General features: G+C 37.4%; 46 protein-coding genes (2 of these 46 running past the window's edge). 25 read left to right on the plus strand and 21 right to left on the minus strand.

The features are described 5' to 3' along the window. Together CXF79_RS01445 and CXF79_RS01450 are read left to right on the plus strand one after the other, a co-directional pair. On the plus strand, positions 1–2295 hold the 3' portion of the coding sequence (locus CXF79_RS01445; protein WP_101153620.1) for a glycoside hydrolase family 31 protein. The gene continues 216 nt to the left of window position 1, outside the view; the window shows 2295 of its 2511 coding nt (coding positions 217–2511); its start codon lies off the left edge, out of view; its stop codon occupies positions 2293–2295. A gap of 3 nt (positions 2296–2298) precedes the next feature. Next, the gene (locus tag CXF79_RS01450; RefSeq protein ID WP_101153621.1) at positions 2299–3324 is read left to right on the plus strand and encodes a glucokinase; all 1026 of its coding nucleotides are present in this window, start codon (positions 2299–2301) and stop codon (positions 3322–3324) included. Positions 3325–3535: 211 nt separating this feature from the next. On the opposite strand, the gene CXF79_RS01455 is transcribed toward CXF79_RS01450, so the two are convergent. Continuing rightward, positions 3536–4783 carry an MFS transporter gene (locus CXF79_RS01455; RefSeq protein WP_011041824.1) on the minus strand — a complete coding sequence of 416 codons (1248 nt, stop codon included), beginning with the start codon at positions 4781–4783 and terminating at the stop codon, positions 3536–3538. 207 nt (positions 4784–4990) lie between these two features. Between CXF79_RS01455 and CXF79_RS01460 the strand changes: the two genes are divergently transcribed. Both CXF79_RS01460 and pgmB read left to right on the plus strand, forming a co-directional pair. Further along, positions 4991–7360 (plus strand): glycoside hydrolase family 65 protein, encoded by a 2370-nt coding sequence (locus tag CXF79_RS01460; RefSeq protein ID WP_101153622.1) that lies wholly within the window; start codon positions 4991–4993, stop codon positions 7358–7360. A gap of 28 nt (positions 7361–7388) precedes the next feature. After that, complete coding sequence (gene pgmB / locus CXF79_RS01465) at positions 7389–8057, plus strand: beta-phosphoglucomutase (RefSeq protein WP_232769045.1); 669 nt, start codon at positions 7389–7391, stop codon at positions 8055–8057. Here the strand turns inward: pgmB and CXF79_RS01470 are convergent. Next, the gene (locus tag CXF79_RS01470) at positions 8043–9062 is read right to left on the minus strand and encodes a LacI family DNA-binding transcriptional regulator (RefSeq protein WP_011041821.1); all 1020 of its coding nucleotides are present in this window, start codon (positions 9060–9062) and stop codon (positions 8043–8045) included. The two genes, pgmB and CXF79_RS01470, sit on opposite strands and share 15 nt — an antisense overlap. A 193-nt stretch (positions 9063–9255) precedes the next feature. On the opposite strand from CXF79_RS01470, the gene CXF79_RS01475 reads away from it, so the two are divergent. The 3 genes from CXF79_RS01475 (at position 9256) to CXF79_RS01485 (ending at position 14413) form a co-directional block, all read left to right on the plus strand. Then, a complete protein-coding gene (locus CXF79_RS01475; protein WP_101153623.1) occupies positions 9256–11529 on the plus strand; it encodes a TonB-dependent receptor in 2274 nt (757 codons plus the stop codon). 114 nt (positions 11530–11643) lie between these two features. Further along, positions 11644–12663 carry a glucokinase gene (locus tag CXF79_RS01480; protein ID WP_101153624.1) on the plus strand — a complete coding sequence of 340 codons (1020 nt, stop codon included), beginning with the start codon at positions 11644–11646 and terminating at the stop codon, positions 12661–12663. 253 nt (positions 12664–12916) lie between these two features. After that, positions 12917–14413 carry an MFS transporter gene (locus CXF79_RS01485; protein WP_101153625.1) on the plus strand — a complete coding sequence of 499 codons (1497 nt, stop codon included), beginning with the start codon at positions 12917–12919 and terminating at the stop codon, positions 14411–14413. Between the two features lie 104 nt (positions 14414–14517). Here the strand turns inward: CXF79_RS01485 and CXF79_RS01490 are convergent, their stop codons facing one another. The 3 genes from CXF79_RS01490 to efp all read right to left on the minus strand — a co-directional run bounded on the left by CXF79_RS01490 (position 14518) and on the right by efp (position 17137). Beyond that, entirely contained in the window at positions 14518–15540 is a 1023-nt protein-coding gene (locus CXF79_RS01490; protein ID WP_101153626.1) for a LacI family DNA-binding transcriptional regulator, read from the minus strand. Positions 15541–15829: 289 nt separating this feature from the next. Next, a complete protein-coding gene (locus CXF79_RS01495; RefSeq protein ID WP_101153627.1) occupies positions 15830–16513 on the minus strand; it encodes an outer membrane beta-barrel protein in 684 nt (227 codons plus the stop codon). 48 nt (positions 16514–16561) lie between these two features. Next, positions 16562–17137: an elongation factor P gene (gene efp, locus CXF79_RS01500; RefSeq protein WP_011041815.1), complete on the minus strand. Its 576-nt coding sequence runs from the start codon at positions 17135–17137 to the stop codon at positions 16562–16564. 97 nt (positions 17138–17234) lie between these two features. Here efp and epmB point away from each other — a divergent pair, with 97 nt between their 5' ends. Both epmB and CXF79_RS01510 read left to right on the plus strand, forming a co-directional pair. After that, positions 17235–18275, plus strand: a complete 1041-nt coding sequence (epmB, locus tag CXF79_RS01505) for an EF-P beta-lysylation protein EpmB (protein WP_232769046.1) — start codon at positions 17235–17237, stop codon at positions 18273–18275. A 99-nt stretch (positions 18276–18374) separates the two neighbouring features. Continuing rightward, entirely contained in the window at positions 18375–18677 is a 303-nt protein-coding gene (locus tag CXF79_RS01510) for a hypothetical protein (protein ID WP_011041813.1), read from the plus strand. A 56-nt stretch (positions 18678–18733) separates the two neighbouring features. Here CXF79_RS01510 and CXF79_RS01515 read toward each other — a convergent pair whose 3' ends face one another. From CXF79_RS01515 to CXF79_RS01525, 3 genes are all read right to left on the minus strand, one after another. Beyond that, positions 18734–20398 (minus strand): mechanosensitive ion channel family protein, encoded by a 1665-nt coding sequence (locus tag CXF79_RS01515; RefSeq protein WP_101153628.1) that lies wholly within the window; start codon positions 20396–20398, stop codon positions 18734–18736. Positions 20399–20659: 261 nt separating this feature from the next. Then, on the minus strand, positions 20660–21163 hold the full coding sequence (locus CXF79_RS01520) for a DUF3016 domain-containing protein (protein ID WP_101153629.1): 504 nt from the start codon (positions 21161–21163) through the stop codon (positions 20660–20662). A gap of 83 nt (positions 21164–21246) precedes the next feature. Next, positions 21247–21813: a DUF4136 domain-containing protein gene (locus CXF79_RS01525; protein WP_101153630.1), complete on the minus strand. Its 567-nt coding sequence runs from the start codon at positions 21811–21813 to the stop codon at positions 21247–21249. A gap of 280 nt (positions 21814–22093) precedes the next feature. Here CXF79_RS01525 and CXF79_RS01530 point away from each other — a divergent pair, with 280 nt between their 5' ends. Continuing rightward, positions 22094–23830, plus strand: coding sequence for a substrate-binding domain-containing protein (locus CXF79_RS01530; RefSeq protein WP_232769047.1), 1737 nt, complete (start codon positions 22094–22096; stop codon positions 23828–23830). Positions 23831–23908: 78 nt separating this feature from the next. Further along, entirely contained in the window at positions 23909–24463 is a 555-nt protein-coding gene (locus CXF79_RS01535; protein ID WP_101153631.1) for a hypothetical protein, read from the plus strand. A 159-nt stretch (positions 24464–24622) separates the two neighbouring features. Here the strand turns inward: CXF79_RS01535 and sigX are convergent, their stop codons facing one another. The 3 genes from sigX to CXF79_RS01550 are packed head-to-tail and all read right to left on the minus strand — an operon-like array spanning position 24623 to position 26288. Further along, positions 24623–25156: an RNA polymerase sigma factor SigX gene (gene sigX, locus CXF79_RS01540; protein ID WP_011041805.1), complete on the minus strand. Its 534-nt coding sequence runs from the start codon at positions 25154–25156 to the stop codon at positions 24623–24625. Positions 25157–25173: 17 nt separating this feature from the next. Next, a complete protein-coding gene (locus CXF79_RS01545; RefSeq protein WP_011041804.1) occupies positions 25174–25998 on the minus strand; it encodes a mechanosensitive ion channel family protein in 825 nt (274 codons plus the stop codon). Continuing rightward, positions 25998–26288, minus strand: coding sequence for a hypothetical protein (locus tag CXF79_RS01550; RefSeq protein WP_041736662.1), 291 nt, complete (start codon positions 26286–26288; stop codon positions 25998–26000). Before CXF79_RS01550 ends, CXF79_RS01545 begins: the two co-directional genes overlap by 1 nt. 274 nt (positions 26289–26562) lie before the next feature. Here CXF79_RS01550 and CXF79_RS01555 point away from each other — a divergent pair, with 274 nt between their 5' ends. The 3 genes from CXF79_RS01555 to CXF79_RS01565 all read left to right on the plus strand — a co-directional run bounded on the left by CXF79_RS01555 (position 26563) and on the right by CXF79_RS01565 (position 33094). Further along, positions 26563–27621, plus strand: coding sequence for an OmpA family protein (locus tag CXF79_RS01555; RefSeq protein WP_101153632.1), 1059 nt, complete (start codon positions 26563–26565; stop codon positions 27619–27621). A gap of 549 nt (positions 27622–28170) precedes the next feature. Then, positions 28171–28743, plus strand: a complete 573-nt coding sequence (locus tag CXF79_RS01560; protein WP_101153633.1) for a hypothetical protein — start codon at positions 28171–28173, stop codon at positions 28741–28743. 85 nt (positions 28744–28828) lie between these two features. Continuing rightward, positions 28829–33094: a M4 family metallopeptidase gene (locus CXF79_RS01565; RefSeq protein ID WP_269801438.1), complete on the plus strand. Its 4266-nt coding sequence runs from the start codon at positions 28829–28831 to the stop codon at positions 33092–33094. Positions 33095–33561: 467 nt separating this feature from the next. Here CXF79_RS01565 and groL read toward each other — a convergent pair whose 3' ends face one another. From groL to CXF79_RS01580, 3 genes are all read right to left on the minus strand, one after another. Then, positions 33562–35208, minus strand: a complete 1647-nt coding sequence (gene groL, locus CXF79_RS01570; protein WP_011041800.1) for a chaperonin GroEL — start codon at positions 35206–35208, stop codon at positions 33562–33564. Between the two features lie 180 nt (positions 35209–35388). Continuing rightward, the gene (locus CXF79_RS01575) at positions 35389–35679 is read right to left on the minus strand and encodes a co-chaperone GroES (protein ID WP_011041799.1); all 291 of its coding nucleotides are present in this window, start codon (positions 35677–35679) and stop codon (positions 35389–35391) included. 130 nt (positions 35680–35809) lie between these two features. Then, positions 35810–36328, minus strand: a complete 519-nt coding sequence (locus CXF79_RS01580; protein ID WP_101153635.1) for an FxsA family protein — start codon at positions 36326–36328, stop codon at positions 35810–35812. Positions 36329–36460: 132 nt separating this feature from the next. Between CXF79_RS01580 and cutA the strand changes: the two genes are divergently transcribed. Together cutA and CXF79_RS01590 are read left to right on the plus strand one after the other, a co-directional pair. Next, positions 36461–36772 carry a divalent-cation tolerance protein CutA gene (gene cutA / locus CXF79_RS01585; RefSeq protein WP_011041797.1) on the plus strand — a complete coding sequence of 104 codons (312 nt, stop codon included), beginning with the start codon at positions 36461–36463 and terminating at the stop codon, positions 36770–36772. A gap of 5 nt (positions 36773–36777) precedes the next feature. Further along, positions 36778–38604 (plus strand): protein-disulfide reductase DsbD, encoded by a 1827-nt coding sequence (locus CXF79_RS01590; protein ID WP_101153636.1) that lies wholly within the window; start codon positions 36778–36780, stop codon positions 38602–38604. 235 nt (positions 38605–38839) lie between these two features. Here the strand turns inward: CXF79_RS01590 and CXF79_RS01595 are convergent, their stop codons facing one another. Genes CXF79_RS01595 through CXF79_RS01605 form a run of 3 tightly spaced genes read right to left on the minus strand, consistent with a single transcriptional unit; the run spans position 38840 to position 42945 of the window. Further along, positions 38840–41305, minus strand: coding sequence for a putative bifunctional diguanylate cyclase/phosphodiesterase (locus CXF79_RS01595; RefSeq protein WP_101153637.1), 2466 nt, complete (start codon positions 41303–41305; stop codon positions 38840–38842). A gap of 10 nt (positions 41306–41315) precedes the next feature. Then, positions 41316–42608 (minus strand): hypothetical protein, encoded by a 1293-nt coding sequence (locus CXF79_RS01600; RefSeq protein ID WP_101153638.1) that lies wholly within the window; start codon positions 42606–42608, stop codon positions 41316–41318. Then, entirely contained in the window at positions 42586–42945 is a 360-nt protein-coding gene (locus CXF79_RS01605; protein WP_011041793.1) for a hypothetical protein, read from the minus strand. Before CXF79_RS01605 ends, CXF79_RS01600 begins: the two co-directional genes overlap by 23 nt. Before the next feature lie 419 nt (positions 42946–43364). Here CXF79_RS01605 and aroQ point away from each other — a divergent pair, with 419 nt between their 5' ends. The 7 genes from aroQ to CXF79_RS01640 all read left to right on the plus strand — a co-directional run bounded on the left by aroQ (position 43365) and on the right by CXF79_RS01640 (position 48652). After that, positions 43365–43826 (plus strand): type II 3-dehydroquinate dehydratase, encoded by a 462-nt coding sequence (gene aroQ, locus CXF79_RS01610; protein ID WP_011041791.1) that lies wholly within the window; start codon positions 43365–43367, stop codon positions 43824–43826. 90 nt (positions 43827–43916) lie between these two features. Continuing rightward, positions 43917–44363 carry an acetyl-CoA carboxylase biotin carboxyl carrier protein gene (accB, locus tag CXF79_RS01615; RefSeq protein WP_011041790.1) on the plus strand — a complete coding sequence of 149 codons (447 nt, stop codon included), beginning with the start codon at positions 43917–43919 and terminating at the stop codon, positions 44361–44363. A gap of 22 nt (positions 44364–44385) precedes the next feature. Then, positions 44386–45732: an acetyl-CoA carboxylase biotin carboxylase subunit gene (accC, locus tag CXF79_RS01620; RefSeq protein WP_011041789.1), complete on the plus strand. Its 1347-nt coding sequence runs from the start codon at positions 44386–44388 to the stop codon at positions 45730–45732. Between the two features lie 108 nt (positions 45733–45840). Then, complete coding sequence (locus CXF79_RS01625) at positions 45841–46017, plus strand: oxidoreductase-like domain-containing protein (protein ID WP_011041788.1); 177 nt, start codon at positions 45841–45843, stop codon at positions 46015–46017. Between the two features lie 180 nt (positions 46018–46197). Continuing rightward, complete coding sequence (locus CXF79_RS01630) at positions 46198–46476, plus strand: hypothetical protein (RefSeq protein WP_101153639.1); 279 nt, start codon at positions 46198–46200, stop codon at positions 46474–46476. A 529-nt stretch (positions 46477–47005) separates the two neighbouring features. Continuing rightward, entirely contained in the window at positions 47006–47818 is an 813-nt protein-coding gene (locus CXF79_RS01635) for a 3-hydroxybutyrate dehydrogenase (protein ID WP_101153640.1), read from the plus strand. A gap of 351 nt (positions 47819–48169) precedes the next feature. Further along, positions 48170–48652, plus strand: a complete 483-nt coding sequence (locus tag CXF79_RS01640; protein ID WP_101153641.1) for an LEA type 2 family protein — start codon at positions 48170–48172, stop codon at positions 48650–48652. A gap of 127 nt (positions 48653–48779) precedes the next feature. On the opposite strand, the gene CXF79_RS01645 is transcribed toward CXF79_RS01640, so the two are convergent. Then, on the minus strand, positions 48780–49763 hold the full coding sequence (locus CXF79_RS01645) for an alpha/beta hydrolase (protein WP_101153642.1): 984 nt from the start codon (positions 49761–49763) through the stop codon (positions 48780–48782). Continuing rightward, positions 49751–50947 (minus strand): MFS transporter, encoded by a 1197-nt coding sequence (locus CXF79_RS01650; protein ID WP_101153643.1) that lies wholly within the window; start codon positions 50945–50947, stop codon positions 49751–49753. Before CXF79_RS01650 ends, CXF79_RS01645 begins: the two co-directional genes overlap by 13 nt. Before the next feature lie 209 nt (positions 50948–51156). Here CXF79_RS01650 and CXF79_RS01655 point away from each other — a divergent pair, with 209 nt between their 5' ends. Then, complete coding sequence (locus CXF79_RS01655; protein ID WP_101153644.1) at positions 51157–54669, plus strand: PAS domain-containing hybrid sensor histidine kinase/response regulator; 3513 nt, start codon at positions 51157–51159, stop codon at positions 54667–54669. 154 nt (positions 54670–54823) lie between these two features. Then, a complete protein-coding gene (locus tag CXF79_RS01660; protein ID WP_101153645.1) occupies positions 54824–55798 on the plus strand; it encodes a DUF4382 domain-containing protein in 975 nt (324 codons plus the stop codon). Positions 55799–55908: 110 nt separating this feature from the next. Here the strand turns inward: CXF79_RS01660 and CXF79_RS01665 are convergent, their stop codons facing one another. After that, positions 55909–56580 (minus strand): response regulator transcription factor, encoded by a 672-nt coding sequence (locus CXF79_RS01665; RefSeq protein ID WP_101153646.1) that lies wholly within the window; start codon positions 56578–56580, stop codon positions 55909–55911. Between the two features lie 113 nt (positions 56581–56693). Next, positions 56694–57671: the 3' portion of a TonB-dependent receptor gene (locus CXF79_RS01670; RefSeq protein ID WP_101153647.1), read on the minus strand. 1275 nt of this gene lie beyond the right edge of the window; only the last 978 of its 2253 coding nucleotides appear in the window; its start codon lies beyond the right edge, outside the window; its stop codon occupies positions 56694–56696.

The following is a 57671-nucleotide window of genomic DNA, read 5'->3' on the forward strand; positions in this document are numbered from 1 at the left end:
AACCTTGAGAAAAAGCTGCCAGCTAGCCAACTGCCCTCCTTTGCCATCAAAGAAAATGCACATAACAGTAAGTTTGTTATAACAGAAGATAAGAATCAGCTGACATTAACCTTAAATAAGCTAAGTGCGGTGATCAACAAAGCGCCCTTTTCTATTAGTTATTACCAGAAAAATAAGCACCAGAAAGACACATTACTTATCTCTGAGCAGAAGGGTTTCTTTAGCGATACCGTTCTTGAAGAAAATAAAAGCTTAGCTGTTCAAGGATTTCGCTTTCACCTAACTGACACTGAAAAACTACTTGGCGGTGGTGAACGAGTGCTTGGTATGGATAGACGCGGTCATAGTTTCCCTTTATATAATCGAGCACATTACGGCTATACCACACAATCAGAGCAAATGAATTTCTCAATACCCGCAGTAATGTCGAGTAATAAATATATTGTGCTATTTGATAACTCCGCCAAGGGTTATATGGATCTAGCGAAAAAAGAAAAGAATACCCTTGAGTTTTCTGCCGTTGCTGGTCGAATGGCTTATATTGTATTTTCTGCTGATTCTTACCCTAAACTGCTCAATAACTATGTTGATGTTACCGGTAAACAACCGCTACCTCCGCGTTGGTCTTTAGGTAACTATGCTTCACGTTTTGGTTATCGCTCAGAAGCCGAAGTAAGAGCAACAGTAAATAAATTTATCGATTTAGATTTTCCTCTTGATGCCTTAATTCTAGATTTATATTGGTTTGGTAAAGACATTAAAGGCCATATGGGTAATTTAGCTTGGGATAAAGAAGCCTTCCCTGAACCTGAAAAAATGATAAGTGATATTAAAGAGCAAGGCGTAAACACTATCTTGATCACTGAACCCTTTGTACTGAGTACTTCAGCTAAGTGGCAAGATGCTGTTGAACAGCAAGCATTAGCCAAAGATGCACAGGGCAACGCTAAACAGTTTGATTTTTATTTTGGTAATACCGGTTTAGTTGATGTCTTCAATGACAAAGGACAGCAGTGGTTTAATAATATTTACCAAACACTTTATCAGCAAGGCGTAACGGGTTGGTGGGGTGATTTAGGTGAGCCGGAAGTTCACCCCAGCGATACATTACATACCCTTAGCGATGGCAGTGTCGTTAATGCTGATGCCATTCATAATGTTTATGGCCATCAATGGGCAAAAATGGTTTTTGAGAATCAACTTAAGTTGAGCCCTGATCAGCGACCGTTTATTCTAATGCGTTCAGGTTTTGCTGGCTCACAACGCTATGGCATGATCCCGTGGACCGGTGACGTTAGTCGCTCTTGGGGTGGCTTAAAGCCGCAAGTTGAGTTGAGCTTACAAATGAGTTTATTAGGCATGGCTTATACTCATTCTGATTTAGGTGGTTTTGCCGGCGGCGAGAAGTTTGACCAAGAAATGTATATCCGTTGGTTACAATATGGCATATTCCAGCCAATCTACCGTCCACACGGTCAAGATAACATTGCACCAGAAGCGGTATTTCATGACAAACGCACGCAAGATATTTTACGAGAGTACATAAAACTCAGATATAAACTGCTGCCATATAACTACACTCTAGCCTATCAAAATAGTACTACCGGTATGCCTTTAATGCGTCCGCTTTTCTTTGAAGAGCAGCTTGAAAATAAAGAAAACTTAACTGCATTTGATAACGCTAGTAGCTACTTGTGGGGTGATGCTTTTCTAGTAACCCCTGTTGTTTCAGCAGATGTTAGCTCTGTAGCAATAGATTTACCTGCTGGCGTTTGGTTTGATTATTTCACCAATGAAAATGAGCCAAGTAAAAAGTATCAAGGTAATCAAACCATCAATTTACCGACTACTTTAGAGAAACTGCCAGTACTAGTTCGCGCTGGTGCGTTTATTCCCATGATAGATGATATTCAATCAACACTGGATTATGACGCCAGTAAATTAACCTTACATTATTATGCAGATAAATCAGTCGCTACCGCTGACTATGAAATGTATGAAGACGATGGCAAAACCTATCAAGCTATCGAAAAAGGTTTATTTGAATTACTACAATTCTCAGCTAATCAACAGCAGCAACATTTGAGCATAAACCTAAATCGCAAAGGCAAAGGTTACAACGGCATGCCCAAAGAACGCAACATGACTGTCGTAATTCATAACATCACGCAAGCCCCAAGTGACATCAAATTGAACAATAAAGTGATAAAAAATGGCGTTTGGCAAGATAAAAATAACACCTTAACCGTCACTTTTGCTTGGCAGCATCAACCTCTAACCTTAACGATACAATAAGTCATGAATACAAATTTAGCTCACACCAAAGAACAGACCACTATCAATCTAATTGCAGATATTGGCGGTACCAATATTCGCTTGGCTCAAGCAACAGCAAAGCTCGGCACGAATACGCGTGACATTGATATTAATGATATTGAGACCTATCAATGCAAAGAGTTTTCTAGCTTAGCTGATGTGGTTGCACATTATATTGATGTTAAAGAACTGAATAACTTGGCCATTAACGCTTGTTTCGCTATCGCTTGCCCAGTAGATAATGACTTGATTAGCATGACTAATTTACCTTGGCAGTTCTCTCAAAATGAACTCAAACAGTCATTAAATTTACATTCATTACGCTTTATTAATGACTACACCGCAATAGCCATGGCCATTCCTCTGCTATCAGAACAACAGAAGATTAAAATAGGTGGCGGCGAAAGTATTGCGGGTAAACCCATTTCAGTCTGTGGACCAGGTACAGGGTTAGGTGTTGCAAACTTAGTACCACTGTCTCTGTCAGGCAATGAGCAATGGCATTGCATTAGTGGTGAAGGTGGTCATATTGATTTTGCTCCGGTTAATGAAATCGAGCAACAGGTGATGAACTTTATCCAAGGCATCAAAAAGCGAGTTTCATACGAACAGTTATTGTCAGGTTATGGCTTAGAGCAAATCTATCAAGCACTGTTATTTATTAATCATGGCAAAGAAATTACCACGGTTGAAGACAAACTTACCGCTAAAGATATTACGGCGAATGCGCTTAACGCCACTTGTACTGTTTGTGAGCAAACACTGACACTCTTTTGTGATGTGCTGGGTAGTTTTGCCGGCAACCTTGCGTTAATAATGAATAGCCAAGGCGGTGTTTATATTGCTGGCGGCATAGTGCCGCGTTTTGTTGACTATTTAAAACTGAGTGACTTTAGAGCGCGCTTTGAAACAAAGGGACGACTCTCCTCTATCACAGAGCAAGCTCCTACCTACGTGATAACTGAAGAGCAACCAGGATTACTTGGCGCCGCGGCTTGTTTGTTATAACAATCTTTATTTTGATCAAGAGATAATAGCGTCGAGCCTGTCTTATCTTTATTATCTCTTAATCTAGTACTATCAAATTTCCCCCTTAATTCCCTAACAATTAGCTCAAGCCATGATGTAGAACTATCCAACAGCATTTCAAACGGTTACGTTTATCTTACAACTGAAAAGTACTTAGACCTGTTCAAAACTTAATAAACCTTCCCTGTAGTTATGCTTTCACTGCGTCCGTGAGTTCATTCGACTCCACATGAGACTTCAATAGCGCTAACATCAGTGCAATAATCACAATGGGTAATAAGGTAAAATAAAATGCGGTTTGCCCATCAAAAGCAGAAAAAACAGCGCCTGTAATCATAGAGCCTGTTGTTCCCCCAAGAGCCGAAAAGAGTACAATTAATCCGGTCATTGCGGCATGTCTTCTTTGTGGTAACGCACTCAAAATGACTGAGTTTATTGCGGGGTAAATGGGAGCCATAAACAGCCCAATAAAAGGGAATAACCAAGCGGCTACAGGTAAATTATGCCAACTAACATTTTCATTAACAACAAGGTCTTTTGTCAACGGTAGTGTCAATAACACCAAAATGGCCATTCCTAACAAACAAACGTTCAGTAACACATACCAATTAATACGTCTTAGTATTGCACCCGCACCTAAACGGCCGATAGCTAAACAAGCAGCAAAAATACTAGTAACTTGTACACTAATATCTGTCGGTAAGTGAAGCACTTCGTTATTAAATGTTGGTAACCAGGTACCAATACCTTGCTCAATAAGAACATATAAAAAAGCCGAAATAACAAATACTAAAACCATAGGTATTTTTACTAATTTGATCATGGCTACAAATTCATCAAACGCTGACGTTTTATTCTCAGCTGCTTCGACCTGTTTAAAAGGTGTTGATAATAATAATAAAATATTTATGGAACATAATAATGCAAGCCAATAATAAACTTCAAACCAGTCAAGCGATTTCGGTTCATCTGGATTGATAAAAAAGCCAAATATCCAATAACCTGATAAGACCCCAACCATAAAGAATCCCTCTATGGTGTTGAGAAATGAAGCATGTTCTTGACGGTTATTAGTGATCAAACCCACGGTTGAATAAACAGACACTTTTACTAAGGCAAAACCAATACCAACTGACAGAAATAATACTTTACTCATGGCAAAACTAGGCAACTGCGGCATTATTAAACAAGTAATAGTCACCAGGCTCAGTCCGATTAAAATTGCTTTTCTATAACCAAAACGAGGTAAATACGAAGCAACTAAAAAAGAAACCAAAGCAATGGGTAAGTCTTTGAAGCCTTCTAATATACCGGCTGAGGGTTTGCTAATATCGAAATTATTAATAACTTGTAAAATCACAACACCCACACTGTTAAGCAAAATAGCAAAAACAAAATAAGTGAGTAACAAAGATAATTTAATACGCCAGTTTTTCATAACACTCCCCGAATATATACTTCATATAAGCATAGTTAATGACTATTAACGAATTATTTACGCACTACGACAATAAACACTATCGATTGCATATTTAGTAACATTCAATAATAGTAGCTTCAAAAATATTATTTTGCAAACGATTGCATAATTTAAATAACCTTGTATTATTAATAGCAGAAGAGAACAATTAAATAAGGTTAACGTGTGAAAACTTTAAACAACTACCTAGCTATAGATGAAGATAAACAGTGGATTTTATCGCAAGATCAGTTAACACACCTTTCAAAGGGTGTTATTGAAACATTATTTTCATTAGGTAATGGTACTTTAGGTACGCGTGGCACTAGCGGTTATGAAAGTGACATCACCCAACCTGAGTGTGAAGGCACTTATATCAATGGGTCTTATATCAGAGAGACGATTGAATATGATGAATCAGCTTATGGCTTTGCACAATTTAATAATAAAATGATGCAAGCATTTAATACCAAAGCTATTGAAATATCATCAGAAAATGAAGTTTTCAAACCTCATAGCATTGGCAAAAGACATGTAAACTTGCACCAAGCGTCTTATCATGAGGTATTACAACTTCACTCAGATTCAGGTAAAGAAATTAAGCTGCATATCACTCGATTTGTATGTCAACATCAACAAAATATGATGATAAATCACTACCAAATAGAGGCGGTAAATTTTTCAGGTAAATTACAAATAACGTCTTCGATTAGAGGAAGTGATTCGACAAGTCAAAATAGCAATGACCCTAGAATAGGCAATTTATCAATGATTGATAAACTACACTGTTTAGAGTCATTATCTACACCCGAATATGCCTTTCTATTACATCAACTATCAGATCCAAAAAGTTTGATGATTGCTGCAACAAGTCACCAGTTTGAGCAAAAAAATAAGCATATTAAGATCAGTTCAAACAGTAAAAATGTATTAACTGAACAATTTGAAGTAGAACTTACTGACAATAAAGTTACCTTCAGTAAATACAGCTTATATTTATGCCCTCAAACGTTAACAAGTAATAATCAACAACAAAACGCACCAGTAGATGAGCAAGCATTAATCACTCAAGCTCGTGAAGAGCTCTTATGTGCTAAAAACCTTGGTTATCAAGAGAACTTACAATTACATCAACAATTGATGAATGATTTTTGGCAAGATAGTGATGTAATCATTGAAGGGCATGACCAACATCAATTAGCTATCAGATTGAATATGCTGCATTTAACTATGTCAGCAGGAAAAGATGGTCAAAGAAATATAGCCGCCAAAGGTTTAACTGGCCCTGGTTACGACGGGCATTACTTTTGGGACTCAGAGATCTATATTATCCCCTACTTCATTTACACTCAGCCTGATGTAGCAAAAAGCCTGTTAAGTTATCGCTTTAACAGTTTAGAAAAAGCTAAGAGTCGTGCAACAGAAATGGGCCATGAACAAGGCGCCTTATTCCCTTGGCGTACTATCAGTGGTGAAGAATGTTCATCCTTTTTTCCAGCAGGAACAGCGCAATACCATATCAATGCAGCAATTGCCTACGCAGTGAGACAATATTTTAAAGCAAGTGATGACTGGCAGTTCATTTGGGATGAAGGTGCTGAACTTGTTATTGAAACCGCACGATTATGGCCCTCATTAGGGCATTTCAACAAAAATAACAGTAATCGTTTTTGCATTGATACTGTTACTGGACCAGATGAATATACCGCATTGGTTAATAACAATTATTACACTAACTCAATGGCAAAAATTCACTTATCCTTTGCTATTGAGCTGATAAATAAATTAAGCGTTAACAATGAAAGCCGATGTAACCTGCTGCTAACTAAGCTAAATCTTTCCATTGAAGAGCTGAATATTTGGAAAGAAATTGCTGAGAGAATGTACCTTCCACATCAAGCGGAGCAAAACATTAGCCCGCAGGATGACAGTTTTTTAGATAAAAAACCTTGGGACTTTAGCGGTACGCCCAAAGATAAATACCCACTGTTATTAAACTTTCATCCACTGGTAATTTATCGTCACCAAGTTTTAAAACAAGCTGATGTGATCCTTGCCAACTTTTTGCAAGATGATGAAGTAGATATCCGTTTAAAGCGAAATAATTTGGCTTTTTACGAACCGATAACAACTCATGATTCAACCTTATCAGCCTGTACCCATAGCTTAGCTTACAGTGAAACAGGCAATCATCAGGCCGCCTTTGATTACTTTGATGACACAGTGTTAACGGATTTAAATAATCTACACAACAATAGCCATTATGGTGTGCATACAGCCGCTATGTCTGGTTCTTGGATGTGTATTACACAGGGTTTTGCTGGCTTACGTATTAGAGATAATTACGCGAGTTTTCAGCCTAATTTACCAAAGCAGTGGCAAGGTTTACGTTTTAAATTGAAGCTATTGGGTTGCCAAGTTGAATTAACATTATGTCGTGGACAAATAACTTACCAGCTATTGTCTGGTAAACAGTTCTCTTTAAAACATTACCAACAAGATTATTTACTCACAGAACTAGAGCCAACCTTGCATATTGCAATTGATGAAGATTAATCGAAAAAGTAGCCTCGTGGAGAAAGAAATGATGATAACAAGTGCAGTAATATTCGACTTAGACGGTGTGTTAACTGATACCGCAGAATTTCACTTTATAGCCTGGCAAGCTATAGCTAATAAACTCGACATTACCTTTGATAGAGAAGACAACGAAAAGCTTAAAGGGGTGGATCGTGAAAACTCTTTAAAATACATTTTATCTAAGGGTAATTTAGTTGTTAGCACAACAGAATTTGAACAATTGCTCAAAGAAAAAAATGACCAATATCTAACCTTAATCGACGAAGTTAACCCAAGTCATTTGTTTGATGGAGTATTAAATTGCTTTGCCGTGTTAAAAAAGTCTAACGTTAAGATTGGCTTAGCTTCTGCTAGTAAAAATGCTAGCTTAGTCATTACTAAACTCGGCATTGAGCATTTATTTGATTTCATTGGTGATGCCGCTTCCGTTGCCAACAGTAAACCTGCACCCGATATTTTTCTTTCGGTCGCACATGGACTGAAGGTATCACCAAAAAACTGCATCGGTGTTGAAGATGCTGTCGCGGGTGTAAGCGCAATAAAGTCTGCCAATATGTTTGCTGTAGGCATAGGTGAAAGCCAAGTACTCACACAAGCAGATTTAGTTTTCCCTAGCATGAGTGAGTTTGATTTTAAACGAGTCGAAACAGCATTTTTATTATCTGCTACTTGATTGCCTTTGCACGACTTCAACATCTAATAGCTGTGATTTAACGGGCTGTTGGTTAATTTTATTTAAAAGAATCTTAACCAATAGTCGACCACCTGCGGCCGTATTTTGTTTAATCGTTGACAAAGACGGAGAACAAAATTCTGACATAGCGATATCATCAAAACCAATAATAGCTATTTTTTGGGGTACATCGATATTTTGCTCAAACAGATATTTACTAGCCCCAAGTGCGATAGCATCACTAACCGCAAAGATACCGTCAATGCCTTGATCTTCTATTAATAAGTGATCGCGAAGTTTTGAGTAACCATCGTTAGAAGTGAAGTCTGTTTTAATTTGCAGCCCATGTTCAATCGGTAGATCCGCTTCTTTTAGTGCATCTTGATAACCTAACCAGCGCTGCTCTACTTCGTTATGATTTATATCACCAAGAAAGGCAATTCGTCTGCAGCCTTGCTTAATCAAGTGTTGTACCGCAAGAAAGCCACCTTTTCGATTATCACTTCCTATTGTGGTATAGCTGTTCTCATGAATTTCAGTACCCCAAACCACAAACGGTAACTTGGTATTTGCTAACGACTCAACACGTTGGTCATGCTCGCCTTGGCCAATAATGATTAAACCATCCGCACGTTTTGATTCATAGTAATAGCTATACCAATCATGCGTAGCGGTTTTAGTTGTAGTGAGCAACATATCATAACCAAACTTAGTTAACTCATCGGCAATAGTACCTAATATTTCCATTAAAAATGGATCAGAGATAACTTGTCCAGACTTACGCTCTAACATTACCACCACAGCAATCGTATTGGTTTTTTGTGTGCGCAGCTTACTCGCGGTGACATTAACTTTGAAGTTATGTTCTTTAGCAATCCCCTGAACCAAGTCCCTAGTAGACTGTTTAATAACAGGATTATCCCTTAGTGCTCGAGATGCTGTCGATGTGGATACATTCGCTAATTTAGCTATGTCCGCTAGTGTCATTAAATTTTTTTTATTCATGTCATTGATTATTACATAATTTACGTGCGAAGTAATCCTTTCAAACCATAACAATGCAATCGATTGTAAAAAGACCTTGCAATCGATTGCATTAATATCTATATTAATTCTGGGGAAGAAAAAACGTACAAAATATTATTATAATTAACAGTTGATATAGCATTTGCTAATATTGACGATAGAGGACGACAACATGCCAAATAAATTTAAATTATCATCATTAGCACTGTCTATAGCACTAAGTTGCCATGCTAGTAATAGCTGGGCTGAGGAACAACCTTCTGCAAGTAGTGACAACGTTGAAAAAATAGTTGTAACGGGTACTTTCAGCGGTAAAAGTGTTGCTAAGGAAGAAGCAAGTTTTGCTGTTAGTTCATTTTCTGAAGACGACATAAAAAAATTAGCACCTAAAAGTACTGCTGATTTATTTAAAGCTATTCCAGGTGTTTGGGCTGAAAGCTCTAGTGGTGTTGCAGGCGCTAATGTTTTCGTGCGTGGTTTTCCTGGTGCTAGTGATGCTCCGTTTTTAACTGTTCAGTTAGAAGGTGCGCCAATTTTCCCACCACCTACACTATCCTTCCTAGAAAACTCATCGATGTTCCGTTTAGATGAAACCGTTGAATTTATGGAAGCGCTTCGTGGTGGTACTAATCCAGTAATATCTAACGGGCAACCAGGCCTAACCACCAATTTTTTATTAAAAGAAGGCGCTGAAGATACTGAAGGTTTGGTAAAATATTCCACTTCTGATTATGGTTTACAACGTTTAGATGCAGTAGTAAGTGGTGAAATAGCTGAAGACCTTTATATCATGGTTGGTGGTTATATTAAAAGCTCACCCGGTGTTCGGGATGCTGGATTTAATGCCGAAGAAGGTAATCAATTTACCATCAACATTACTAAAGAGTTAGACAACGGTAAAATCAATTTCTATACCCGTCAAACTGATGATCACGGGACTTGGTATTTACCTACACCTTTAGACGTTGAAGGGGTTGATAATGAATTCACCCAAATAGGTACGCTAAATCGTCAAGCCGAAATTGCATATGGTCCAGATGGCACCACTGAGACTATTGATTTTGGCCAAGGTCGTGGCTGGAACGGTTCGGTATCTGGCGGTAGTATTGACTTAGAGTTCAATAATGGCTGGGTACTAGTTGATCGTTTTAGTTTCACTTCGGGTGATGCTGATACTTACGGTTTAGTCCCAAATGGTGCTGCAGTTAAATTATCAACGGTAGCTGATAACGGCAGTACTGCTTTTGGTGCAGTGACAGGCACTGAATACTCAGGTGATACTGATGTTCAACAAATTGGCCGTTGGGTAGTAAAGAAAGAAATTGAAGCATTCACCAATGACTTTGCTTTAACCAAAACCTTTGATAGAGGCAGTGTAACCGCAGGTTTATATAACTCAACCTTTTCATCTAAAGATTGGTGGTCAATAGGCAATCAGTCTTATCATGTTGTAGCACAGGGTGGCGAAAACCTTACCGGTATAGATTGTAATGACAATGCAGACAGTTGTGGCTGGAATTACGACTTAAATGGTATTGGTGAAGGCAGAACCACTGCACTGTATTTAGCTTCATCCTACGAAATATCAGATTCAGTCACAATCGATGCAGGTCTTCGACGTGAAAACCATGAAATTGAATATACGGTTGATGAAGGTTTAGATGGCGTGGTCACTCAAGCAGTCTCTTATGATGAGTCAAGCACTGCTTGGACCGCTGGTATTAACTGGATGTTTTCAGAGAAACAAGGGATATTTTTCCGTGCAAGTGAAGGCAGCAAAATGCCATTCTTTGATGACTTCAGAGAGAACTACGCCTCTTATCAAAATGGTGACGATTTAATTAAAGATGTTGAACAATTTGAATTGGGTTATAAACATTCAAGTGAGAACTTCGAACTTTATGCCACAGGTTTCTTCAATGAAGTTAACTCTACTTTCGCCGTAAGTCCTGAACAGGCAGCAGTAGCATTTACTAACGAAGCGTATGGCGTAGAGATTGATTTTAATTACTTCACCGACAATGGTTTCTCTATTAACTTAAATGCGACCTTGCAAGAAACAGAAGTCACTGCACATGATGATCCTGCGGTTATTGGTAAAGAAGCGCAAAGATTACCTGGTTATCAAGTTCGCGTTACACCAAGTTATGACATAGAATTTGAAAATGGTATGTATGCAACCTTGTACGGCACTCTTACAGCGGTAGATGATCGCTTCAGCGAGCAATATAACGAGAAAGCATTAATACTAGAAAGTTATCAAAAAATTGACCTTGGTGTAATTTTCAATCTTACTGACGAAGTGAAAATGCAATTAGCAGTTAATAACATAACAGACGAAGAAGGTTTAACCGAAGGTGACCCACGCGGTGTATCTGGTGTATTGGACAATGGCCGTTATATATTAGGTCGTACAATAGATTTCAACGTGAGTTATAGTTTTTAAGCAGTAGAGCAATGAATAAAAAGGCTACCATTTAGGTAGCCTTTTTTATTCATTAAAAATTAATTATGAAAAATATCATAACGTTATATATAAGTAATCAGGCGAATTTTACTAATGAATATTGAAAAAGAAAGCACTCTGGTCAGCCTAATTGCGGATATTGGCGGTACCAATATTCGCTTGGCTCAAGCAACAGCAAAGCTCGGCACGAATACGCGTGACATTGATATTAATGATATTGAGACCTATCAATGCAAAGAGTTTTCTAGCTTAGCTGATGTGGTTGCACATTATATTGATGTTAAAGAACTGAATAACTTGGCCATTAACGCTTGTTTCGCTATCGCTTGCCCAGTAGATAATGACTTGATTAGCATGACTAATTTACCTTGGCAGTTCTCTCAAAATGAACTCAAACAGTCATTAAATTTACATTCATTACGCTTTATTAATGACTACACCGCAATAGCCATGGCCATTCCTCTGCTATCAGAACAACAGAAGATTAAAATAGGTGGCGGCGAAAGTATTGCGGGTAAACCCATTTCAGTCTGTGGACCAGGTACAGGGTTAGGTGTTGCAAACTTAGTACCACTGTCTCTGTCAGGCAATGAGCAATGGCATTGCATTAGTGGTGAAGGTGGTCATATTGATTTTGCTCCGGTTAATGAAATCGAGCAACAGGTGATGAACTTTATCCAAGGCATCAAAAAGCGAGTTTCATACGAACAGTTATTGTCAGGTTATGGCTTAGAGCAAATCTATCAAGCACTGTTATTTATTAATCATGGCAAAGAAATTACCACGGTTGAAGACAAACTTACCGCTAAAGATATTACGGCGAATGCGCTTAACGCCACTTGTACTGTTTGTGAGCAAACACTGACACTCTTTTGTGATGTGCTGGGTAGTTTTGCCGGCAACCTTGCTTTAATAATGAATAGCCAAGGCGGTGTTTATATTGCTGGTGGCATAGTGCCGCGTTTTGTTGACTATTTAAAACTGAGTAACTTTAGAGCGCGCTTTGAAACAAAGGGACGACTTTCCTCTATCACAGAGCAAGCTCCTACCTACGTGATAACTGAAGAGCAACCAGGATTACTTGGCGCCGCAGCTTTTGTTTTACAAAGCTAAGAAGTCAGAGTTAAACATAATCCTGAATGGTAAGTAGTGAATACGTATGTAACATCTAGTGGTGACTCGTTAAAATGCGTATATTAAAATTCTTGTTTTAGTTTTTCGCTCACTAACGCTTAAAGATAATTCAACACACGCTTGTTTAATGCCTTATTGGTATTGCACATTATTATTAAGATTCATCTAAAATAGTAATGTGCTTTTTTTTAAAGGCAAGCACCGCAACACCTAACAATAAGAGTGCCCTGAGATGAGCGAGACGAGTAATCAAAATCAACAAAATCAACATAAACCACGCTTGAGTTTTTGGCAAATTTGGAATGTTAGCTTTGGTTTTCTGGGCGTACAATTTGGCTTTGCCTTACAAAACGCTAATGCCAGTAGAATACTCTCCGATTTAGGCGCTGATTTACACTCTTTATCACTCTTTTGGTTAGTTGCTCCCATCATGGGTTTGATTATTCAACCTATTGTTGGCTCAGCTTCAGATAAAACTTGGAATCGCTTAGGGCGTCGTAATCCTTATATTTTAGCTGGCGGTGTGGCCGCAGCGATTGGTATGCTATTAATGCCAAACTCAGCAACGTTAGCGAGTTTTATCACTCCACTATTTTTTGGCGCTATGATGTTGGCGTTAATGGACGCTTCTTTTAACTTAGCTTTCCAACCATTTCGTGCCTTAGTATCTGACATGGTACCTGCTGAGCAACGAAACGTCGGTTACTCTATTCAATCTTTTTTAATTAATATTGGTGCTGTTTTTGGCTCAATTTTACCGTTTGTTTTAACCAACGTCATTGGCTTAGAAAATACCGCAAGTAGTGGTCAGGTTGCCCCCTCAGTAATATGGGCTTTCTATATTGGCGCAACGGTAATGCTTGGTTCGGTATTATGGACAGTATTACGTACTAAAGAATATCAGCCAGGGACTAATGGTTTAGCTGAGCTAGAAGAGCAAAAAGAATCGCAATCCCTTAGCGAGAAATTAGTTGAATTTTTCTCACTAGTAAAAACTATGCCGAAAACAATGAAGCAACTTGCGCTAGTGCAATTCTTCTCATGGTTTGCACTCTTTATTATGTGGGTATACACCATGCCAGCCATTGCACAGCATATCTGGGGCATTGATGCAAAATGGTTTGATCCAACATATCTAGAGTCCGTAGGCACCATACCAGCCCATATAGCTAAAGCTAAAGGTACGGCTGGTGATTGGGTGGGCATTATCTTCGCTGCTTATTCATTATTTGCCGCTATTGCTTCAATTTTCATGGCGAAAGTAGCCAATAAAATTGGTCGTAAATTAACTTACTCACTTTCTTTATTAGCTGGCGGTATCGGCTATTTAAGTATCATGCTAGTACATAACCCTGAACTAACTCTGGTTAATTTAGGTATCACCCAAATTTCAGTACCTCAAGGTGCGGTGTCGTTATTTTTACCTATGATTGGTGTTGGTATTGCTTGGGCTGCAATATTAGCAATGCCCTACGCTATTTTGGCAGGGTCATTACCCGTGAAACAAACTGGCGTTTATATGGGAATATTTAATTTCACCATTGCTGCTCCACAGATTGTTTCTGGAATTTTTGCGGGTTGGATTTTAACGGCAGTGTTCGATAATCAAGCCATTTATATTATTATGCTGGCAGGTATTTCAATGCTATTAGGAGCGATTTCAGTGTACTTTGTTAAAGAAGATACTGAACAAGCAATTGTGACTAAGCAAGTTAACCTAGCTTCTTAAAATTTTATTTTTGTCACCTTTAATTAACGTTAAAGGTGACAAATAAAGTTTGCCTTTTCTACTAATCACCTTATCTAACTACTTACCTAACTGACGATTGCTCTCTAACTGCCACAAGATTTACGTATAACTAATTCAGGCGGGATCAAGGTAGTTTTAGTTTCCTCACCGCTTATCATAGCCAGTAAAGTATTAACTAATAATTCTCCGGCCAATTGTGTGTCTTGTTTCACTGTTGTTAGCGCAGGGAAAGTAAAACTGGCAATAGCAATATCATCAAAACCTACTAGAGCAACTTGTTCTGGGATCTCAATATCATGTTCTTGTAATGCACGCATGGCGCCAATAGCAATAAGGTCGCATGCGGCACAAATTGCATCGAAAGGTTCACCACTCGAAATTAATTGACTCGCAGCCTGATAGCCAGCTTCTTCAGTGTAAAGGGCATTAAACTGCAGCAGTGGGTTCACCGCTATCCCATTAGCTTTTAGTGATTCACAATGGCCTTTATAGCGTTCAAAAAACTCAGGCGCATGAGTAGAGGCACTACCTAAAAAGGCAAGGTTTTTACGGCCCTTTTTGATGAGATGCTCTGTCATTTCTTTACCACCTTGGTAGTTGTCACAACCTACCGAGATAAGCGGTAAATTCTTGACTTCAGCACCCCAGCGAACAAAGTGAGTGCCTTGGTCTAACAACTTGACTAATTTCTCTTCGTAGTCAACATAGTCGCCATAACCTAACAAAATTAAACCATCGGCTTTATTACTATCTTCAAAGTCAGCATGCCAGTCATCACTTGCTTGCTGAAAAGACACTAATAAATCATAACCTTTTTGCGAACAAGCCCGAGTGATGCTTCCCAACATAGACAAGAAAAAAGGATTTATTGCTGAATCATCATTGGTAGGATCTTCAAATAACAACAACGCAATAGTATCACTTTGCTGTGAGCGTAAATTACTGGCATTTTTATCAACCTTATAATTTAACTCTTTTGCAATAGCTTGAATTTTCTCTCGTGTTGCCTCATTCACTAATGGACTATTTCGCAAAGCTCTAGAGACAGTAGATTGAGACACCCCTGCCCGGTATGCGATATCAAATGATGTGGATTTTTCTTTCACGCGACCTACTTAAAAAGTAAAATAACAAGATTAAAACTTAGTATGAATATACCTTAGCGACTGCCTTATGTATAGATAGCAGCAAGGTAAACTAGTTTACCTTTTTAACACGTTTGTTAGCTACTTACATGACTAAGCAGTGTTATTAATGGCTAAGCAATAAAAAACCCAGTAAACAGTAATGCTGCTTGCTGGGTTTTTTTTAACAATTAATTAACTAACAAATAGTAATTATCGCTTTAACGATTCAACGGTTATCTACACACAAAAAGGCAGCATAAAATATGCCTTAAAATATAGAACCAATTTCCAGGTTATAAGAGCCGATAGTGACATTTTCTGAATGGCTCATATCGATCCAGTTTTGTTTATAACTTACACGGAAAAACAAACTGTTATCTAACTCATAACGAAAACCTACCGCGGCATTGTAAGAAAAACGTGTATCGTCATAGGTAGGTTGATATCCATCACAGTAAATCTGTCCCCACCAAGTTACCCAACAACCGCCAACAGCGTCCCCACTAGGGATATTACTGTCTAGGTAACTCCAACCAGCACCTACTTGTACATAAGGTGTAAACTGGGAAGCAAAAATACTGTAAACCACATTGAATTGACTTTCCAATAAATCCATTTTATTTCTTCCAGAGATAGTATTACCATTATCTCTGACCGCCGTAGCTTCATAGCTAGGTGTAGTAGAAGCAAAATCAAAGTTTACTAAAATATGAGGGTTTACATTATAACCCAGGGTAAAACCCCAACCATAATCACTTTCCAGATCAAGACTTGATCCATTTTGGCCATCGACAGTGGTATCTTGAGAGTAAACGACTTTAAAACTAGATTCCCACTTGTCGTTGCGTTTAGTATAGTTAGCACTAGCATCTGTACTCACAGTACAGGCCAGTAAAGCAATAACACTACTGAAGATCACTGCTTTAGTCATTAATATCTTGCTGAAAAACATAATTATTCCTTTAGTTTTATGATTTTATGGTTCTATATTTTTACTATCTTATTGTGCTTTTGTTGCTCGCGAAACATATTCACCTGAACGTGTATCAATACGAACTTTCTCGCCGATTTGAACAAATAAAGGTACACGAACAACTGCGCCAGTTGCTAATGTTGCTGGCTTACCACCAGTACCCGCAGTATCCCCTTTTAAACCAGGATCTGTTTCGGTAATATCGATTTCAACAAAGTTTGCTGCCGTAACTGTAATTGGCGTACCATTCCATAAGGTAATAGTACAAATATCACCTTCAACTAACCACTTTACAGTCTCGCCTAAGGCTTTTTCTTCTGCGCCAATTTGCTCGAATGTCTCGTTGTTCATAAAGTGCCAGAATTCACCATCAGCGTATAAGTAAGCAAGTTCAACTTCCATTACGTCAGCACCTTCAACAGTTTCACCTGATTTGAAGGTTTTTTCTAAGACTTTACCTGAAACGAGTTTACGAATTTTAACACGGCTAAAGGCTTGGCCTTTACCTGGTTTTACCAATTCATTTTCAAGAATATTACAAGGTTCGCCATCAAGCATGATTTTAAGTCCAGCTTTGAACTGGTTGGTACTGAAATTAGCCATAGTAAGAGTGCTCTTTATTAATTACTGAGTTATTTATTTGATCTTCGCTAACCTATAACCGTTATAATGGTCGAAGTAGCTAGCAAGAGATGTTCAATTGAAATTAGAATTGCCGCAGATAATAACCCAAATTGATCATGATTTGCATCTTTGTGATGAAAAATCATGGCAAAAAGACTTACGTGATGTAGTGACTGAGCCAGAAAAACTGTTAACACTGCTGAATATTGCTCCTGATGACTATTTACAGCATTTTAAAGCGCGTAAATTATTTCCCGTGCGTGTGCCCCTTTCATTTATCAAACGCATGAAAAAAGGTGACTTTGACGATCCGCTACTTAAACAAGTGATGCCGCTATCTAGCGAGTTTTTACTCTCAGATGGTTACACTGCGGATCCCTTAAACGAACATGATACCGTTGCTGAAGGTTTATTGCATAAATACAAAAGTCGGGTATTAATGATCGTAAAGTCTGCCTGTGCTATTAATTGTCGCTATTGCTTTCGCCGTCACTTCCCTTATCAAGATAACAGCCCTAATAAAAAGCGCTGGCAAAGTGCCCTTGATTATATTGCGTCTCATAATGAAATAAGTGAGGTTATTTTTAGTGGTGGCGATCCCTTAATGGCCAATGACGATCATTTGACCTGGCTGATTGGACAAATAGAACAAATTCCCCATGTATCACGTTTACGTATTCATAGCCGTTTACCTGTAGTAATACCCAATAGGATTACAGCCAAGCTGGTGACACTTTTGAAGTGCTCACGTTTAAAAGCCACTATGGTATTGCATATCAACCACCCCAATGAAATTAACCAAGAGTTAATAGAGGCGCTTGAGCCGCTTCGTGAAGCACGTATACCACTATTTAACCAAAGTGTTCTTTTACGTGGAATAAATGACGACGCACAAGTATTAATTAACTTAAGTGAGGCATTATTTGATGCTGGTATTCAACCCTACTACTTACATCTTTTCGATGCAGTACAAGGCGCAGCTCACTTCGATATTGCGGAAGCAGATGCAGTAGCGATTGTTAAAACTATGCTCGCAAGCTTACCGGGATTTTTAATGCCTAAATTGGTGCGAGAAATTGCCGGACAAGCTAACAAAACGCCGATCAATCTGGCATAATTGCCCAAAAGAATACCCAATCTATTGAGTTAACCTCCACTCAGCGAGATTAACTTAACTGGGCAGGTATAAAGTCCTCACCTCAAAGTAAGAAATGTTATGACTAAAGCTATCGAACAACAACTTATTGAAAATATTTCAGTGATCTTAAAGAAATCATTAACGGCTGACGCGACCTTAGCTGATTTACGTTCCAAGGAAAAAGCCAGCTTTAAAGCTGTTTTTACTGCTGACTCACCCTTTTCAAGTTCAGCAGATACATTTCAGCCATACGTTGAAGAAGTTGCCGATGACCTATTGAAATGGCAAGAAAGTAAAGATCAAGCTCAGCTAATTGCGCTAGTTAAAAAGATAGAACAGCTATTCACTGTATTAGCTAACTTTGAGCAAAGTTATAATTAATTCATTGGTATAATCGCATTGCTCAACTTATTTAGCGGCTCGAACCAGCCGCTAAGTTATTCGACAACTCTTTCTGAGATCACTTGTACTTTACAATCATGTTCATTGAGTAAAGCCAAAATATTCAGATTGAGTTGGTTGATTTCATCTAAAAAGACATCGAAATCGGTCGTGTTAACATAAGCAAAAACATCTAATTCTAATCCATAGATAGTATACGCTTTGAAATGGCTACGTAATGGCGATGCGGCAAGGCTGTCGGTAGAGCTGAGCATGCCCCTAATGGCTACAAGTAGCGCATCAATATTTTCCTTTGGCGTATCCGGTGCTAAGAAAATCTTAGGTTTAAAGGCCATTTTTTCACGTTCTGAGTAATTCTCTATATTCATATCAATAAATTTCGCATTTGCGACATAAATAACACTTCTATCTATCGTACGAATACGCGTAGCGCGTAAACCAATTTCCTCTACTACACCTAAACTATTACCAAATCGACAGAAATTACCAATCCTAATAGGAGCCGAAGTATATAAAGTAATAGCGCCAATGATATTTTCTACCGTTTTTTGCGCGGCTAAAGCGATGGCTAAACCACCAATTCCTAGACCCGCTAATAAAGTAGAAGCATTAAAACCAAGGTTTTCTAACCAATTCAGCGCAGCAATACTAAAGATCATGATCTTTATTACTGTGCCTGCTGGTCTAAGTAAGTACACGGCTAAGGGTTTATCTTGAGCGATGAATTTCTCTGCCAATAGTACTTTCATTAAATCAATAAAACGGAAGGTCACCCAACACCAAGCGATGATCAGTAGCGTACTTCCCTCAGTCACTGCCCTAAGCGCAATAGTAACATTGGCTTCATCATGAAAATTTCGTGCAAAAATAACGGCTATCAATAATGCAAAAGGCTCTTTAATAAATCTTAAAACTTCATTTGAGACTTTTTTGTAAACGCGCTTGATAGCAAAAGCGACCACCCAGGTTAGTATTTTTGCAATAAAATAATACAGCACAAGCATCAAAATGAAATATAGCCATTGCCAAAGCATGACACCAAACAAGTCTACCGCAGGTAATTTTTTAGCTAAGAGCTCCCCCAAAGGGGAATATGAATATCGTTTAAATAAACGCGGAATTTTCTCTACTGTAGCATTTGATATTTTCCATATTTTAACTTTATCTTGCGCGCGAGGAACTCGCTGTAATAATACATCGATATTGTTACCTTGATAATCGACCTGCCCAACCAACTCTCTATAAGAAGGTAAATTATCATTTTTCCTTCCTTCTTTTCGGGAGCTAATACTATTAAGGTCAACCCAAAGAGTACGATTTAATACTACGCCTAATTGTCTTGCCAATTCTTCCTTGCCAACACTGAGTGTTTTGTCAGAAAGGTTACGATAATCTAAATAATTAGTCGCTAATGTTAAATCACCTGAGCGTAAGGCACGTAAATATCCCCCGATAGCGCTACGAGGTTGTCCTCGTTCAAAATCATCTTTGGGAACATTATAATCTTCAGAATAATCCGATTTTTCTAGCTCTTGCTGTGATTTATCTTTACTGTCGAGCATTTTTTTAATGGATACCTCTTCACCATTATTAGGAGGTGAAGCACTCAATGCACTTTGACTATTAAGAAGTAGAGATAATAAAAGGGTGAAAATAAAAGAAGAACGGATAAAAAAAGTAGAGTTTTGGGCCAGCTTCATTGCGCCTTATCCTTGCGATAACGTAAAATAACTTAACAAAGATAATAACTTAATTATATCAATCGGACCAATTTATTGATTACTTAGCGAAAATTAAAAGGCTTAGAGGCAAGGCATTAAATGAAGGGAATGGTTATTCAGGATAATAGCTGCTGCATTCTATAATAAGCTTTATACGTTTGCTATGACTTAGGTAGAATAGAATTTCCAGCAATAAAAAAGCCACTAATGTGACTTTTTATAACGCTTTTTTATGAAATGTTACTTGCTGATAATCATTTCTTTAAAGGTTTTTTCAAACCAATCATCAAGCATTTTTTTCTCATAACCTAAAGATTTGTTGCGATACTTTAAGTGGCTGCCCGACATGAAACTCATATCTTTTACCACAACATCATCTGATTGAATCACTGCGCCATCGGCATCTAAAACTTGATAAGAAAAATTCATCCGAGGTGAATATACTTCTTTGACGATACGGGTGCGGTTAATACCACCATGGTGTGTATCACCGGCTAAATCTACATCAGTAACATCAATTTTCAAGATTTGTCCTGCAGGCAATGTCGCTGCAAGTTTAGCAAAGTGCTTCTCAAGATCTTTAAAAGTTCGTTCTCTAAACTGCTTTCGTCCGTCATTACCTTCATCGATATCACGGTAACTTTTATAATCAGTCCAAGTCACTTCACTCGTTGCCGCAAAAGCATTAGGTGCTAATAAAAAACTAGCGGTTAATAGTGTAACCATTAAAATAGATTGTTTCATATGTTGTTCCTCAAATTAATCTTTCAACTTAAGTAAAACAGAAAACAGCTGCTAGAGCAGTGTCAATTTGATACTAACATGTGCTAATTTGTAGCGTAAAACTGTTTCATTACGCGACTAACAATGACTGCTGTACGTTGTTCTCTTTCAATTTCACTCTTATCTTCATGAGCAAAGCCTTGTACAGCACCACGCCATACTTTTTTCCCAGTAAGAGCATCTTCAATGTAAATCAAAAAGCTGCCTTTTCTCAATTCATCATTGCTCGGTAAACCTGGTGTAATGCCAAACTTATCATTAATGGTTTTATCTGATAAATCACTGGCTAAAGCAATACCAAAACCAACATGAAAAACTGAGTTACTAGCATCTTCAGTATTTTTGAAACCATGACTATTTAGATCAGCAATAATAGCGTTCGCATAAAGCCTATATGCAGCTTGAGTTTGCTCCGGCTTTAATGAGGTTTCTTTTACATATTTAGGCGCTAAAGAAAATAGACTACCTGGTGAATAAGAAACTGGAATATCGCGAACACTAGATATTGCCAATTGATTTTTATTCACTTGTTTCTCTTGGGGAACAGTCACGCAAGCACTAACAATTAAACTAGTAAACAGAACCACAGCTAAACTAATATTTTTCTTCATTTTTCAATCCTAGAAATATGTATTAACACTTCAATACTGACTTAATTATGTAATTAAGTATATAAATACATCCAATTAAATTCTGCGACAGAATGTAATATAAATGAATTAATTTGATCTCAAAAAACCTTGCTAAAATCATTCTAAATAGAATTGTTTTTATGTATAAGCAACTGACTTATTTAATCTAACTCCACCAATAAAGACAACAATAGTCATTAAAATGTAACCTTCACTGATTAAGCTTACCAACAATATTTTCACCTCAGAGATAGCCTCAATGATGTCTACTTTTTCCGGCTCGTGGCAAGCAGATAACCAACCACTTATGGCTAAGCTAGTCCAATTAGCCCGTCTTGCACAAAGCGAGTTTGATATTGAAATATCAATAGAAAAAATGCTTCAAGAAGTAGATTATCGTCAGTTGGTGATCAGTGAGTTAACTCAACTCGCACACCAAGATATCAACCAGCTCACTTCATGGTTGATATCGATAGAAAAAGACACTGAAAAAACAGAAATCATTCCGTCGAAAAAACGTCCTTTAATTCTACTTCTAACCTTAGTCTTATTTATATTCTCAGCTAGTATTTTTTGGTACTCGAATTCATTTAAATCAAATAATTCACCTCTAACCTCAAAGGCGCAAATAACTAACGTAACTAGTGAGTCTAGCCAAAGCAACGAATCGATGATATTAACGGTTAGCAGTACACCACAAGCTGCTAAATCATCAATAGCTATGACTTCCTCACAATCTAAGTCTGATAGTGAGACAGTTTTTCGATTACATGGTTCAAATACGATAGGGGAGAAATTGGCGCCCTTATTGTTGGAAGGTTTTTTGCAACACCTGCATATAAAGGAGTTCGCTTGGACTCGTAGTACTCCGCTGGAGCGCGTTTTACACTACCATGTTGACGGAAAACCTTATGCTATTGAATTAAAAGCACACGGTTCTAGCACCGCATTTTCCGCACTAAAAGATAAAACGGCAGACATTGGTATGTCTTCACGTAGAATAAAAGACAGTGAAGTTAAACAATTAACCAAAACTGCAGGTCACTTAAATAAAATCGGTAACGAGCATATTATCGGTTTAGATGGCTTAGCCGTTATTGTTAATCAGAATAATCCAGTTAAGCGACTTTCAAGTGAAACACTCGCTAAAATATTTTCGGGGGAAATAAGTAATTGGTCACAAATTGGTGGAGCTATATTACCGATTAAACTGTATGCTCGAGACCAACACTCAGGTACTTGGGATACTTTTAAAAGCCTTGTATTGAAAAAGTATAGCAAAAAGTTATCTCAACAAGCTATACGATTTGAATCGAGTTCGGAGTTATCTACATTAGTTTCACAGAACGAAGCTGCAATTGGCTTTATTGGCTTAAACTATGTATTACATAATAAAGCGATTGCTATTTCAGAGTCTAAAGATACTGGCGCCATTTTCCCTACTCGGTTTACCATAGGTACAGAAGATTATGCTCTTTCAAGACGTTTATATTTTTATACTCCTACATCAGCCTCTAACCTAGTAAAAGACTTCGCTCAATATGCTCTGTCAACCGAAGGTCAGCAAGTTGTTGCTAACGCTGGCCTCATTTCACAGAATATAAAATTAGAGCAGGTTTACCCTTTATCTAGAGCGCCAAAAAAGTATCAGCAATACGCTAGTAAGGCTAAACGCCTTTCACTTAATTTTAGGTTTGCTTATGCGACTAAGGAACTTGATAACAAGGGAAAGCGCGATTTATTACGTCTCGTTGATTTTATGGAAGATCACCAAAGCAGTAGAATTGTATTAATGGGTTTTTCTGATAGCGTTGGAGCACAAGTAAAAAATACCCACTTATCTTATCAACGAGCAAAGTCGGTTGAACTTGCTCTTACCTCACGCGGAATACCGGTACTGGCCGTTGAGGCTATGGGGGAAGCATTACCTATAGCAAATAATAATACCGAAGATGGTCGAAAACGTAATCGCCGCGTAGAAGTCTGGTTACTCTAAAAAATCTGTCCATTTTAATAGTTTTGCAATATATAAAGATTAATATGAGCACATCAACTTTATTCAAGAAGAATAATCATGTTTAATTTATTATCTAGCCAAGCAAAATTATTAATATTACTCAGCAATTATTCTACACAAGAACTTGAAGTGGTGAGTGTTAATTTTAAGTTGACGATCAAACTACTTAACCAAAGTGTTACTCAGTTATTAGAAAACCGTAGAATTCATGGCGCTCTACTGCCCAGAGAAGATAAGAGCACCGATGACTTTAATTATAAAGATATTCAAAGTTTAAGCTGTGAGCAAGTATTACTGAAAAAAGATTACCTTATCAAAGCAATTAATGAGTTTTGTTTAACAGAGGCTATTATCGTGAGAGATAACTTTAGCAATTGCTTAGAGTTTATTGCTGACCAAAGCTCTGCTATTTTGCCCATTACTGATATAAAGCTAAATAAACGTGAAAAAAAATCCATTATTGAAAGAAGTAAAGTTTCCCCCATTCACTTAACTGAAATTAAACAACGATTAGCTCAAGCGTTACACAAACCCTGTGATAAAAAAGAGTCAGTAAAAGCAAAACTTAATAAGCTTCTTACCTCTACAAACGCAGCTCAACTAAATGCTTAACTGGATCCTTAACTAAGTCCATAACTAAGTCCATAACTAAGTCCATAACTAAGTCCATAACTAAGTCCATAACTAAGTCCATAACTAAGGTTATCAGCAAATAAGGCTAACGCCCTCGTTAAAAAAAGGACCAACACAAAAAGAACTAAACCCAATTGTCTACTCCTTCAACTGCCCTTTTAAGAACTCTATCACCCTTTTATGGCGCATTTTCACCGCGGATAGTTTTAAGTTACAAATGTCTGCTATCTCCTGAAATTCTAACTCTGTACGATAACGGAGTAGCATAATATTTCGATCAACAAATGACAAATTGACCATTAACGCGGACAACGCTGTAGCTAAATCTTGATGATTATGTTCAGGAGCAATTATATTTTCTAAATATTCATCATTTTGTTCTAAGGTATCCCAACGACGGTCTCTTATTTTGTTAATACATTCATTATGAGCAATTTTGAATAGCCACGCCTTAAAAGACACCGCCCACTTAAAATCCTTCAAGTGAGTGAGTATCTTGATAATGGTTTCCTGTACAACATCTTCAGCATCAGATTGATTATTGAGTAATTTTGCACAATACCCCTTCAAAATAGGAAGGTATGGTGTAATTAACTGCTGAAAAAGACGCGTATCATAAGGCAGGTTTACTTGTACTAAAGTGACAAGTTGCCGTTCATTAAGCGTAGTCAAACGTTAAATAAATCGCGTTATTGCTTGGTAACTTTGTTGGCTAATAAAAAAGTATTAGGCACGGTAGTCATCGACTCACCTTCACCCATTACTTTACTCGCCACGCTACCAATGGAGGCTAAAGTGCCTTTGATATCTTTTACTTCGATGTTATCACCGACCTGATACATTTCTCGTAAATAAACACCTGCAACAATTTCTTGTGCCATTGACTTGGTACCGATGCCTAATGAAATCGCTGCGGCTAAGCCGACACTCGCAATAATTACAGTCATAATGTTATTCAGCAGAGACACATCAATATCAAGTTGCGTTATTGATAATGAAACAGTGATAACGATAATAATACCGCGACAGACTTCAGCAACAGAGCGGCCATAATCAATACCGGTATTTTTTGCCGCTATTTTTACGCCATTGAAAACAATTTGAGCAACAAAGAAGCCAGACAAAAGTACAGCGAGTGAAGCAAGTAATTTAGGTAAGAACAGTACTAAGGTATCAATTAACCCTGATAGCACCGTTAAGCCGACAATATCTAATGCCGCTAATAAGAATATTAATAGGAAAAATGTTGAAACAATACTCGCAACCACTTGGCTACCGGTAACGCTCACTTCCATTTTTTTAAATAGAATGTCTAAACCAAGTTTATCTAAAAAAGTATTAAAGCCAATTTTAATTAAAAATTTATTTAAAAACCTTTTCACCATTGATGCAACTAACCAACCAACCAGCAAAAATATTGTAGCGACAATTAAGTCAGGCAAAAAAGTTATCATTTTATGCCAGATAGCCATAAAGCCAGAGTAAGCTTTTTCTGTGATGTTTTCAGTATCCATTATTTGCCCTTATTGTTGATTATATTGGTGGCAGTATTTGTGACCGCATTTGTGCTTATTTTTTGTGGCTTAGCTGCCATTTGCTTAAATATTGGCTTTAGAATTTTCATAAATATACTAATGAAAACAACCCAAAGTGAAGCCATACCCAGTGCCAACAGGTCTTTCGTACCTCGCTGATTATTGGCCGTTGTTGTTGCACGTTTAAATAAGTCGTCGTCTGAAGTACTAAAGGTTAATTCAGGATCATTTTTAAGTTCTGCTGCTATGTTCTTTTCTAAGTCTTTCATTTTATCCTCGAGCAATAATTTTTATCGCTTAGTCCTTTAACGACTGAGTAGTTAAAAAGTCACATTAAATTTGTATAAATTTCATTCTTATTTTTAGTTATAAACTTTTAGCCATATTTCAATCGAGTGCATTCTACGCTAATAAACTTACTTTTTTTTAGCTTTGAATGTTAATTGTAAAATAAATATTAAAAGTTTGTGACTTTTACACTTCTGATCCGTTATAGGGTCAGAAATTACATAAAATCACATAAAACTCAATAAGGATTTATCCATGAAAACGTTCAACATTACCCTGTTAGCTGCATTAATTAGTTCACCATTAGCTGCAGAAGGCATTGATAAAACATGGGAAGTAGGCGTGTTTGGCGATTATATTAAGTCAGACACAGGTAAAGAAAATAAGATGGACTGGCAACAAATTGAAGCTGGCAAGGGCTTAGGTATTGATTTACAAAAAATCATTAACGAACAATGGAATGCTCGTATAGAGTTAGCAAAAACTCGTTACGACATTAACAATGGTAATGATACTGATTATGGTACACGGTTTGGCCTTGACGCTATTTATAAGATTGAAGATACTGGTATTTACGCTTTCGCTGGGGTAAAACGTTTTAATAACGTGAAAAGCTACAACGCGGTTAATATAGGCCTTGGTTATAACGTCGATATTAATGATCGTTTCTCTTTATACAGCGAAGCGGTTGTTTATCGTGATGTCGACTATGGTTTTACAGACCAAGGCTTTAAAATCGGTGTGAAATACGCTTTTGGTGACGTGAAAAAATCTCCTGTTGTTAAGAAAGCGGTATCTCAGGAAGTTGCTGCAATACCAGTAGTTGCAGCAGTAATTCTTGCTGATACTGATAATGATGGCATTAATGATAAGCAAGATAACTGTAAAAATACGCCAGCAAACGTAAAAGTTGATTCAAGTGGTTGTCCACTCTTTTTAGATACAGCTGTAGACGTTGACTTGAACGTGGCGTTCGAAAACAATAGTTCACAGATAAAAGCAGAGACAATGAATGATATTCAACGTTTAGCTGATTTTATGAAGGAATATAAAAACACAAGTGTTGTTATTGAAGGGCACAGTTCAGCTGCAGGTAGCGCTAAATATAACTTAGCACTTTCACAAAAACGTGCTGATGCGGTTAAGAGTCTATTAATTAATAAATTTGATATAGAGGAAAGCCGTTTATCTGCCAAAGGTTTTGGTGAAACACAACTAATTTCTAAGGGCAATACAGCTGCCGATCATGAGTTAAATCGTAGAGTTATTGCAAAAATTGAAGCTACCGTGAAAAAAATGATGATAAAAAGCTAAAATCCATATTGGTAACGAGGGGAAATAAGAATATCTCCTCGTTTATTTCACGTAATGTTAACCCCTTTGTGAGTTACATTGAAATATAGGAATCCTATGAAAAAATGACTTTATTAACACGTAAGTTCATTAGCGACAATGTAAAAGTAAATAACACAGCTTGCTCTTATCCAATACGCACAGTCGCCTCAATTATTCCAGTTGTTAGAAAGAAGCCATCAACCATTATCTCCCCTCTCCCCTTTAAAAAAGCTTAAATTGATAAGTTCGATAAGTGATATCACTTATCTTTCCTCGCTATTTATTAATCTAAAAGCAAAATTAACTGCTTCATAATTTAACGCTGTAGAAAATAAATCCTCTCCAACATGAGCTTTAAATCCAATAAAAAATCAAAAAAGATGAAAGTAAACTTAGAAGAATATATTGCCGAAGTCTATGTATGGCTTGAATAAATTCTATGCGTTTATCATTTAAATACTCCAACATTTGCTATAAGATGACGCTATATTTTATATTTCTGCTTGCTTATAATTAACAAGGATTGTTATGCCGTCTTTTTTTCGCCTTTTTGTTGCCTGTCTCGTCTTACTTAATTTCAATGCCCTAGCCGTTGAAAAACGAAAAATCTCTCGTAATCATGTCCCTTTAATTAATCAGCAGATGAATACGATTAATAATCTGACCAAATCATCGAAAACATCAAAAATCACCAGTATGGAAGATGTAGTTGCGCAAGGGTTAGTCAGCATCATCGGGTTAGATAAAAACAATTCATTTAAAGTAAAGAGATCTTTGCTTAATGGTGCTAAGCATCAAAATATTCGTTATCAACAATATTATAAAGATATACCTGTTTGGGGTTATCAAGTAAACGCCCAATTAAAAAATTCGAATACTGTTAATAAATTACATGGAAAAATTGTAGCTAAAATTGACGATGATATAAAACGTTCAAATAACAAAGCGCTACTTGTTGATACTGAAATATTAAAGCAAATAAAATTATTACATACTGATAAATCAACACAATTCAAAAAATCTTCAGTATTCACTCAAGAAAGTATTCAAAAAATCTTCAGTATTCACTCAAGAAAGTATTCAAAAAGTTATTTATATTGATGATAACAATTATGCTCGTATTGCTTATTTAGTAAATTTCTTTATTCAAAATGACGCTGGAGATGTAGCAAAACCTATTTATATTATAGATGCAAAATCAGGTCATACACTTAAACACTGGGATAGCTTAAATTTTTCTGATGCGACAGGTCCAGGAGGAAATACTAAAGTAGGCCAATATGAATATGGTACTGATTTTGACTCCTTGGATGTAACAGAAACGGGTGATAACTGTGCAATGGAAAACACCAATGTAAAAACAGTTAATTTGAATCATAGCAAGTCGGGTAGTAACGTATTTACTTTTGCTTGCAGTCGAAATACCCACAAAGAAATTAATGGGGCTTATTCCCCTTTAAATGATGCTCATTTTTTTGGTAATGCCATTTTTAGTATGTTTAATGACTGGTATAGCACCTCTCCTCTTGACTCTCAATTAGTGCTTAGAGTTCATTATGGTAATAGCTACGAAAATGCTTTTTGGGATGGCTCTAGCATGACCTTCGGTGATGGTGGTTCAAGGCTTTATCCCCTGGTTTCATTGGATGTTACAGCCCACGAAGTAGCTCATGGTGTAACAGAACAAAACTCTGGACTAATTTATAGTGCCCAATCTGGTGGAATTAACGAAGCCTTTTCCGATCTGGCCGGTGAAGCGGCTGAATATTATGTTAGAGGCAGTAATGATTGGTTAACTGGCGCTGACATTTTCAAGGGGGAAGGATCGCTAAGGTATATGGAAGATCCTACGCGAGATGGTAACTCAATAGGTCATGCAGATAATTATTACAATGGCATTGATGTGCACCATAGTAGCGGCGTTTTTAATCGAGCATTTTTTCTCTTAGCTAATAAAGACAATTGGAATACAAAATTAGCGTTTGACGTAATGTATGACGCTAACCGCTTTTATTGGACTCCAAACACTACTTTTATTGAAGGCGCTTGTGGCGTAATTCATGCTGCAGATGATTTAGGTTATAACGTTACAGATGTAATTGACTCATTTGAGCAAGTAGGAGTTACCTGTGATGACTTACCTGCTCGTGATGAAGATGGAGATGGAATGTCGGATTATTGGGAGCTAAGCTTTGGTTTAGATCCTACTGATGCTTCAGATGCTAATAGTGATTTAGATAATGATACTTTATCAAACTTAATAGAATTTCAACTAAACACCTTACCAAATAATAACGATAGCGACACTGATACCTTAACCGATGGCGATGAGGTTAATGTTCACTTTACAAACCCAGTTAAAATTGACAGCGATGATGATGATTTAGCCGATAACCTTGAACTGAATACTTACCTTACTGATCCTAATCTAAGTGACACTGAAAGTGACGGTATGCCTGATGGTTGGGAAGTTCTTTATAATTTAGATCCCTTAACTGATGATAGCGCTCTTGATACCGATAGTGACGGTCGCTCTAATATCATTGAATATCAGCAAGGTACAAACCCTTTAATTAAGGATGTTATTGATACAGAATCTAATAACTCTATTGCTGAAGCCCAAAATATTGATGCAGGATTTAATTTAAATTTTTCAGACGATATAGGCGATCAGACAACTAATACATCACTGGTTATGCCGCATGTGTCCATTATTGGCTCAGGTGATGAAAGTTATGATTACTTTGAGTTTTCAATTGTAACCGCTCCTTCTCAAGCTATTTTTGATATAGACGACGGTAGTGGAATTAGCGGTGCTTTTGATTCCTATTTAAGGTTGTATGATGACCAGGAAAACTTACTTTCTTCAAATGATGATGCAAGTTCATCTTATGGGGAGTCAGGCAGTACAAGTAGATTAGATTCTTTTTTAACTTATACATTTTCTGAAGTTGGTACTTATTACATTAAAGTCTCTAGATATACAGATTCAATTATTCCAAATGATGCTACCTACACTTTACATATATCAATTGAAAATCCATTTCCAGATAGTGATGGTGACGGTATGCAAGATGCTTGGGAAGATTTGTATGGTTTAGATAAAAATGACCCAACCGATGCAGTACTTGACAATGATAGTGATAATTTATCAAATCTAGCGGAATTTGAAGCACAAACAAACCCCTTAATAACAGACACTGATAACGATGGCTTATCAGATGGTGATGAAGTACTCATTCACCTAACTTCCCCCATTTTAGAAGATAGTGACGAAGATGGTGTCATTGATAGTGAAGATGAAGCACCTTTAGATAATACTATAGGTGAAAATACTGCTCCCGTATTCGATACATTGACATCTCGTAGTTACGAAGCTACCAGTTCAATCAGTGATTTAGAGCTCCCTTTACCTACTGTATCTGATAATAATTTTAATGACCCCCTCGTTGAACGAATAAGTTCTGATAAATTAGTTTTAGGCGAAAACGAGATACAGTGGAGAGCGACAGATGCTGCTGGTAACATTACATTGGTAACACAAGTTATTACTATTGTTGATACTACACCACCTGAATTAACTTCGCGTAACACAAGAACAATTGCTCGAGGTATATTGACTGATATTTTACCTTCTCTTGAAGGTATTTTCGCTGAAGACATTGTTGATGGTACACTTTCAGTACAACTTGTTGAGTCTGAAGAACACTTCTTACCCGCTGGCATACACAATGTAACAGTTAATTTTGTAGATAATAGCGGCAATGCTGGAGAAGGAGTGGTGACAGTAGATATTCGTCCTTTATTAGCTATTGAAAGTTCCAAAAGCACCTTATCTGGCGATACCATTCGTATTCACATTGGATCTTCAACAACAATACTACCTGAGTATTACCCTTTCTTTATCCAATACTCAATACAAAGCCCAATACAACTCTCAAATTTAGGAAAGAATATTTTCTCCCCTGAGCAAATGTATATAGATATTGATATTAGTGACAGCGCACAAGTAGATGAGTCCTATAATTTAGAATTATTATATTCAGATATGGGCCTCTCAGCGCAAAATTTTACTGTTATTAGTGTTATTGATGAAAACCTAATACCTAGTCTTAATTTATCAGTGCATCAAAATAACAATATTGTCGCCGTTGTTGATAAAGCTGCAGGACTTGTTGAGATCATCGCCAATATTCAAGATATAAATAACGATGAAATAAAGCTAACTTGGCAGCTACCTGATACCATTGTTCCAGTAGAAACAAGAGCTCATTCTATTGTGCTTAATCCAGAGTTGATTACCACTAATAATATTATCATTAGTATAATTGCTGAAGAGACAGCAACTTCAGAAAGGCATTCAGTTACTCGATCCCTTAATATTTCTCTTTTATCCAATTTACCTGAACTATCTTTAACTGAAGATACTGACAATGATGGCATTAGTGATATGGAGGAAGGTTTTGTAGATTCAGACAACGACGGTATCGCTGAGTACTTAGATAATGATACTAACACTCATCACTTACCTTTAATGAATACTCATAAACCTATTCAAACAATAGTTGGTTCATCTTTGTCTTTAGGCTCTGTAATTAAAAGCTCAACTTCTCCGTTAGTTGCTAGTAGTGTTATTGATGATTCTGCTTTAGCTAGCTTTATTATGAGCTTAGGTCTAGATAACATTACTGATAGCCACACTAATAGAATAACGCCTATGATTAATTTTATTGTGACTGGTGATAACATACGTAATGATGGAGCGATTGTTGTTATTCCATTACCAGATAATGTAACTATTCCTGCAATTGTTAATTTCAGAAAATATATTAGCACTCAAGGTTGGTTTACTTTTGTTGAAGATGGAAAAAACACTATCGCTAGCGCTTTATTAGACAACAATAATAACTGTCCTACACCTAACTCTACGGAATATAACTCTGGTATTAATATTGGTCATCAATGTATTCAGTTAGTTATTGAAGATGGTGGTCCAAACGACGCTGACGGCCTAATTAACGGGCAAGTAGAAGATCCTGGTGTATTAACTAGCTTTATAAATACTGCACCTATTATCGTTCTAGAGACTTCCATTACGGTTAACGAAAATAGCTCTGTGAATATTGATGCTTCTAACTCATCTGACGTTGATGGCGATAACCTAACCTATACTTGGACCCAGCTCGATGGTGTTAATGTGGAGATCAATACACCCAATGCTGCTTCATTAAGCTTTACAGCCCCTGAAGTGGAATCTCAAATTACCCTTAACTTCTTATTAACGATTAATGATGGCTATATAGATGTTGAACAACAAGTTACGGTCATAGTAAATAATGTAGTGCCAGTGGAAGAGCCTTCTTCATCTGGCGGTACCGCCAATACATACTTCTTGTTATGGATCTTTAGCTTACTCTTATATCGAAATTTCATTATGCGTAAATACAGATAGCCTGACTAACGAATAATGTCCTACATAACTTAGGTAATTATACAAAAAATAATTATTAGTTATTACCCCTCTAAAAAGCCCGAATATAAATATTCGGGCTTTTTATTACTTCTTGTTTTCTATGAACTGGGAGAGAGTGTAAAAACTGGAACTTAAATCTAGTCACTGAACCTATCATTGTTTACATTAACCTGCACGTTGATGAAAAGTCTCAGTTTTAAGGTTAAGTAATACTATCGCAGTACCTTTGTTATCGAGATAATCAACGAATACGCCAGCAATTAAATTAGCTAAATTAAATAGCAGAAAACAAAAAACTCACCGAAGTGAGTTTTTTAGATGCTACAAGCAAGTTTAATGCTTTATACGTGGTAAATTGTTTAGTACAAGGCGCTGTAAGCGACGCATAGTCTTTTCTATGCGAGTAAAGCAGCAACCATGTAATTAACGATTTAGACAAGCATAAATTACATCATACCGCCCATGCCACCCATACCGCCCATACCGCCCATATCTGGCATAGCAGGAGCTGAATCTTGAGGTGCATCAGTAATCATAGCTTCAGTCGTTAACATTAAACCTGCAACAGAAGCAGCAAATTGTAGTGCTGAACGCGTTACTTTAGTTGGATCTAAGATACCCATTGCAATCATATCGCCGTAAGTACTGTTACCCGCATTGTAACCGTAGTTACCTTCACCGTTACGTACTTCATTAAGTACAACTGAAGCTTCGTCACCGCAGTTTGCTACGATTTGACGAAGTGGCGCTTCCATCGCACGAATAGCTACGTTAATGCCGTGTGTTTGGTCTTCGTTAATGCCTTCAAGATCTTTAATTGCTTCAGCAGCGCGAACTAATGCAACACCACCACCAGCAACAACACCTTCTTCAACGGCTGCGCGAGTTGCATGCAATGCATCTTCAACACGTGCTTTTTTCTCTTTCATTTCAATTTCAGTTGCAGCACCGATTTTAATTACTGCAACACCGCCAGCTAGTTTAGCTAAGCGCTCTTGTAATTTTTCTTTGTCGTAATCAGAAGAAGAGTCTTCGATTTGACCACGAATTTGAGAAACGCGTGCTTTAATGTCTGCTTCTTCACCAATGCCGTCAATAATGATTGTTGTGTCTTTAGAAATAACAACACGTTTAGCTTGACCTAAGTCTTCTAAAGTCGCTTTCTCTAATTCCATACCAATTTCTTCAGAAATTACGGTACCAGCCGTTAGTGTCGCAACGTCTTGTAACATTGCTTTACGACGGTCGCCAAAACCTGGTGCCTTAACAGCAGCAACTTTAACGATGCCACGCATGTTATTTACTACTAATGTTGCTAGTGCTTCACCTTCAACATCTTCAGCAATAATTAGTAATGGCTTACCTGATTTAGCTACGGCTTCAAGAGTAGTTAGTAATTCACGAATGTTCGATACTTTTTTATCTACTAGTAAGATGAATGGGTTTTCAAGTTCAACCGTGCCGTTTTCTTGCTTGTTGATAAAGTATGGAGATAAGTAACCGCGATCGAATTGCATGCCTTCAACAACATCTAATTCGTCAGTTAATGCTTGACCTTCTTCAACAGTAATTACGCCTTCAGCGCCTACTTTGTCCATTGCTGTTGCAATGATTTGACCAACAGTTTCATCTGAGTTTGCAGAGATAGTACCTACTTGCTCAATTGCTTTATTATCAGTAACTGGTGTTGATGCATCTTTTAATGCCGCAACAGCAGCAATAACTGCTTTGTCGATACCACGTTTAAGATCCATTGGGTTCATGCCCGCAGCGATAGATTTTAAACCTTCGTTAACTATAGCTTGTGCTAAAACAGTCGCAGTAGTTGTTCCATCACCGGCTTCATCATTGGCTTTAGAAGCAACTTCTTTCACCATTTGCGCGCCCATGTTTTCAAATTTATCATCCAATTCGATTTCTTTAGCTACGGTAACACCATCTTTAGTGATTGTTGGACCACCAAAAGATTTATCAATAACTACGTTACGACCTTTTGGTCCCAATGTTACTTTTACCGCGTCAGCTAATACATTTACGCCACGTAACATTTTAGTTCGTGCGTCATTTCCAAATAATACGTCTTTTGCAGCCATGTTATTTATTCCTGTAATTTTGTTTATTTATAAATAATTAATTTGAATCTATACACTCAAGCAACATTTTAATTATGTAAAATCGCTTAAGTGCAAAGAAGAAGCACGGAGCTTACGATAGTAAGTGAGTACTTCTGATGTCACCCTTAAGATGAAGAGGCGACTTTAAAATTTCTGTGACTACTCAACGATCGCTAAAATGTCTGACTCTGAAAGAATTAAGACTTCTTCGCCATCAATTTTTTCAGTTTTAACGCCGTAACCTTCACTAAAGATAACTTGATCGCCAACTTTTACGTCTAATGGGCGTACTTCACCATTTTCTAAGATACGGCCATTACCTACAGCAATAACTTCACCACGTGTTGATTTTTCCGCTGCGCTGCCTGTTAATACAATACCGCCAGCTGATTTTGATTCAACTTTTTTACGTTTAACAATTACACGATCATGTAGTGGACGAATGCTCATTAATTCTCTCCTGAGATAACTCAATTATTTTGTAAGGTTACTAGTCATAATTAACAACTATATAGTTGATAATAGAAATGGGGATAAAATAAATCTTCACAAGCCCTAAACTAAAAAAACTTAATCACAACTAATCTTTACGTTTGAATTCACCTTCCAAGGTATCGCCTTGGTGATGTGAAATAGGTTCATTTGATGAAGCTTTTGATGAAGTAAAAGGTTCAGCTGACTCTTCATGCTGATAGACATTACCAGTAGTGCTGTGATGAAAAGAGGCGCCTCCACCAAGTTGGTTAACCTTAATATGTTTTTGTACTTGAGTAGCAATTGCCACACGCACACTAGGCACCAATAACAACAAACCAAAAATATCGGTAACAAAGCCAGGAGTTACTAATAAAACACCAGCCACTAATAACATTAAACCCGTGACTATTTCCCCTGATGGCATTTCACCTTGTGCCATTTTTGTTTGCACCGACTGTAACGTAGCCAAACCTTGCTGACGTACATATTTTGCGCCTAACCAAGCACTTAAAATAACAATAGCGATTGTTGGCCACAATCCGAGTAAAGCACCCACTTGCATAATCACCGTTATTTCGATGATAGGGATAATGATAAAAAGTACAAATAATAGTTGAAACATAATGATTCCTTATTTTCTATGAAACTTATATTGGGCTAAACAGGTCTTTTTCAAGGGCAGTTGATAGAAGCCTAAGTTTTCCTTAATACTCAAGGTATACTATCAATAGGAATACAGTTATAGGTAACAATTTTGTATCAATTAGTATTAACAACCTGTCCCGATGAAATAGTAGCTAAAAAAATTGCTCAGCACTTGGTTACAGAGAAACTTGCCGCCTGCGTTAATATAGTGCCAAACATTACCTCTATTTATTGTTGGCAAGAGGAGTTACATTGCGACAATGAAGTACAATTATTGATAAAAACTGATGAAAATAAATTCGCCACCTTAAGTGATCGAATTAATCAATTACACCCATATGACGTGGTGGAAGTTATTGCCTTGAATATCCAGCAAGGTGATAAACATTATTTAAACTGGATCACTAACTCTTTGAAGTAGACTTAATGAAAAACTTACTATCTCTTTGCTTTCTGATGTTAGCAGCTTTTACTCTTAACCCCGCTGCTGCACAAGAAAAGCAATCTATTTTTGATGTTTCTAATAGCAGTTTATTTAGTAATGATGATGAATTTTTAAAAGTTGATCAAGCATTCGCTTTTAATTTTTATCAGAAAAATAACCTGCTTGAAGTTAGTTTCGATATTGCTCCTGAGTATTATCTTTACCGTCATCAGTTTAAATTTAAAGGTAAAAACACTCAATTTACCTCTGTTTTATTACCTGATGGCATAGACCACGAAGATGAATTTTTTGGCGTTCAAAAGATATTTACTGAAAACCTAGCATTCACTGTAAACCTTGAAAATGTATCAAATGATGCCAGTATCAAAATCACTTATCAGGGGTGTGCCGAAAAAGGTCTATGTTACCCACCAACAAGTAAGGTAATTAAGTTAAGCAAATTTATTATAGGTGAAGGTACAGCAACACCAAGTTCCGATGCAAACCAACAGACAAACGAAGGCGAAGTTAAAAAAAGTGAGCAGCATCAGTTATCTGATATGCTCAAGCAAGATAGCCTGTTATTAACTCTCATTGCCTTTTTTGTTGGCGGTCTATTATTATCATTTACCCCCTGCGTTTTCCCTATGTACCCTATTTTAACGGGTATTATTGTTGGTCAAGGAGAAGGGTTAACGACTAAAAAAGCATTTACCTTATCTTTTTTCTACGTACAAGGCATGGCAATAACTTACACCCTTTTAGGCGTGGTTGTTGCAATGGCAGGCGCTAAGTTCCAAGCCGTTTTTCAACACCCAATAGTATTAATTGGTTTGAGTATTTTATTCATCTTTTTAGCGCTATCAATGTTTGGTGTCTTTAACTTAGCGTTACCGGCAAGCTGGCAGAATAAACTAAATAATGTAAGTAACAAGCAAAAAGGAGGCTCCATTACTGGCGTATTAATGATGGGTGTTATTTCAGGCTTAGTCGCTTCTCCTTGTACCACGGCGCCACTCACAGGCGCACTGCTTTACATTTCTCAAACAGGCGATGTCGTCTTAGGTGCTTCTGCATTATATGCATTAAGTTTAGGTATGGGATTACCTTTACTTATTTTAGGTAGTTCTGGTGGTAAGTTACTGCCTAAAGCTGGCGCTTGGATGAATATCATCAAAAATATTTTCGGCCTATTATTACTTGCTGTACCAGTATTTTTATTAGAACGATTTATCCCAGAAGTTGCTAGCCAAGCGTTATGGGCATTATTGATATTAGTCAGTGCGAGCTACTTCTATGTTGCTAATCAAAATCACGCAGCAGCGCAAAATGATCAACAAGGAAAGGGCTTTTGGTATGGCTTACGTTCCCTGGTCATATTTTTGATGCTGTTTTTTGGCGCTAACCTTGCTTACCAGTTAATCTATCCAAGCAGTAATAATGTTACCAATAATGCTCAGCATGCTAGTTTTAAGCAAGTAACGTCTTTAGCGCAATTAGAAGATGAAGTAAAAAAGGCCAACATGCAGGGCAAAACAGTGATGGTAGACTTATACGCTGATTGGTGTATTGCCTGTAAAGAATTTGAAAAATATACGTTCGTAGATGCTGACGTACAAAAGGCATTGAGTAATAGTGTGTGGTTGCAAATTGACATGACAGAGTTTGACTCAACTGATAATGCCGAACTTGTTCAGCACTATACTATATTGGGTCTCCCCTCTATTCTGTTCTTTGATTTACAAGGAAATGAATTAACTAAGCAACGTACCACAGGTTTTATGAAAGCTGCTGAGTTCAGTGCCCACGTGAAGTCTATATTTAAATAGTCACGTTAATAATTGAAAAGTATATTCACTTAAATAAAGCCAGCCTCAACTTAGGCTGGCTTTATACTATTCTGATTGAACCACTGCCCACTGATGTGGATTAAAATATTCCAAGACCGCGTTACGCTCAATCCCAATAGCTATCTATTAGCCAATTGAGCGCATTGATTGATTTTCACTACGCATAACGAGATCACAAACTTAATTAAAATGGTGTTACTTAAGAAAACCTAACTCAAGCAGACTTACCTGTTGATAAATCTGGCTCAATTTTCTTGGCTACTTTCCAATAGCCTTTTGTTGTTTGCTTATCTAACATAGTAAACAAGTCTTTTTCTGGGATAGGTTTAGAATAATAATAGCCTTGAATAATATCGCAATCATTTTCAGTTAAGCTACGTAATTGCGCTTGTGTTTCTACCCCTTCTGCTACTACCGTCAAACCTAAGTTTTTAACCATTGCGATAGTCGAAGTAATAATTTGAAAGTCAGAATGATTTTCTAACATGCCAAAAATAAAACTCTTATCTATTTTAATAACATCAACAGGCATTTTCTTTAAATACGCTAACGATGAATAACCCGTACCAAAATCATCAATAGCAAAACTAAAGCCAATAACTTTCAAGGACTCCATCATAGCAATGGTATGATCCATATCTTTCACTAACGTTTGCTCAGTAAGCTCTAGTTCAAAATTTTTCGCTGTTAATGAGAATTCGACCAATAAATCATTCAGGAAATGCGGTAAATTAGCATCCATAAACTGTCCCGCAGATAAATTAATCGCAATACGTATGTTTTCTAGTCCGTATTCTTTGATACTTATTACTAACTCAAAGCATCGGCGAATAATCCAATAACCTAATTCGATCATATGTTGAGAGTTTTCTAAAATAGGAATAAAGTCCTCTGGCGAGATCATTCCGCGTTCAGGGTGTTGCCAGCGTAATAGTGCTTCAAAACCATATAGCTTTTTAGTTTTTGCACATATCTGCGGTTGTAGACTTAGACTAAACTGCTGTTTAGCTAACGCTTGTCTGACTTCACCTTCAAGCATCACCCTATGAGCGACACGTTGAAACATTTCTTGGTGATAGATGTGATACTGACCACCGCCATTATCTTTTGCTTCATACATGGCGATATCAGCATGGCTGATCAAATCATCCGACTTTTCTGTCGCTGATTCTGTATAAGCAATACCAATACTCGTTGAAACATAAAATATATTAGAGCCAAGTTTTATCGACTCTTTAAACTGTAACAGTACCTTCTCCGCTACTTCGATAGCTTCATCAACACCATTAAGATGGCTAAGCACAATAACAAATTCATCACCGCCAAAACGACTCGCTAAATCTAGTTCACCAACACTAACCCGAACTCGCTCGGCAGCTTGAATAAGTAACTTATCACCAATATTATGACCATTACTGTCATTAACCTTTTTAAAGTCATCTAAATCGAGAAACAGCACAGCAACACCACTTTTATGGCGAGCAATATTTGCTAATGACTTACGCAATTGATAATTAAGCATATTACGATTAGGCAAACCCGTCAGCAAATCATACATCGCTATATTTTCTAACTCTTTAGTTTTTTGCTCTACCACTAAGTTGAGTTGTTCTAATTCAAAGCTCAGCTCTTCAGATGAATGAGCTAATACATCTAATTCATCCGCAAACATTCGAGGTCTTTTTAGGTCAACTTGTCTAAACTGATCAAACTTTTTCTGTGCTAATAACGGAAGCGCGTTAGATAACAGCAATAATCGTTTCGTAAATGGACTAGAAATAAAGTAAACAAATGCCGCTAGTAAGCTAAAAATAAGACTCAAAGATAATATAAAGCGCTTTTGGTATGCATCATTCTTTGCTTTATAAGCTGTCACATCATCAATTAAAGCGAGATAAAAACCTTGTTTGTCTTGCTCTGATAAAGTTAATAGATTTATCAGGTAGCTATTTTTTTCTAAATCTAAGTGTAACCCCTGCGCTAATACTTGATTAAGTGCTGAATCAGGTTTATTCATCGCTAATAAGGACTCTGTTAGTCGCATATTAGATGCCGAAATTACTTTAGCTGAGGACGAGTTAATTTCACCATTAGCGGGTATCCGAATTACAGCAACATCTCTATCTAAAGTGGTTTTCAAAGCAAACAGCATATCAACCAATGAAGTACTCATGGTAACAACCACCATATCACCTTGCTTATTGAGTAAAGGTAAACTCAATAACAATTGACAGCTTTGTGGGCAATATATTCGATGTTCTGGTTCTTGTAATCTAAAGACTTGTGCAATGTTATCTTGCACTACTGCAGGGAAGTCATTGGTAGCAAATAAAATATTTTGTTTCTCATCAACTAACCAGATATCTTCAACGTTAAGGTGTAACTGTAGCGCGTCATATTGCTTCTCTAACTGCAAGGCTAGATTAGAAAAATCATCTTGCTGTGATAATTGAATCAAGTCGGTAAAGGACTCTAACCAAACGGTAATTTTGGTGCGTAAAATACTATTGTGCAAATTAACTTGCACTTGACCTTGGACAATATTATTTTGCTGAAATTCTTGATAATCGGCTTGTAAACGCCAATAGGATAACGAAGAAAACCCTACAGCTAAAAGCAGCAAGGTTGAGATTATTAGTACCAAAAGCTTGGTTGGTACACCAACAAATTTTATATTCATAACACTACTTCTAAAACCAATACATCAACTGAATAGCCCACATTTGCCAATCTTCGGAGTCATTAATTTGGGTATTAGGCACTACTACAGGTGTGAGTCTACCTGCGCCATTTACCCAATGATATTCCATGCGAGCACTAAAGTTACTGGTAATATCGTAGTTTAGCCCTAAGGTAATATCTTTATGAAAGCCGAAATAATAAGGAATTGCACCACCTGTCGCCGCTTCTATCTTTTTACCATCTTTATCATCTTTATTTAGGTAAAAATCTTCATAGCGTGCTAATAACGTTACTTTTTGCGTTAACTTATAACGTGACTGTAAGTAAAAACCTTGTCCAATATTATCAAGTTGAAATCCTGGATAATAAAAACCATCGATAGTGAAACGCTGTTGATATATTTCACCGCTAAACTCCCAATTTTCACCTTCATACAGAGCGTTCATAGTATAAAATTGAAAATTAAAATCACTATCAGAAAACACATCACCACTTTCTGCGTTTCCTTGGTTATAACTAAACCCTGCATCAAGCAATGAAATACCAAAACGCCAAGGTGAAAATGCGGGTTGCCAATACAAGCTTGTTTGAGCATCATAATTTTGCTCAGCACTTCCTTGAGCAAATTCACTTAAAATATTTTTTGTCTGTTCATCTGAAATAGGTGATTTGCCATAACTTAATTGCCAATCGAAATTACCATAGTCATCAGTACTATAACTAACTTTAGTTGCAATGCCATCACTGCCTACCGCAATATCTCTAAAACCATCAAAATATACTGATTGCGGTAAAATAATACTGGGTCTAGCAAAAGGAATATCTCTAGAACTAGAGTAGAGCCAATGATTGTTTTTAAAGCGCCCAATATATACATTGGCTTGCCAATGTTCACTGGTAAACGCCGACCAGTCCACTAATGCATAATCAATTCTTGCACCTTGTGAGTAGCGATTCCCACCATCTAAGTAAACCACTTGCCCGGCAAGGCGAAACTTATCCGATAATTGATAAGATGCATTAAGGCCGATTTCAGTTAATTCTGCAGACAGATCACCATCATCATTTACAAAATCACTACCATCAACATTAATCAATCCTTGTGAGATAAAACCATGTAATTGAAAATCTTGCGAATTAGAATAAGTTTCATTTTCTTCAGCTTGGGTAGCTCCTGCGTAATAACCAGTAAAGATTAACGCAAGCATGACTGCTCTGGAAATAAACCGTTTAAAACAATACAAATTATTAACTCTGTTAGACATTTCCACTGCAGCATTAGTCTTTAATTTTGATAACATTTACTACTCCTTTACCACTAGCCTGCTGACCTGCTTCCATATCAGGGGCTTCTATCCTGTTAGTACTTTCATTTTGCTTTAACTTTTTTAACGTATCGTCATCTATATAACCAATTGCACCGGGTGTTTTAGTAACCGCTTGAATAAGCTCTTTTTCAGAAGCCACTATTGTTGGTGCGACACCTAACCCCGAGTAAGTTAACTTATGCCAAATCCGATTAAGTTGATAAGGAAATATTTGTAACCGTTCTTTAGCAAATCGTTGATGGAGTTCGTGCTGACTCGGTAATACAAAGACATTAATTGCACTATTATCACTCCAACGTAATTGACGCATCGTATAGATACGCCGTAGTTGTGACTTGGTTAAGCTAATTTCAGTAACTTGCGGATGAGTTACTATCTCAATGGCTACAGCTTGTGAAGATACAAGACAGGCAAAGATGAGAACAATAACGAGTGAATAATATTTAATAAGGGATCCCTTACAATGAAACCGAATAAATGTAAAAAACTATTTAAAATCAATGTAATAATAAAAATAACTTGATAATAATAGCTCAAATAAACAAAAAATCAACATTTACATGCACCTAAAAGAGGTTTGACCAGTACTTTGCTGCTATATTCTTCGAAAACATCACTATTATCGCCAATAACAAAAAAAATAGAGAAATGATGCTTTTTTTTATTCACAGCGACGTCATTTTGTGTAATTATTAGGGAAATTAATTTTTAATGGTGTTTTAACAGAAGATGACCGCAAAGTTTACTGTTTTAGTGTTAAATGGCCCAAACTTGAATATGCTTGGTAAGCGAGAGCCTACTATATATGGCAATCAAGGCCTATCCGAGATTATAGCTGATCTAGGCTTGCAAGCTGATCAAAAAAATATTGTGTTAAAACACCTGCAATCAAATGCTGAGCATGAATTGGTCGATGCCATTCATAATGGCTATCAACAAGTAGATTTTATTATCATCAACCCTGCCGCTTTCACACATACTAGTGTTGCGATAAGAGATGCCTTACTTTCTGTTGCCATACCTTTTATCGAAGTACATTTATCAAATGTGCATGCTCGTGAAGCTTTCAGAAAACATTCTTATCTATCTGATATTGCCACAGGTGTGATTTGCGGTTTTGGTGCGCAAGGTTATAGCTTTGCCCTAGACGCTGCTTATACATACCTAAATAAAGCACAAGTAGATAAATAAGAACTAATAACAAACCGTAACAGTTAATGACCAATCATTAACTTATATTTAAAATATATTATTTTTAGTCACTCAAATTAAGGTGTCCCAATGGATATTCGTAAAATCAAAAAACTTATCGAACTTGTTGAAGAGTCTGGTATCAACGAATTAGAGATCTCTGAAGGTGAAGAATCAGTACGAATCAGCCGTGGTGCTGTCGCTATGCAAGCTGCTCCTATGATGCAAGCAGCCCCTATGGCAGCTCCTTTAGCAGCACCAGTTGCAGCAGCTCCTGTTGTGGCCGCTGCTCCAGTAGTTACTGGCCATATAGTTCGTTCTCCAATGGTTGGTACTTACTATGCTTCTGCTTCACCTGACTCTCCAGCATTTGCTGAAGTTGGCAAGCATGTAAATGCTGGCGATACTCTTTGTATTGTTGAAGCAATGAAAATGATGAACCAAATTGAAGCTGATAAGTCTGGCGTTATTAAAGAAATTTTAGCACAAAATGAAGACGCCATTGAATTTGACCAACCGCTATTCATCATTGAATAAGCCTAACCAGAAGGGTTATTCCATGTTAGATAAAGTTGTTATCGCCAACCGTGGCGAAATTGCCTTAAGAATATTACGTGCTTGTAAAGAGTTAGGTATTAAAACTGTAGCGGTTCACTCAACTGCTGACAAAAATCTTAAACACGTATTATTAGCTGATGAAACCATTTGTATTGGTAAAGCACCAGCGCCAGATAGCTACCTTAATATTCCTGCAATCATAACGGCAGCAGAATTAACTAATGCTGTAGCTATTCATCCAGGTTATGGATTTTTAGCAGAAAATGCTGATTTTGCTGAGCAAGTTGAAAACTCTGGTTTTGCCTTTATCGGTCCAAAAGCAGAAAGCATCCGTATTATGGGTGATAAAGTTCAAGCTATCAAAGCAATGAAAGTTGCAGGTGTACCTTGCGTACCAGGTTCTGATGGCCCATTAGATGACGATGAAGAAGCAAACAAAGCCCATGCTAAACGTATTGGTTACCCTATTATCGTTAAAGCTGCTGGTGGCGGTGGTGGTCGTGGCATGCGCGTTGTCCGTAGCGAAGCTGAATTAGTTGAGTCAATTGCTTTAACCAAAAAAGAAGCCGGCACAATTTTCAAAAATGATATGGTTTACATGGAAAAATTCCTTGAAAATCCACGTCATGTTGAAATTCAAATAATGGCTGACGGCAAAGGCGCTGCAATTCACTTAGGTGAACGTGATTGTTCAATGCAACGTCGTCATCAAAAAGTAGTAGAAGAAGCTCCTGCACCTGGTATTACGCCTGAAATGCGCGCTAAAATTGGTGAGCGTTGTTGTAAAGCTTGTGTTGACATTAACTATCGCGGTGCTGGTACCTTTGAATTTTTGTATGAAAATGGTGAATTCTATTTCATTGAAATGAATACACGTATTCAGGTTGAACATCCAGTAACTGAAATGATCACTGGTGTTGATTTGATCAAAGAACAACTTCGTGTTGCTGCTGGTCAACCGTTATCTTATACCCAAGATGACATCAAGGTTTCAGGTCACTCTATTGAATGTCGTATTAATGCGGAAGATCCTCGTACCTTTATCCCTTCACCGGGTAAAATTACGCGTTTCCACCCACCAGGTGGTTTAGGCGTACGTTGGGATTCTCATATTTATGCTGATTACTCTGTACCTCCACATTATGACTCTATGATTGGTAAATTAATTACTTGGGGTGATAACCGTGATGTAGCGATTGCACGTATGCGTAATGCTTTATCAGAGTTAGTGATTGATGGCATCAAAACTAACATTACTTTGCATCAAGACATTTTAAATGATCAAGGTTTTGTTAATGGCGGCGCTAACATTCATTATTTAGAGCAAAAGTTAGCTGAACTTGGCTAGCTAATACACAATTCTGAATAAATAAAAGCTCTGCAATTGCAGAGCTTTTTGTTATTCTAGCATCATAAGAATTAGTAAATACTCCACTTATTTTGAGTTAAAAATTATATGTCGAATTCCCATGAAAAACCAATGGCTCCAGCAGATGATGATTGTTGTGGTGGTGGTGCCTGTAATCCTTGTGTTTGGGATCACTATTACGCCGAATTACAAAAATGGCGTATTAAAGAAGCTAAAATCAAAGAGCAACAAACGGAAGCAGAAGCAGAAAAAAACTCAAAATAGCATCGCCGCTAAGAACTTCTCGCTCGAATATTCAAAGAAGTACCAACTTTCTTTAAACGCTTTTATTACTGTTCAAATAGTAACCATACAAGTAGTAACAACAAGCTAACAATTGCCTACAACATTCCTAGTAAGACTTAGCTAATATCTCATCACTAACTAAAGAGTGAGACAGATATTATGTTAAATACTTTAAGACAGCACAGTAACTTTACCCCTGTTACTGCTTTCATTACTGATAGCAGACAACAAGCTCATGATAAAGACGCTATGTGGGACAAACTTAACTTAAGCCAGCAATATACCGTATGTACCCTAGGCCAGTTTGGTTACCTACTTACCTATGTACGCTCAATTGGTGATGCTAGGTTAGCGATACTAAAACAGGATGGCAAAACTGCCACGGTCAACGAAGCAGGTATTATCAATGTTAACCCTGCAATTAAGTGCCGCCAATAACACTCAGCTAATTTATCTAAAGACCAGACAGTAAAAGGCGAATAGTCACACGCCTTTTACTCAGCTAAATTATACTTAAGCAGTTAAAATACTTAATGATTTTGTCTTTTCCAGCATTAATTAAAGTAAATTTATCGCAATGAAAGCCTATCAACAAAGCACCTTATAAATATATCTCCGTTAACCACAAGTTTCCCCCTCTGGGTTAGTTTTATAATCTCTTCTACTGAAACTCCTGGAGCACGTTCAATTAAGTGTAACTTTCCACTATTTAAATAAAGTAAGGCACCTCATTATCAACAGCTTTACCACCATCCATTTATAACGTTGCAAAAACCCTCAAGTAAGTAAATCGATCCACTGTCATCCTTATTTTTCCTGAATGGCACTAAGGTAGTAACTCAACTCTCCTTCAATTCAGCTAAGGTAATTAATCCGTTAGATTCAACTCAATTTCCGAATGCAGCATGGACGATATTACCTCAAAAGATATGCTGTTCTTCTTTACTGATAATAAAAAGGAAACAATATGTTAGAAAGTACTCCATTACAAAGCACAACATTGAAAGGTAAAACAGCACTTATTACTGGTTCAACAAGTGGTATTGGCTTAGCCAGTGCTCACGTATTGGCTGAGCAAGGTATTAATTTAGTCTTACATGGTTTGATGAGCGATGATGAAGGCGCTAACCTAGCGCAGGAGTTTTCTGAAAAATATCAAATAAAAACCTTATTCGATAATGCTAACTTAATGGACTCAAGTGCCATTAGCATTTTTATGGATAAAGCCACAAAAACGATGGGCTCGATTGATATCTTGATCAACAATGCAGGTATTCAACATACAGAAGCAGTGGATACTTTTCCAGAGAGTAAATGGAATGCCATCATTGCCATTAATTTAACCGCTGCCTTTCATACGACTCAGCACGCTTTAAGTGGTATGAAAGCCAACTCATGGGGCAGAATTGTTAATATTGCTTCTGTTCATGGCCTTGTTGCCTCTAAAAATAAAGTCGCATATTGTGCAGCAAAACATGGCATTGTTGGCCTGACTAAAGTCGTTGCTCTTGAGTGCGCAGAACATGGCATTACTGCCAATGCTATTTGTCCAGGCTGGGTAGATACGCCACTTATCAATGATCAAATCACTGAAATTGCCAATAAAGAAAGTACCAGCTTTGAGCAAGCAAAATACCAACTTATTACCGCCAAACAGCCTGTACCTGATATGATGGCGCCTCGTCAAATTGGTGAGTTCATCCTCTTTCTTTGCAGTGATAGTGCCCGCAGCATTACCGGTTCGTCATTGCCTATGGATGGCGCTTGGACCGCTCAATAACAAGCCTTTTTAAAATACCTGTTTCATTGCCCTTCACTGCAATTAATTATAGAAGTTAATTTGTTATCACTGATAAATAGAGAGCATAACTAGTGTTCTCTATATTTTTTAAACAAACATTAATCTGAGATTCAAGTTCTCCCCCAAGGACTACTTTATTCGCTAAGCAGATAATTAATTTAAATTTTTATACCAGATATTTTATAATTAATAATTTATGTCATATTAGTGATAAGTCTCAGTAATATCAGTAGTTGGCTGTGTAGAGAATAATCTAATCATAACGAGAAAAATGTACCAACCATTACCCTTTTAATATAAGTTGAAAGAAATCACTCCCAAGGATAAAGAATGACTTTAGCTAGAACACTGCCCATACGTATATTTTTCGTGGCTGCACTACTTTTTTTGTCTGGCTGCGCCACCATGAATCTAGACTACGAAGAGCCCACTATCGAGTTAGTTTCTTTTAAGGCTTTGCCAGCTAATGGCTTCGAACAAAATTTTGAAATAGGATTGAAATTAACCAACCCTAATAATTTTGAATTGCCGTTCAATGGTATTAGCTATCAACTGAGCGTGGCAGGAGAGGCCTTAGCTCATGGTGTTGCCGCGAATATCCCCACTGCAACAGCATACGGAGAGTCACGCTTTGTGGTTCCTGTTTCAACCAGCTTAATGGGAGGCTTCAAGGTGATTAGAGCGCTTATGAATAGTAAAGGACAAGATATCAGTTACCAATTGAAGGCCAAATTAGATATCGACATTCCCTTTATGCCCAAGTTAACTGTTATTCAAGACGGTATTATTCCCCTCGGTCAAAAGCCTCAATAACGAGGTTTATCATCCCTAGTTTTAGAGATTGAATGAACTGTTGCTCTATAAGTGAAGGCTGATTTATATTTAAGAATAAAAATCGAGCCTACTAAACTAGGTAAAGCGAACTAACAGCAAGGTAAAATTATTGGTCATTAATACCTGCTTTAACAAATTGTCCAATGAGCTGATAAGTTTGTTGGCATTCATCGCTAACTAAATCATTTAGCAACATATAGGCGTGAGTCATACCATCAAAAGAATGGTGTTCAACATTTACGCCGACTTCCTTCAACGATTTAGCATAAGCGACACCTTCATCTCTTAGCGGGTCGCATCCAGCAGTAATGACCAAAGTTGTTGGCATATTCGCTGAAAACTTACCAAGTAATGGTGATGCTTTCACTATTTTGGTTTGCGTGATTTCATCTTGCTCTAAACTACTTACTTGGAAGTACTGCTGAAAGTACCAATGCATTTTATCTTTTTCTAATAAGAAACCTTGACCATTTTCATCAATAGAAGCACTCGCCATGGTGTAATCCACACTCGGATAAACCAAAATTTGTTTATCAATTTTTATCGAATCACTGGTCTTTTCATTAATTGAGTTATTCATCACTAAACTAGTACAGATGGCACCGCCAGCACTATCACCAGCAATATAGAGTTCATCACTATACTTCATTTCTGTCAGAAGGCTTTGATAGCGTTCAAGTACTTGCTGACAATCATCCAAGCCTGCTGGATATGGGTATTCAGGTGCTAACCGATAATCAACACAAATGACAATAGCCTGAGTAGCAAGCGCGAGTTTACGACTAATGGGATCATATAAATCGGCACTGCCACACATATGTCCACCGCCATGAAAATGCAATAATACTGGCAATACTTCATTAGGCGCGGGATTATAAATACGAACTGGAATATTATGGCTAGAGGACGCTAAAATAGTATCTTTTACTATCGCTATATTTGGCCCTGACCCCATTAGCGCTGATAAGTTATCTAAGCCCTGTCTAACTAATTCAGCACTAAACCCCTGCCCTGTTGCTTTGGCCGCCGCAATGGCAATATTTGCTTGCTCAAGCAGTGGTACTAACTTGGGAGATATTATTCCGCGCATAACTTGTCCTTAATTGTTGATTCTTTAACCTTACCCGTTTCAGGCAAGAAAAAACTGCCAATAAAAAAGGTACTACTTATTAATGAAATGAGAATAAATGAAGCGGTATAATCACCTTGATTCATATCCACTAATTTACCAAATAGCCATAAGATAACAGTAGAAAGTAAGTAGCTGATTGAATAGAAAAAACTAAATACTACGGTAATACGTTGCCCTGTCATTTTAGGTAACTCATGTGGAATAGAAACCAGCGCAGTGATAGGGAAGAAAATAAAAAATCCTAATACAATGGCAGATAGAGTTTGTAACCAAACACTGCTACTAAAAGATACCCCAATAATAGTCAGCACCATCATAGCACCAGACCATCGAATAACAGGTAAACGAAGTGGCATTTTTTTACTGTAAATAATACCCGCTAATGTACCAACAATACCAAAACCTATCACCCACTTACTCTGGCTAATGCCGGCTTTAGGGTAAAAAGTAAATAGACAGATATAAAATGCCAATAAACCCGAATAAGTTAAGCCGTAAGCCCAAATAAATTTATCCTTTAGACCATCAATATAACTGTAATTTTCGACGGTTTGACTCTCTTGGTCGTGTCCCTGAGTCTCAGGTTCAAAATTTACCAATAGCCAAACAAAACTTAGCAATAAACTAGCAATTGAAAAGCTAATCAAACTAATTTTCCAATCCCCAGTGAATTGGTTGATTGCGGTCATTTTCCATAACACGACACCCGTACCAATATTAAAAGCAACCGCGTTAAGACCGTTAATTACAGGGCGCTCATTAACTGGAAACCATTGCATAACAATAGGATTAAAGTAGACGATCATGAACGCTCCACCTAATCCCATCAGGAATCGACTTAGCAATAACAATTCATAGTTAGGAGCAAAGGGCGTTAATAAACCAATGGCTATAAACAAGCTAGCAATAAAAAAAGCATACTTAAGGCCAAACTTTAACGCAACCCAAGCAGCAGCGAACGTACCAACAATTTTTGCCAAGGTTACCGCGCCACTGATAAAGCTTGCAGAAGCTAAACTATCTATGTGCATAGCCGACATTATTTGCCCCATACTTGCTGTGCCGCCTACCCAAGCCATAGCAAATAGTACATAACTAATAAAAACAATGGCTTCAACCAAGTATTTGTTACTGATTTTCATATATGATAGTTTCTAATCAAGGTAAATATTTACCTTTAGATTAGCGTATGACTGTTAGCAAATAACTACTACCTTAGTTCACTACCCCGTTAGATAGGCCGTGTTATGCTGACCATAGTGTTATATATATTCATATTAATCGCTAACTTAAATAAGTTAATCGCTTGGTACATTATTTTTGAGACAGATCACACCATAAAGGATAGTTCTTGTTAGTTTGGCTTTCACTCGATACTTGGCTTATCACGATACTGTCCATTGCTTATTTGGCAGTACTTTTTATTGTTGCCCATTGGGGACAAAATCAAGCATCTGAAAATTGGAGCTGTAAACCTTGGGTTTATAGTTTATCGCTGGGCGTTAGCTGTAGCTCATGGGCATTTTATGGCACCGTTGGACAAGCAGCCACTACAGGGGCATGGCTTGCGCCAATTTATATCGGCTCTATTCTTTGTTTAGTGCTGGCTTGGCCAATGCTACACAAAATTCTCCTGATCGTTAAGCAGCAAAATTTAACTTCCATTGCCGATTTCATTGCTTTTCGCTACGACCGTTCGCCTAAAGTTGCTGCGCTGGTTACCCTGGTTGCACTAACGGGTATTATTCCCTATATCGCACTGCAACTTCGCGCCATCAGTACCAGTTTTGATCTATTAACCGGTACTTATCAGTCGGGTATCAGCACTGCTTTTGTGGTGACTATCGTACTTATCTTTTTCAGTATTTTATTTGGTACGCGCCAAATAGCCGCCAATAAACAAAATCAAGGGTTAGTACTGGCCATCGCTTTTAGCTCTGTTATTAAATTGTTTGCCTTAACAGCAGTAGGTATTTTTGCCACCTTCTATGTTTTTGATGGTTTTGCCGACTTAATCAACCAAGGTGAAAATATCAGCTCAATTACTGGCACTAATTCTGTTTATCTTGCAGTAGCACAAGCAGTATTAGGGGCGATTACTATATTTATCTTACCTCAGCAGTTTCATATGATGATGATTGAAAATCACCATCAACAAGAGTTAAAAACTGCCCGTTGGCTGTTTCCTTTATACCTATTACTTATTAATGTTTTTATTTTACCTATCGCAATTGCTGGGCAGTTAACCTTCCCCGGCGGCAGTGTCGATGCCGATACTTATGTGTTAACTCTCCCACTTTTTTACCAACAAGCTTGGCTTGGCATTACGGTTTATATTGGTGGCTTAGCTGCAGCAACCAGCATGGTAATCGTCGCCGCTATTGTATTGAGTACCATGGTATCAACCGAGGTATTAACACCACTGGTATTAAAGTTCCGATTATTTAATACCAAACAAAAACAACAAATGTCTGGGCTATTACTTAACCTGCGTCGTGGTTCTATCGCTATTATTTTACTGCTCGCCTTCATTTTCGAGCGTATCATTGCTCAGCAAAATCACCTCGCTACTATCGGCTTGTTATCATTTGTTTTACTTTCACAATTTGCTCCGGCCACCATCGGTGCTTTGTACTGGCGTAAAGCCAATGCAAAAGCGGCATTAACTGGCTTAATTATCGGCAGTATAGTCTGGCTCTATACCTTGTTTTTACCAGCGTTAATTCCCAACAGCCAGTGGATTGAAACAGGCTTATGGCAAATGACTTGGTTAAAGCCTACAGCCCTCTTTGGCGTTGATTTTTTAGATAGTACTAGCCATGGTGTTTTTTACAGTTTGCTGCTCAACGTTATCTGTTACGTTGTTGTCTCATTAATCAGCCAACGCAGTGTCGGTGAAAAATTACAAGCCGAATATTTTGTCAATAAAAGCCAAAATCAGTTTGAACGGAATTTATCCCTCGATGATTTATACAGTTTATTAGTACGCTTTATTGATAAACCGGCTGCTGAAGCGTTAATTACCTTTGCTAAAAGTAGTGGGAAAAACGAAAGCAACATTGAATACACTCGTCTACAGCTTTCGGGTGTACTAGGCTCAGCGTCAACACGCATGGTAATGAAAGCAGCCTCCACATCTCAGGATATGCCGCTAGAAGATGTTGTAAGTATTGTCGATGAAGCCAACCAAATGTTTCGCTTTAACCGCGAGTTATTACAATCAGGGGTAGAGAATATTGAACAAGGTATTAGTGTCATTGACGCCGATATGCGCTTAGTTGCTTGGAATCAACGCTATATTCAATTGCTTGATTATCCTGAAGGGTTTGTCTGTGCAGGAAAGCCTATTGAAGAGTTATTACGCTATAACATTGCCAAAGGCATAATTACAGGTACTGGAGAAAGCCCTAGTAGGCACGACGAAGGTGAAGATTTAATTACCCGACGTATTGAGCATATGCGTATGGGGCATAACCATTACTTTCAGCGTTCTATGCCCAATGGCGTGGTATTAGAAATTAGGGGGCAATCAATGCCTGGTGGCGGTTTTGTTAGCACCTTTTCTGATATTACCGCCCATATTGAAGCAGAAAAAGCCTTACAAAAAGCTAACGAAAGTTTAGAAAGGCGTGTTGAAGAAAGAACGCAAGAGCTGAGACGTGCTAAAGCAGAAGCTGAAGCAGCCAACAGCAGTAAAACACGTTTTTTAGCTGCCGCCAGCCATGACTTAATGCAGCCCTTTAATGCGTTGTCACTATTTACTTCGATGCTGAAAAAGAAAGTCGAAAATGACGAATTAGCACAACTGGCTAATAATATTGACGATTCATTGAATGTTGTTGAAGCGCTACTTTCCGATTTAGTCGAAATCTCACGTCTTGATAATAACTTAGACATTATTGAGAAGAACCACTTTGCGTTAGATGAGTTATTAATACCGTTAAAGAATGAGTTTACCGTTTTAGCCCAACAAGATGACATTAGCTTTAGTTATCAAGCTAGTTCAACATGGGTAAATTCCGATAAGCGTATGTTACGTAGAATACTACAAAATTTTTTATCAAACGCTGTACATTATTGCCGTGATAAAACCGGTGACAAAGCCGGTGACAAAGCCGGTATTACCAACAAAATAGTTTTAGGTGTTCGCCACAAAAAAGACGTTGTCCGTATTGAAGTTTGGGATAACGGCCCGGGGATAGCGGTCGATAAACAACTGACTATTTTTCAAGAGTTTGAGCGATTAGAGCAAAATCGTGAGATACCAGGTCTAGGATTAGGCTTAGCCATTGCCGAACGTATGGCTTCGTTACTCGATTTGAAAATATCACTTAAATCGACCGTAGGAAAAGGCACATGCTTTATGCTTGAGCTACCGAGAGTTGAGCATAAAGCCGTCAATCTACCAGGTAACTTATCTAACAAAATACCGAATAAAACAGCAAGCCATGACATTAAAAATACCGGTACTATCAATGAAGACTTTGCTGATATGTCAGTATTAGTTATTGATAATGATGCGTTGATGTTAACCGCTATATCTTCACAATTGATTGAATGGGGCTGTTTGGTTTATACCGCGAAAGATAAAGAATCGCTAACTAAGATTGTGACTCAAATGCAACAACCCGCTCGCTTCATCATTGCTGATTACCATCTCGATAATAATACCAATGGCGTTGATTTGGTAAGCCATTTATTACGTAAAGAGCATTGGCAAAGCCCTTGTGTGATCTGCTCTGCCGATCCTTCTGAACAAGTTAGGCAACACACCAGCGATGCAAATTTTCTATTTTTACGAAAACCCGTTAAATCATTAGCGTTAAAACGTTTGATCAGACAGATAACGTCGACCGTGTTATAGAATGATAAAATAGTAAACGCATCAGCTTTCATATATTATTAGACATATATCCTAAATTTATTTCTACTTTTATAAAACTATTTTTTGGCTTTTCCTAATAAGTTTCAAATAATTCTATCACTTAGTTTTCACTAAAAAATTTGTAGGCCCTACTATGTTAAATAAAATCCCCCTAACCTCACTTGTATTAGTCAGTTTGTTGCTAAGCGCTTGTGGTGGCTCAGATAAGCAAGACTTGGTTCTAGATAAAGAGCTCGAACAGGCTAAATTCTCATTAGGTGTGAGTGATGCGCCAGTAGAAGAAGCAGAGGTAGTCGCTATTGAAATTGATAGCATTAAGCTCACTAATACTGATGATGACAATGGTAAACAAGAAGTATTGATAGAAGAGTTTACCAACGAAGATGGCGATATTGTAGATACCATTCAAGTGAATTTACTCGACTTTACTGGCATAGCGCAAATGAAAATTGTTGATGAGGCCCAAGGCATCACTTTAGCGACTGGTGTTTATACTATGGAGTTAGTGGTTGTTGATGCTGGCTCTTATGTCATATTAGACAATGATGCTACAGAATATGACATTAAAGTGCCTAGCTCACGCTTAAAGCTTGGTGAATTTACAGTGCACAGCGATGCCGTACAAGTAGATAATAAACCTGCCTACACCATAGAGTTTGACCTGACAAAATCGTTAGTGTTACGTGGTAATGATCCGGCAAAATATGGTTATATCATTAAACCTCATGGTGTTCGTATTGTTAGTTTATATGGTGATATAACAGGTACTGTTTCAGCAGAAAACACCAATTTAGGGCCTTGTATGGTTTATTTATATGATGGTGCACCAACAACGCTAGCGGATTTATTTGATAGTAATGATGAAAGCTTTATTGGCGAAATACCCACAGCAATTGAGCCCTTAGCTGCAACAACGGTTGCTGTTGATGGCAACTATAGCATTGGTTTTGTACCTGAAGGGGATTATACCGTAGCACTTCGATGTAATACCGAGGTCGATGATAATGTTCAATATGACCAACTGGTGATCCCATCACCTGAGGGTAACTCACAATCGGTTAAGGTTTCAGTGGGTAATATCAGTGAAGTGAACTTTTACGGTAAATGACCAAAGATACTTTATCAGAACAAGCACTCTGCTTGGTCTTTTATGGCCGTTTATCACACAATATAACGCTCACTGCCTAAAATTAGTTCAGGTAGCCTACTAAGAATAGTTTAGATGGGACTATTAACATTCTCTGTTGGCGCCAGCATCAGCTGCTGATAAGCAAGACCTGCTAACGTTCGATTATTCACTTCTAACTTTTCCAAAATAGCGGAAACATGTTTTTTCACAGTGGTTTCTTTAATATTAAGATCATAAGCAATCTGCTTATTAAGTTGACCATCAGCAATTTGAGTTAACACTACGTACTGTTGCGGCGTTAATTGTCCTAGCTGTTTAGCGAGTTTTTGATGAGCAAGTGCGGTTTGTTGACCTGCATTTTTTTCTATCAATTCAGGTAACCAAATATCACCCATCAATACTGTATCAATAGCACTGGCAATGGTAGTTAAGTCGGCTGATTTAGGAATAAATGCTGCAGCACCAAAGTTAATCGCTTTTTGCATGGTCTCATCATTATCATCAGAAGACACCATAATCACCACTAAATCGGGGTAGTGGTTTTGCAGCTGAGTAAGTCCGGTAAAACCATCATTACCTGGCATATGCAAATCGAGAAAAACGATTTCTAGACTCGGAGTGGCTTCAATAGCAATTAATAGTTCACTAAAGTTGTCGGCTTCTAACGTGCCGGCATCATCAATACATTCGATAATTGCTTGTTTAAGTGCCGTACGAAATAACGGATGATCATCGGCAATAATAACTTTTGCTTGTGACATTTAACGCTCCTACATGATTCTTAATCCAGTATGAAAAAAAGAGCTGACAAGTGCCAGCTCTTTTTACTCTGAATTCACTACTTAGTATTGTCCTACATTAAACGAGTCAATACTTAAAACTGATAGCCAATAGTTAATGAAATAGTTGTTGGATCACCATAATAAGCAATAAGTGTAGTATCGCCACCAAAGCCAGGTAACCAATTACCCTCTTCATCTTGACCGCCAGTAAAGTCATAAGCACCAACCATATACTCTTCATCAGTAATATTTTTCCAATGTAGAGCGGCAGTCCAATCACCTTCATTACTGTACCAATTTATACCCAAGTTAAGTAAACCATAAGCATCTTGAGTCAATCTATTATCAAGTTCAACCAAAGCATAATCGTCACGATAGTAATAATTACTATTTATAACAAAAGTACCAACAGAAGTTTCAATATCGTAAGTGACACCAAAATTAGCTGTAGTATCTGGAGTATTGGCTACAGTATAAATATCAGAAATATCATCATAACCAGTACCATTCCAGCTTAATACTTCAGTAAATTCACTATCAATATAACCCAAAGCAAAGTTAAAGCTTAGTGACTCTGTTGCAGCATATTCCACTTCAAGCTCTAAACCTATCGCTTCAGATTGACCAATGTTACCTAAGCGTGAATCTAACACGGTAGGATCTTCATTTGGTACCACACTTTTGTATTGACGGTCTTTATGTTCTAGTGCAAAAACTGTTGCATTAACACGTAATTGATTAAACCACTCACTTTTTATACCAAGCTCAACAGAATCAACTATTTCTGGATTTACTGCTGGTTCATTAGTTGATGCACGAGGATTAAAGGTACCCGATTTGAAACCTTGTGAATAACTAGCAAATACCATCATATCTTCATCAACTTGGTACTCGACACCCACTTTAGGTGTGAAACGTGACCAAGTTTTGTTGCCATTTAATACTTCTGTTACTGGTAAATCTCCACGTGTATACCCAGGAATCCAGTTTGACTCTGGGTATTCTATTGAAAAGCGGAGATCATCATTTACATTCGCATCTTTTTCTTCTTCTGTATAACGAGCACCTAA

It is taken from the genome of Colwellia sp. Bg11-28 (assembly GCF_002836245.1).
Classification (GTDB): Bacteria; Pseudomonadota; Gammaproteobacteria; order Enterobacterales; family Alteromonadaceae; genus Colwellia; species Colwellia psychrerythraea_A.

Coding starts and splice junctions, on each gene's coding strand:
- CXF79_RS01450 (WP_101153621.1), top strand. CDS start 2,299: ATGAATACAAATTTAGCTCACACCAAAGAACAGACCACTATCAATCTA.
- CXF79_RS01455 (WP_011041824.1), bottom strand. CDS start 4,783: ATGAAAAACTGGCGTATTAAATTATCTTTGTTACTCACTTATTTTGTT.
- pgmB (WP_232769045.1), top strand. CDS start 7,389: ATGATGATAACAAGTGCAGTAATATTCGACTTAGACGGTGTGTTAACT.
- CXF79_RS01470 (WP_011041821.1), bottom strand. CDS start 9,062: ATGAATAAAAAAAATTTAATGACACTAGCGGACATAGCTAAATTAGCG.
- CXF79_RS01475 (WP_101153623.1), top strand. CDS start 9,256: ATGCCAAATAAATTTAAATTATCATCATTAGCACTGTCTATAGCACTA.
- CXF79_RS01480 (WP_101153624.1), top strand. CDS start 11,644: ATGAATATTGAAAAAGAAAGCACTCTGGTCAGCCTAATTGCGGATATT.
- CXF79_RS01485 (WP_101153625.1), top strand. CDS start 12,917: ATGAGCGAGACGAGTAATCAAAATCAACAAAATCAACATAAACCACGC.
- CXF79_RS01495 (WP_101153627.1), bottom strand. CDS start 16,513: ATGTTTTTCAGCAAGATATTAATGACTAAAGCAGTGATCTTCAGTAGT.
- efp (WP_011041815.1), bottom strand. CDS start 17,137: ATGGCTAATTTCAGTACCAACCAGTTCAAAGCTGGACTTAAAATCATG.
- CXF79_RS01510 (WP_011041813.1), top strand. CDS start 18,375: ATGACTAAAGCTATCGAACAACAACTTATTGAAAATATTTCAGTGATC.
- CXF79_RS01515 (WP_101153628.1), bottom strand. CDS start 20,398: ATGAAGCTGGCCCAAAACTCTACTTTTTTTATCCGTTCTTCTTTTATT.
- CXF79_RS01520 (WP_101153629.1), bottom strand. CDS start 21,163: ATGAAACAATCTATTTTAATGGTTACACTATTAACCGCTAGTTTTTTA.
- CXF79_RS01525 (WP_101153630.1), bottom strand. CDS start 21,813: ATGAAGAAAAATATTAGTTTAGCTGTGGTTCTGTTTACTAGTTTAATT.
- CXF79_RS01530 (WP_232769047.1), top strand. CDS start 22,094: ATGATGTCTACTTTTTCCGGCTCGTGGCAAGCAGATAACCAACCACTT.
- CXF79_RS01535 (WP_101153631.1), top strand. CDS start 23,909: ATGTTTAATTTATTATCTAGCCAAGCAAAATTATTAATATTACTCAGC.
- CXF79_RS01545 (WP_011041804.1), bottom strand. CDS start 25,998: ATGGATACTGAAAACATCACAGAAAAAGCTTACTCTGGCTTTATGGCT.
- CXF79_RS01550 (WP_041736662.1), bottom strand. CDS start 26,288: ATGAAAGACTTAGAAAAGAACATAGCAGCAGAACTTAAAAATGATCCT.
- CXF79_RS01555 (WP_101153632.1), top strand. CDS start 26,563: ATGAAAACGTTCAACATTACCCTGTTAGCTGCATTAATTAGTTCACCA.
- CXF79_RS01560 (WP_101153633.1), top strand. CDS start 28,171: ATGCCGTCTTTTTTTCGCCTTTTTGTTGCCTGTCTCGTCTTACTTAAT.
- groL (WP_011041800.1), bottom strand. CDS start 35,208: ATGGCTGCAAAAGACGTATTATTTGGAAATGACGCACGAACTAAAATG.
- CXF79_RS01575 (WP_011041799.1), bottom strand. CDS start 35,679: ATGAGCATTCGTCCACTACATGATCGTGTAATTGTTAAACGTAAAAAA.
- CXF79_RS01580 (WP_101153635.1), bottom strand. CDS start 36,328: ATGTTTCAACTATTATTTGTACTTTTTATCATTATCCCTATCATCGAA.
- CXF79_RS01590 (WP_101153636.1), top strand. CDS start 36,778: ATGAAAAACTTACTATCTCTTTGCTTTCTGATGTTAGCAGCTTTTACT.
- CXF79_RS01595 (WP_101153637.1), bottom strand. CDS start 41,305: ATGAATATAAAATTTGTTGGTGTACCAACCAAGCTTTTGGTACTAATA.
- CXF79_RS01600 (WP_101153638.1), bottom strand. CDS start 42,608: ATGTTATCAAAATTAAAGACTAATGCTGCAGTGGAAATGTCTAACAGA.
- CXF79_RS01605 (WP_011041793.1), bottom strand. CDS start 42,945: ATGCGTCAATTACGTTGGAGTGATAATAGTGCAATTAATGTCTTTGTA.
- aroQ (WP_011041791.1), top strand. CDS start 43,365: ATGACCGCAAAGTTTACTGTTTTAGTGTTAAATGGCCCAAACTTGAAT.
- accB (WP_011041790.1), top strand. CDS start 43,917: ATGGATATTCGTAAAATCAAAAAACTTATCGAACTTGTTGAAGAGTCT.
- accC (WP_011041789.1), top strand. CDS start 44,386: ATGTTAGATAAAGTTGTTATCGCCAACCGTGGCGAAATTGCCTTAAGA.
- CXF79_RS01625 (WP_011041788.1), top strand. CDS start 45,841: ATGTCGAATTCCCATGAAAAACCAATGGCTCCAGCAGATGATGATTGT.
- CXF79_RS01630 (WP_101153639.1), top strand. CDS start 46,198: ATGTTAAATACTTTAAGACAGCACAGTAACTTTACCCCTGTTACTGCT.
- CXF79_RS01635 (WP_101153640.1), top strand. CDS start 47,006: ATGTTAGAAAGTACTCCATTACAAAGCACAACATTGAAAGGTAAAACA.
- CXF79_RS01640 (WP_101153641.1), top strand. CDS start 48,170: ATGACTTTAGCTAGAACACTGCCCATACGTATATTTTTCGTGGCTGCA.
- CXF79_RS01645 (WP_101153642.1), bottom strand. CDS start 49,763: ATGCGCGGAATAATATCTCCCAAGTTAGTACCACTGCTTGAGCAAGCA.
- CXF79_RS01650 (WP_101153643.1), bottom strand. CDS start 50,947: ATGAAAATCAGTAACAAATACTTGGTTGAAGCCATTGTTTTTATTAGT.
- CXF79_RS01660 (WP_101153645.1), top strand. CDS start 54,824: ATGTTAAATAAAATCCCCCTAACCTCACTTGTATTAGTCAGTTTGTTG.
- CXF79_RS01665 (WP_101153646.1), bottom strand. CDS start 56,580: ATGTCACAAGCAAAAGTTATTATTGCCGATGATCATCCGTTATTTCGT.